Origin of the sequence: Paenisporosarcina sp. NPDC076907, assembly GCF_050269735.1 — a bacterium.
Taxonomy (GTDB): Bacteria; Bacillota; Bacilli; order Bacillales_A; family Planococcaceae; genus Paenisporosarcina.
Map to the genome: position 1 here is coordinate 1 of NZ_JBNNIX010000006.1, position 55,417 is coordinate 55,417.

The window sequence follows — 55,417 nt, forward strand, 5'->3', positions numbered from 1 at the left end:
GTTTTCAAGGTTCATTTCGTTGGTCACTCTCGCGACAGCAACTTTTATATCTTAGCAAATCCAGTTTGTCATGTCAACAAAAAGTTTTGCTTTTTCTTTTTTGTTTGTCGCTTGTTTTGACGACTTTTGTATCTTACCATCCTCCAATAAAGTATGTCAATACAATATCATAATTTTTATTGAAGAAAAATAAACTAGTTCATGGGAGGTTGTATAACCAGTTGAAGAAACGTATTTTTTTAACCTTAATCAGTGTGTTCGTTTTATTCTTTTCTATTCAACAGAAAGAGCAATGGGCTTCCGTTTTCCGTGTAACAGAACAACCCGACGTTCTCATGAAAGGTAATCATGGAATGACACTGACTGTGGATTTGTCTTTTGGGAGAGAAGATGTCGATGAATGGATTACAAAATTAGAGAAACCATATCCACTTCTATTTCTTGATGCAGATTGGATTGAGCGTTCTCCTTTAATCGTAAAAAAGATTAAAGAAAAAAAGATTCCAGTAGGTTTACTCGGGCAGAAAAGCAAACAATATGAAGAAAACCCAGAATTATTGGGAGAAGAAATCGAACGTTTCAAAACAGCATTCGGAGATATCCCTCTTTGGTACCGTACATATGATCACGTTTTTCCAGAGCCATTAAAAACACAAGTTTGGGATTTCCAAATGAATATGCTCAGCGCAAACGTCAACTGGACGACTGGTAATGCTCCTCCAATTCGTCAAGGAGATATTGTATCCGTTCCTTTACACCAAGAAACTCGTGTCGAGCTTAAAGAACTGATTACCTACCAAAAAGCGCATCCTTTCGTTTCTATAGAAGAAACCCTCTTTGGATATCAAACACAAACGAAAACATTCCCATAAAAAAGCGATGCACAGAAGCTATTGTAACTCCTGAAATTTCTTTTATACTTTGGGACATAAAAAAGGACATCCAATTTCGGATGTCCTTTTTTCATGCTTTTGCTTTTTCAACTTGAGCGCGTGCTTTTCTTCGCTCTTCTAATTTAACACGGTCTGCATCCGACTTTGCATTGTATTTAGGCAATTTAAGAATTTGGTATGCATTTACCGCTAATAATGGGAACAATAACAAAGTCACATATCGATCTACTTCTTTTTCGTCTACCATCAAAACAGGTAACCATTCTAAAGTAGTGATAACAATCATAAAAAATAATGCTGAAATGAACGTGTGTTTTTTTGTCCATTTAGCTTTTAAGTATGCAACAACCAATCCGGTGACCAATAGTATAGTCAATAATCCCAAGTACAATAGCATTTGTGACTTAGTCTCAGCAAGGGGCATAAATCGGAATTTAATTAAGTCAAAAATGACTAAGGCAATAATTAATAACTGTACCCAATTCCATAAAGTGAGCGTTCTAAAAATATTGACGCCGAATTGATGAACAGTTAAATAGGCGAAAAACCCCATTTGACTCAAAACACTCATTGTCATGCCAAGAAACACAAACCATAAAAAACTGGCTGCGAATTCCGTATACTCACCACTTGCAACATATGGTGCAAATGCATCTTCCCATCGAATAAATAAACCAAGTACACCAGTAACAGCTCCGCCGATCATTAGTGCCTTGAAGAAAAATATAACCCAATTTCGTATCGTCACAGCAAAAAATCCTCCGTTTTTCTCGAGTTCCTCTTCTGATTGTATCAACGAATAAGTAAAAAATCTATTTTACGAAGAGTTATCTACATATTCTCAGCGATTTTGTGAACAATAAATGAAAAGGTCAGTGCGAGAAAAGAGGTTGAGTATGCGAAAATGGATAATTCTTTTAGGTGTCGTCTTATTGACGGCCTGTGGTGGGCAGCAACAAAGTAATCCTTCTTATGAAGAAACGAAGAAAATGGTCACGGATACAATGCAGACTGAAGAAGGCAAAAAAGTAATGCGCCAAATGCTTTCGGATCCTGAATTCAAAGAGCTGTTAATTTTAGAACAAGAAGATGTAAAAAGCTCTATAGAAAACACATTGCTTTCTAAAGATGCTGAAAAGTTTTGGAAGGATACATTTAAAGATCCGACTTTCTCCGAAACATTTGCTAAAAGCATGAAAGAACAGCAACAACAAATTATGACCGATTTAATGAAAGATGCTTCTTTCCAAAAGGAATTAGAGACGTTCTTTGGACAACCTGACATGCAAAAACAATTAGAAACCATTTTACAATCAGCAACGATGCGCAAAGAAATTGAGGAAATTGTGCAAGAGACCGTAGATAGCCCGCTTCTGAAAACAAAATGGCAAGAGTTGATTAAAGCAGCTGGCTTAGCGGAAGAAGAAGAACAGAAATCCAAGTCTGCAGGAGATTCCGGTGGTGCCAAGAAAGAAGAAGGCAAGCAATAATTTTAATCAAAAACCCCCGCTAACCATTTAGCGGGGGTTTAACCATTATTTTTTCAGTTTTTGAATAACTTTAGAAGCAATTTCTTCATAAATTTTACCCGTTGTGTGTAAACGTGAATAAACAGATGGCGCAAAATCTTCTTCGTTCCAATCAGGTTGACCTAATGGAATTTGCCCAAGAAGCTCAGTTCGAAGCTCTTCAGCAAGTTTAGGTCCGCCACCTTTACCAAAAACATACTCTTTTTCGTTAGAAGTTTTTGATTCGAACCAAGCCATATTTTCAATAACACCCAATACTTCATGATCCGTTTGAAGTGCCATTGCACCAGCACGTGCTGCTACGAATGCCGCCGTTGGATGTGGTGTTGTGACAACGATTTCTTTTGATGCTGGAATCATTTGATGAATATCAAGTGCCACGTCACCTGTTCCAGGTGGTAAATCAAGCAGCAAATAATCAAGCTCGCCCCACTCAACATCTTTAAAGAATTGATCCAAAACTTTCCCAAGCATCGGACCGCGCCATACTACAGGCGCGTTATCTTCTACGAAGAAGCCCATTGAAATGACTTTAACGCCAAAGCGTTCAACTGGAATAATGCGGTTACCTTCAATTTTTGGACTTTGTTGTATGCCCATCATATCTGGAACACTGAATCCATAAATATCTGCATCGATTAATCCAACTTTTTTACCTAAACGTGCTAAAGCAACTGCTAAATTGACGGAAACCGTAGACTTCCCTACGCCACCTTTACCTGAAGCTATCGAAATGAATTCCACTTTATTTAATGGGGACAGTAAATCCTGAGCTTCAGATTCTGTTGCCGTTCCACGGAATTGTGTTAATACTTCTGCAGGTAATTCTTCAAAGCGAATTCCCACTGTACCCACACCCGCTTGTTTTAATGCGTCTACAACTTTCATTTGAAGTTGCATTTGTTCTGCAGTATTTGTTTTCGCAATCGCCAACTTCACGCTGACATGATTTTTTTCTTCTTTAATGGATACTTCTTTAATGCCGTTTGTTTCGAGTAACGTTTTATGTAAAAAAGGGTCCTGTAATTGCCCGAGCAGTTCGCGGACCTGTTGTTCATTCATCAATTTAGACACTCCTTCGATGTACATTTCGTCCTATAGTATATCATATCGAATAGAGGAGGTAGAATTGTTAGACTTTCTCTTGGAGTGTGTCAGATTGATAAACGGTTACTCGTTAACTTTCTAAAGTACCCCTTTAAATGGGCACTCATCTCTTATCATTGCATTGTGCTATCGACATACTCTTCAATTCCATCGGCAATCGCTTCTGCCATTTGCTCTTGGTATTCTTTTGATGTTAATAATTTCAGTTCTTCCGGATTACTTAAGAAACCAGTTTCCACTAAGACAGCTGGAACCGTTGCTTTTTTCAATAAATACACTTGCTTAATTGCCAACGCTTCACGTTCAGTGTTTCCGATATGCTCACGGATGGCCCCTTGAATGGCTTTTGCAACAGCTGCTCCACCCTCATGACCTTCTCTATGATAAAACACTTGAGCCCCGCGCCATCTTGCATCCGGTATGGAGTTTACATGAACACTAATAAATAGATCCGCATCCGAATTTACAATCATTTCTTCACGCAATTTTAAATCAGCAAGTTTTCTAGCTCGAATGGTTGGAAAAGTTGCCTTTGGATTATGCTCCGCTACTGCATCATCTGCATGGGAACGTGTCATGACGACTTCTGCACCCAACCTCTTTAATTCCTTCTCAAGCTCTTTTCCAAGTGCAAGCGTAATATCTTTTTCTACAACCTCACCCATCGAAGCTCCACCATCAATTCCACCATGACCAGGGTCCACCACAATTTTCATTCCACCTAGAGGGGCAGGTAAAAAGAATGCGCGATCAGAAGCTTGCGTTTCGTAAACCACAACCGTTACAGAAACTAACAATAAAAGTCCAATTACTATCCAGCGTTTCAACGCGTACGACACCACCTTTTACACTCACTATACGTATGTCCGAGGCAAACTATGAGCAAAAGAATGGTTGCTTTTAAGAACAAAAACCTTTTCTTAAAAAGAAAAGGTTTCATCACTTATTATGGGGTTTTCAATCGTCTTCTTTTAAATCCATGTAAACAGTGCCATCCGATTCGATTTCGGCATAAAATACTTGTTGTATTGAATTCACGCCATGTTTCTTCAATTGTTTCATTACCCACTCTTCAGTAATGCCAGCTTCTTTCAAATTTTGTGTAATGATTTTACCTTCCGCAATGATTGTGCAAGGCATATATTTCGGTACAACGATTTGTGCTTTCACATCTTGCTTCGTCGCTGATTGCTGCGCAACTTTTTTGAAAACACTCAATTCTCCGTTTGTTTCCAAGACCGCAAAATGCACATCCTTAACTGAGAAAATCCCCTGTATTCTTAGTAGCATATTTAAATCCCCAATAGGAAGGCGGCTTTTCTTAAGTTCGTGCTCCAATATCTTTCCATTCTTTATGACAATCATTGGTTTATCATCAAGTAATGACTTTGCCTTGGCAGATTTTAATGATATGTAACTAACGATTAGTGTCAGAATTGACCACCAAATCAATGAAGTTATCGCATTAAAATAATGAGTATCGTCATGTGCAACAACTTCACCTGCTATGGAGCCAATCGTGATACCGGTTATGTAATTAAAAAAGGTTAACTGGCTTAATTGTTCCTTGCCTAGAAACCGCGCAAGACCTAGCAAGACCGCAAAAGTAACGGTCGTTCTCACAATCATCTCTAAAAAACTATAATTATCCAGATCCATGCGTAACTTCCCCTTTCTCCCACTGCAACGCCTTTTTCATTATTTCCCAATGGAAGATTGCTTATTCACTATAGGGAGATGAGTTCTACAAACCTTTCTCGTTAAATTACATACGATAGCAAGAGGGGGCTTCCAGCATGAACGACGATCAGTTTCGCAAACAGATAAATTCAAAATACACGTTGCAGGACTTATTGAAAGGGCAAGACCTCGAAATCATTGCTGCCTCATTACTACTATTAGGTAAATTAAAAGTGGAATCCGTTCAACTATTTCGTAACTCCCCTACTGTTAGCGTTACATTAATCGGGAAATACAGAAATTTAAAAGATGATAAAACGAATCAGATGGCTGATTTTTTGGATAAAAACGGTGACATGACCCTTGACGAAGTGTTTGATGCCCTAAGTAAACGAATGAATAAGAAAAGGAAGTGATACATTTGAATTGTTTTGATGCTAAAAGTAATTCCACTTTTGATGGAGTAAAATTTGTGCATGTGATTTTACTTGTTGTGTTTATTTCCCTTCTAATTTTCGGTTCCAGAGATATTCCAGATGTGACATTTGAAACCGGCATCATTTGAGAAATCATATGTTAAACTCAAAAAAATGGCCGCAAACCTCGAAAGAGGATTGCGGCCATTTTATATTTGTTCGAAATCCCAGAAAATAATCGAACTTTTATATATTCAAACTCCAAACGAAATAGCTGGTACTTTTCCTTTTTTTCGTTTCATGGCAATCAGACTGGTCATCGTTCCTACACAGATGACGGTTATAAAGGATAAAACCAATGAACTGTCGTCGATTAAATAATAACCCGTAAATACAATAACGAAATCAATCATGAATATAATCACGCCCGGATTGACCTTTAAATAGTTGGCTACAATTTGTCCAAGTAAATCTGTTCCACCAATACTAGTATCATACCGAAGCATTAGCCCGATTCCAGCCCCAACAAAAATGCCGCCCATTATTGCGCTCCCTAACGGATTTTGATCCAATATATACCCCAATATTCGTAAAGGACGATAAGTTAAATCCACAATGAATGAAGAAATCAACATACCATGAATACTGTTGTATAAAAAGGACCGTTTATAAAACAAAGCAAGAATCAACACTGGTATACTCAACAAAATCACCAGCAAGCCCACTTGCATCCCTGTCAGATAATGCAAGATTAAACCCATTCCAAAAGTACCGCCATCCAACAACTCATGGTTTATCAGAAAAACGTTCACGCCGATTGCCATCAATAAACTTCCCACAAGAATTGATATGGTTTTATGTATAAAGGGCATTGCTATTCCACCTTCTTAAATTCACCGTACTAAATGTATATGATTCCTTTCCGTAAATATTTCAACTTGGAAAAAACCCGCTAACCTAAAAGATGGATTTACTTAATATTGATTAAGTAAATCCATCTTTTAACTCGTTCCTTGATTATCCGATAAAGCGAACAAGCTCTCTATTAAATTTTTTCATCTCACAATAGAACAATCCATGCCCACTGTAATAAAAAGGAATGAGTTCCGATTCTTTAATTCCTGCATGCATTAATTCACCAAATACATATGGACATACTTTATCTTGTTTCCCATGAAAAATGACGGTAGGTACATTGATTTTTTCTAAATCGTCTCGTAAATCTTCCTCTCTTAGAGCCATGAGACACATCGCAGTTGCATGACCCGAAGCTTCTAATCCTAAACTCTGAAACCAATCAATAAAACTTTCAGTTAAATATCTTGCGAAAAAAACATCACCAAAACCCGCCAGCATTTGTGGGCGATTGGCGTACGTTTCTTGAATCAATGTATTTACTTCTTCTTTGGTTTTTCCAAATAAAAAATCAGGACGTTGGGTAAAGGAAGGTGCAGCTGCGCCAAAAAGAGCCAACTTTGATATTTTATGCCCTTCGTGGCGCGCCATATAGCGTATGGCAATTGCGCCTCCCATTGAATGACCTGCTAGGATTACGTCCTCCAATTGCAACGTATCGATTACGACTCGTACGTCATCAGCCATTCGATCGTAATTATACCCATCCCAAGGACGATCAGATTTCCCAAATCCCCGATGATCGATTCCGATGCAACGATAGCCCATTGCAGGCAGCTGATCGAACTGATACTCAAACATTTTATGGTTGGCTGGCCACCCATGCAAAAATAGAATGGTCTTGCCTTTTCCGGGATTTAAATCCTCCACGTAAATATTCACATTCTCTTCAACCGTAATATAATAACCGATGTTTCTTCCTCCGTTATCATGATCTGATAAAATGCCCACTGAATTCCTTCAGTCTAAGGTGCGCCTGATTTTATACAACCTGGCGACTCATTCTGTCTACCTGGACAGCAATTCTGTCTACCTGGAAGCGTAAACTGTCTACCTGGAGCACTAAACTGTCTACCTGGCACCTTAACTAAGGTTTCCCTTTATTAACTGTTCATTTTTTTACTTTCCTGCAACAGTTTGGATTCACCGGTTTTCTCCCAATTCTCCACGATTTCATAAGCCTGTTGTGGTGTGTAGCCTTGGCCGACGAGTATACCCATCAAAATGAATTCCTGATAAATATGTGTGGAATTGATGCCCCTCTTTTCATCTTCGAGTGCTTCTTCCACTAGGAATTCAGTGTATCTGATCCAATCGTCAGGCGTGTTCCTATTCGTTGAACTGCCTGAACCGATATCCCTTGTTCGATTTTCGGTATAGAGGAAATTGTATTTAGAAGCATGCTTTAATTCGTCAGTAAGAATATTAAACACTAAGTCCCTATTTTGGCGATCAGGTAAGCCCTGCCGAATTATTCGATACTTCTCGACTGCCCTTAGTTCCCCGAATAATGCTTGCTGAATGCCTTCTTCATAGGAAGCTGGTTTAGTGAATTCTTCTCCTGGAGCATCCGGTACTTCCTGTCCGGTATACATTTTATACATTTGTTTGAACATCAGATTGTGACGAATCTCATCGTCACGTATGGAAGCAATGATGTCCTTGTCCTCTTGCGTTGGTGCCACCGAAATCAAATATTCATAAAACAGACTGTCTTCTTTTTCTCCCTGCACTGCTTCGGCCATTAACATCAGAGAGTTTTGCAGCGCCTGCATATCATATTTTTGCACTGCATAATAACCTGGATTATTCAAAGTGGTCCCCCTCATAAGTTCATCCTTGCTATTCTATGTAAGGACCTTGGAAGTGTTAAACAAAAGCCTTCCATAACCATCTCCGAGCACCAAAATTTAGACACAAAAAACCCTTCCCCACGAATGGGAAAGGGTTTTTGAAAATCCGAAGATTAACGTTTTGAGAACTGAGGTGCACGACGAGCGCCTTTAAGACCGTATTTTTTACGTTCTTTCATGCGTGCGTCACGAGTTAACAATCCTGCAGATTTCAATGCTGGACGGAAATCAGGATCTACATGAAGTAGTGCACGAGCAATACCATGACGGATTGCGCCTGCTTGACCTGTGTATCCACCACCATTAACGTTTACATGGATATCGTAGCTTCCAACTGTTTCAGTTGCTACTAATGGTTGTTTGATGATTTCGCGTAATGTTGCGAATGGTACGTAGTCTTCTACGTCACGTTTGTTGATTACGATTTTGCCTTCGCCCGGTACTAAACGTACGCGTGCAGTTGAGCTTTTACGACGACCTGTGCCGATATATTGAACTTGTGCCAAGGTTGTATCCTCCTCTATGATTATCCGCGAAGCTCATAAGCTTCTGGTTTTTGTGCTGCATGTGGATGTTCTGCTCCAGCGTATACGTGAAGTTTAGTGAACGTTTGACGACCTAAAGAGTTTTTAGGAAGCATCCCTTTGATTGCTAATTCAAGCATTTTTGTTGGGTAGTTTGTACGCATTTGTAATGCAGTACGTTTTTTCAATCCACCAGCAAATTGTGTATGACGGTAGTAAATTTTGTCTGTTAATTTTTTACCAGTCAATTCGATTTTCTCAGCGTTGATAATGATCACGTGATCACCTGTGTCAACGTTTGGTGTGAATGTTGGTTTGTTTTTTCCACGTAAGATAGCAGCTACTTCAGAAGCTAAACGACCAAGTGTTTGGCCTTCTGCGTCTACTACTAACCATTTACGCTCTACTTCGTGACCTTTAGCCATGAATGTTGTACGCATGTATTTTGTCCTCCTAATTCAATCTAATCTGATTTAAAATTTTCTATATCATCATCAACAACAAGTTTCGGGGCTTATTGTGGGGTTAATGAAATACCATGTGTCATCATATAACGTATGGAACAAAAAGTCAAGGAATTATTTTAAAACACCTGGACGTGTTGCTTCATTCGGAATAAAACACAGATTCTAAGTACAAACCGTGTGCCGGCGCGGTTTTTCCAGCCTTTTTTCGATCCATTGCTGCAAGCATTTGTGCGATGTCTCCAGGTTCACGACGACCGATTCCAACTTCCCATAAATTCCCCGCAATGATGCGCACCATATTGTATAAAAAGCCGTCACCTTCAATCACCATATGAAGTTCATCCTGCTCAGTTTCAAGCAAGTCCAAACGTCTGATTGTTCGTACTCGGTCGACGACTTCGGTGCGGGCCGAACAAAAACTCGTAAAGTCATGCGTGCCTAAAAACGCTTGAGCTGCTTCTCGCATACGCTGGATGTCCGGCTTGGTTCCAGGTATATAAACGACGTAATGACGCTTAAAAGGGCTCTCAACGTCGCCTAAACCCCATTTGTATCGATATACTTTGCCGGACGTCCCATATCGGGCATGAAAATCAGCAGAAACTTCCTCCACTGAGAGCACCCGGATATCACCTGGCAACTGAACATTCAATGCTCGTTGCCATCGATCGATAGCAAACTGCAGGTCAGTATCAAAGTGAATGACTTGTCCAGTTGCATGAACTCCGGCATCAGTACGTCCACTTGCCACAACTCGAACGGCTGAACCTTTATGCATTTTTGTGAGCACACGTTCCAATTCAAGTTGGACAGTTCGTGCATTGGGCTGTACCTGATAACCGGCAAATCCATATCCGTCATACGTAATAATTGCTTTTAAGCGTTTCAATGTCATTTTCCCTCCAGTTTTACGATCGTAGCCACCACAAAAGTAGAGCTAAAATCCCTAAGGTTACGATGACCAAACTGTCTCGCCAATCCCATTTCAATTGACGGTATCGTGTACGTCCTTCTCCACCACGGTAACCACGTACTTCCATCGCTACAGCCAAATCCTCTGCACGTTTAAACGCACTGACAAACAATGGGATGAGTAACGGAACGACGGCTTTGATACGTTCTTTGATAGAGCCTGTACTAATATCGGAACCACGGGCCATCTGTGCTTTTAAAATTTTATCGGTTTCATCCATCAAGGTTGGAATAAAGCGTAACGAAATCGACATCATCAATGCGAGTTCATGCACGGGCAATTTAAACCGCTTAAATGGATTCAACAAAACTTCCATTCCATCTGTAATCGAAATTGGCGAAGTAGTCAGTGTCAAAATGGATGTAACAAACACAAGCACCAAAAATCGAATAGAAATGAAAATACCTTGTCTCAAACCTTCTTCATATACTTCGATAAACTGCCATTTCCACAATAAATCGCCATCTTTTGTAAAGAAAATATGCAATAAGAAAGTGAAGATGAGTAAAAACATAATCGGTTTTAACCCATTGATTAAGAAATATAACCGAATACGGGATAGCAAAATGGTTACTAATGTGAACGCTAGAATGACAGCATATGTCACTGCATTGTTTGCTAAAAAGACAATCGCAATAAACAAAAAGACAAAGACCAGTTTTGAACGAGGATCTAACTTATGAACAAACGAATCCCCTGGAATATACCGGCCGAATATCATTTTCTCCATCATAAGGAATCACGCTCCCCTCGGACAGTGCGACTTAATTCCAAAGCCAACTGTTCCTCGGTCAAGCAGAGTCTGTCAAGTGGATACCCAAGTTGAGCCTCCACTTTGCGCTGAAAACGCACAACCCGTGGTGCAGCTAAACGATATTCAGCAAGTCTCTCTTCATTGCCAAAAATATCGATTGGATTTCCGCTAAGAACACATCGCCCATCATGCATGATGGCTACTCGATCTGCGTAGCGCGCAGCATCTTCCATGGAATGCGTTACCAACACCGTGGTCAATCCTTTTTCCACATGAAGTTGATGGAACAAATCCATAATTTCTTGGCGTCCACGTGGATCCAGACCGGCTGTAGGCTCATCCAAGACCAATACGCTTGGTTCCATCGCCAAAACTCCGGCAATGGCCACTCTACGCATTTGACCACCCGACAAATCGAACGGTGATTTCTCCAGTACTTCTTCAGGCAAACCGAGTTGATCAGCTAAAACACGTGCCCGTCGTTCTGCCTCTTCTCTAGAAACGCCAAAATTTAATGGACCAAACATGATATCTTTCAATACCGTTTCATCAAACAGTTGATGTTCGGGAAATTGAAAAACAATGCCAATTTGCTGACGGACCGGTTTTAAATTCTTCGCTTTCTTACCCGCCACAATGGTCAAGTCGCCAAGCTTCACTATCCCCTCTGAGGGTTTTAATAATCCATTAAGGTGTTGCAGTAAAGTCGACTTCCCTGAACCTGTATGTCCGATAATCGCCTGGTAGGTACCAGATTGAATGTGTAAATCCACATCGAACAATGCACGCTTTTCAAAAGGTGTGCCTTTGGCGTACGCATACCCTACTTGTTGAAGTTGGATGTCCATACATCATTCACCAACTCTTCTTCTGACATGTGTTCGCTATTTAACGCTAATCCATTGGCTCGCAAAAGATTGCCCATCTTCATGGCAAAAGGTAGATCCAAACCAAGTGCCACTAGTTCCTCTCCACGCGAAAAAATCTCTTGTGGTGTACCTTCCGCATACTTATGTCCGTTGTTCATGACAAATATGCGATCGGCTAGCAAGGCTTCCTCGAGATCATGAGTAATGGATAAGACGGTTAAATGCGTTTCTTCACGTAATCTGCGGACGGTCGATAAAACTTCTTCACGACCTTGAGGATCGAGCATGGAAGTCGCTTCGTCCAAGATTAAAATTCGTGGTTTTAAAGCCAATGCACCCGCAATGGCTACTCGTTGTTTCTGTCCCCCGGATAAATGATGAGGTTCACTATTTAAAAACTTTTCCATTTTCACCTGAGCCAGTGACTCATGTACGCGTACAACCATATCTTTAAACGGAACTCCGTTATTTTCCAAAGCAAAAGCGACATCGTCCTGGACGGTAGCTCCGACAAACTGATTGTCTGGATTTTGAAATACCATGCCCATTTGTGAACGAATCTCCCATAAATTATCTTCATTCAGCGTTTCACCAAGAACACGTACTTCCCCCGATTGAGGAAACAACAGTCCATTCATGAGCTTCGCCATTGTGGACTTACCAGAACCATTATGACCAACGATTGCAATCCACTCTCCATCGTTGACAGAAAAAGAAATGCCTTCTACGGCTTTACGCGCATCCTTTTCTTCTGGTGAATATGTATAGGTGACGTCTTGTAGTGATAATATTTCTGTCATCTGAATATGACCTCCTCAAACTCAGCTCGAACTCAACTCATTCTCATCAATACCTATTTTACGTTATTTAAAAATTAGTTTGAACAAGCACACAGTCACTTCTTCAACCGATATCCGAATAATGAATATTTTATCTCAGTGAAATAAAAAAGCGCGCACCTCATTCAGAGAAATGCGCTCTTCTATATCTTTTTCGTATTCGGTTGCTCAGACCGTCTACGTGAATGAGGTGCGTAGAGCTAGACGAGACGCTACCAAAAGGTCCGCTCATCGTAACGCTCTGCTTTTCATTATGTCGTATAAATCTTTTCTTTTAAAAAGAAGAGGGCGGCTACTAACCTAGAACCCTCTTCGAATTGTGATGATTAAACTAATTCAATCACTACAACAGGTGCTCCGTCTCCACGACGAGGTCCCATTTTCATAATACGTGTGTATCCGCCTTGACGATCAGCGTAGCGTGGTGCTACATCATCAAACAATTTTTGCAAAGCATAAACTGTTGATTCAGTGCCTTCTTCATCAGTAGCAGTCACTAGTTCACGACGAATATAAGATGCAGCTTGACGGCGTGCATGCAAATCTCCACGTTTACCTAATGTAATCATTTTTTCAACAACTGAACGAAGTTCTTTCGCACGAGCTTCTGTCGTTTGAATGCGTTCGTTGATAATCAAATCAGTTGTTAAGTCACGTAACATCGCTTTACGTTGAGAACTTGTACGACCAAGTTTTCTGTAACCCATAGATGTTTACCTCCTTTGTTGAATATTAATCTGTTATATCAAAAAAGTCGCTTAGTCTTCTTTGCGTAATCCTAAGCCAAGCTCTTCTAACTTCGCTTTTACTTCTTCTAATGATTTACGTCCAAGGTTACGTACTTTCATCATGTCGTCTTCTGACTTGTTAGCTAACTCAAGTACCGTGTTGATACCAGCGCGCTTCAAGCAGTTATAAGAACGAACAGAAAGATCAAGTTCTTCGATAGTCATCTCCAACACTTTTTCTTTTTGGTCTTCTTCTTTTTCGACCATGATTTCAGCAGTTTTTGCCTCATCAGTCATACCAACGAAGATATTCAAATGCTCAGTTAAAATTTTCGCGCCAAGCGAAATCGCCTCTTTAGGACCGATGCTGCCATCTGTCCACACATCAAGAGAGAGTTTATCGAAATTAGTCATTTGACCAACACGAGTATTTTCTACTTGGAAATTGACGCGTGAAACTGGAGTATATATAGAGTCGATTGGGATCACGCCGATAGGAAGATCCTCACGTTTGTTTTGATCAGCAGGAGTGTAACCGCGGCCGCGTTGTGCATACATACGCATACGCAAATGACCATTTTTACCGATTGTTGCAATATAGAGATCAGGATTTAAAATTTCTACATCACTGTCATGTGTAATGTCAGCAGCTGTAACCGTTCCATCACCTTTAACATCAATCTCAATGACTTTTTCTTCGTCAGAGTAGATTTTAAGAGCTAGTTTCTTCACATTCATAATAACTGAAGCGACATCTTCAACAACGCCCTCAATAGTAGAGAACTCATGAAGCACACCATCAATTTGAATAGAAGTTACAGCAGCCCCTGGTAAAGAAGACAAAAGGATACGACGTAGTGAATTACCTAATGTGTTTCCATATCCACGCTCAAGCGGTTCTACAACAAACTTGCCAAATTTGGCACCTTCGCTGATCTCAACCGTTTCAATCTTTGGTTTTTCAATTTCGATCATTCAAATATACCCTCCTTCAAAACATCGAATGTATAGGTTCGTTCCATCAGAAATCGATAGGTACTAAGACTTATCGGTGATTGCACAACTCAGTTTGTACAAGAAATGATGTTCTCAATCAATTAATTAATTGAGGCGCACCTATTACACGCGACGACGTTTTGGTGGTCGGCAACCGTTATGAGGAACTGGAGTTACATCTTTAATAGCTGTAACATCTAGACCAGCAGCTTGAAGTGCACGAATTGCAGCTTCACGACCAGCACCAGGACCTTTTACCGTTACTTCTAACGTCTTAAGACCGTGTTCCACAGAAGCTTTCGCCGCTGCTTCAGCAGCCATTTGCGCAGCAAACGGAGTTGATTTACGTGAACCTTTGAAACCAAGTGAACCAGCACTTGACCAAGATACCGCATTTCCTTGCATATCTGTAATCGTTACAATTGTATTGTTAAATGTAGAGCGGATGTGAGCAATACCGGATTCGATATTCTTTTTCACACGACGCTTACGTGTTTGTTGTTTACGTGCCATGTTAGGAAGAAACCTCCTTTACCGATTATTTTTTCTTGTTAGCAACAGTTTTACGAGGACCTTTACGCGTACGCGCATTGTTCTTCGTATTTTGACCGCGAACAGGTAAACCTCTACGATGACGGATACCACGGAATGAACCGATTTCCATCAAGCGTTTAATGTTTAATGATACTTCACGGCGAAGGTCACCTTCTACCTTGAAAGCACCGATTGATTCACGAATTTTGTTCAATTCGTCTTCTGTAAGATCACGCACGCGTGCATCTTCAGCAACTCCTGCAGAAGCTAAAACTTTTTGTGCAGTTGTTTTACCAATCCCGAAAATATATGTTAATGAAATAACAACGCGTTTATCGCGCGGAATGTCAACACCAGCAATACGAGCCATGTGTGTCGTGCACCTCCTTCAAATTAGCCTTGTTTTTGTTTATGTTTAGGATTTTCACAGATTACCATTACTTTACCGCGTCGGCGAATAACTTTACATTTTTCGCAGATCGGTTTCACAGATGGTCTCACTTTCATCTAACCCAACCTCCTTAGTGGTCCGGAGTGCAAAAGATTATTTAAAACGGTATGTGATACGACCGCGAGTTAAATCGTAAGGAGAAAGTTCAATTGTGACTTTATCTCCAGGCAGGATGCGGATAAAGTGCATACGGATTTTGCCCGAAACATGCGCAAGAATCGTATGACCGTTTTCCAATTCTACCTTAAACATCGCGTTTGGCAAAGTCTCAACAACTGTACCTTCGACTTCAATTACATCGTCTTTCGCCATCAACCCTGTCTCCCTTCTGTATAAAAAATCAGGTTCTCATCATCAAATCAAACGGAATGTTCCGCAAATCGAAATCCAAGAAGGATTCTTTTCGTTTCAACATATGTTTGTTTTGCATGAGAGATGTTCGAAAGACACTCGTCAGGCTTCGCTTCTGGCAACCTACGGAGTAGACTGACCCGGGTGAACCTTGTCTCCCTCATGTAAACACGACCGCTCGGAATGCCTTGGATGAGTTCCACCATATCCGTTACACAGATGCTTCCACGAAACCCATTATACCTTGTCGGAAACAGAAATGCACGAAAGGACAAAGGGATCCTCTTAGACGCAACATTTACTATTTCGTTCTTTCGTATATCGGGCATAATTTGCTTTTGCAGCTCTAGAAATTAAATTCCGTTTACAAGCGTGCCGCTAGGTTCAGCTGCGGTTGCCCTCTAAAAGAGCGTTTAAATCAGCAAATACCTTATGAATGTCTTGCTGACCGTTAATATTTGTCAACACGCCTTTGTTGCCATAATAGTCAAGCAAAGGTTGTGTCTGTTTCATATTTACTTCCAGACGGTTTGTGACCGTTTCCGGATTATCATCCGCGCGCTGGTAAAGCTCGCCTCCATCTTTGTCACACACTCCATCTTTTTGAGGTGGATTGAAGACTAAATGATACGCAGTGCCACATTCTTTACAAATGCGACGACCAGTAAGGCGCTTAATCAACTCTTCTTGCTCAACTTGGATATTCAAAACGTGCTCAACGTCTTTGTTCATGTCTGCTAGAAGCGCATCAAGTGCTTCAGCTTGAGGAACAGTACGTGGAAACCCGTCCAATAAAAACCCTTTATCACAATCAGCTTTGCTTAATCTTTCACGAACGATTCCGATCGTTACTTCATCAGGTACCAAAGCACCTTGATCCATAAACGATTTGGCTTTTAGGCCTAGTTCCGTACCACCTTTGATAGCTGCGCGGAACATATCGCCTGTAGAAATATGAGGGATTGCGTACTTCTCAACAATTTTATCTGCTTGAGTGCCTTTACCTGCACCCGGCAAACCCATTAAAACGATATTCATACGTTTTGCCCCCTGCTACAATTTGCAGGTTAAAAGGAACGAAACCGTTCCTCTAAACCAAACATTATTTCATGAAGCCTTTGTAGTGGCGTTTCACTAGTTGAGCTTCTAGCTGTTTCATCGTTTCCAGTGCAACACCGACAACGATTAGCAAGCTTGTTCCACCGATTTGAGCAGAAGCTGGAAGACCAGCGAAATTAATGAACAAAATCGGCATGATTGCTACGATCGCAAGGAAGATCGCACCAACGAAAGTTAAACGATACAAAACTGTTGTTAAATAGTCTTGAGTGTTCTTTCCTGGACGAATACCTGGGATGTAAGCACCTTGCTTTTTCAAGTTATCGGCAACATTTTCAGGATTCACTTGAATGAACGCATAGAAATACGTAAATGCAATGATTAACGCTACATAGATGAGCATGCCCACCGGTTGAGAGTAATCAAATGTGTTCTGAATGAAATCTGTTACACGATTCTGTCCAAAGAAGGTTGAAAGTGTTTGTGGTGTAATGATAAACGCCACTGCGAAGATTACTGGAATAACACCAGCTGCATTCACTTTTAACGGTAAGTGTGTCTGTTGAGCACCAGTTGTGCCACGTCCAGCTACACGTTTTGCATACTGAATCGGAATTTTACGCAACGCTTGTTGAACGTAAATAACTCCTACAGTAATTGCAATAATCGCTAAAAGAAGAAGTGCCATAATCGCAATTTTGATAAATAATTGATCACCAGCGTCTTCAATTTGTGAAGCATAGATTTGGTTAGCAGCCCCTGGAATCGCAGCAACGATACCTGCAAAGATAATAATGGAAATTCCATTACCTACACCTTTAGCAGTGATCTGCTCAGATAACCAAAGAAGGAACGCAGTTCCACCTGTTAACACAATTGCTATAACAACATACGTTGAAATGCCATCGGCTTTAATTAAAGATCCGTCATACATACGGTTAAATCCGTATGACATTGCCATCGCCTGAATGAACGCTAACACGATTGTGAAGTAACGTGTGAACTGAGCAAGTTTACGTCTTCCGACTTCACCTTGTTTTGCCCACTCCGTAAACTTCGGTACAACATCCATTTGTAACAATTGTACAATGATGGATGCAGTGATGTACGGCATGATTCCCATTGCTAAAATCGAGAAATTAGCAAGGGCACCGCCACCAAATGTATTTAAGAAACCAATTAGACTGAATTGGTCAGTAGCTTGCAACACTTGAGCGTCAACGTTAGGTACCGGAATGAATGTTCCGAGACGGAAAACGATCAGCATCAACAGAGTGAAAATAATTTTATTTCTTATATCTCTAACGCGCATAAAGTTGGAGATTGTCTGAAACATTATACCACCTCTGTTTGTCCGCCCGCAGTCTCAATTGCTTCTTTTGCAGAAGCTGAGAACTTGTGAGCTTTCACAGTAAGCTTTTTATCAAGAGATCCGTTACCGAGAATCTTGATTCCAGCTTTTTCGCTGCTCACATAACCTGTTTCAATAAGCAATGCAGGTGTAACCTCTGTGCCTTCTTCGAAACGGTTTAATGTATCAAGGTTCACAATAGCGTACTCTTTACGATTAATGTTCGTAAAGCCGCGTTTTGGTAAGCGTCGGAACAATGGGTTTTGACCGCCTTCAAATCCTGGACGAACACCGCCGCCAGAACGAGCGTTTTGACCTTTATGACCTTTACCTGCAGTTTTACCATTACCAGAACCAATCCCGCGACCTTTACGCTTGCGCGTAGAACGAGATCCTTCTGCCGGTTTTAACTCATGCAGTTTCATATGTGTGGCACCTCCTTATTCTAAAGTACGTTTTATAGTTCCTTTACAGAAACTAAATGAGCTACTTTCCCAACCATCCCACGGATAGCCGCGTTGTCAGCATGCTCAACAGTTTGATGCATTTTACGTAAGCCAAGAGCTTCTACAGTTTTACGTTGATCTGGTTTAGAACCAATCACGCTTTTAGTGAGGGTAACTTGTAATTTTGCCATTGTCATTTCCCCCCTTAACCTAGTAACTCTTCAACTGATTTGCCGCGTAATTTAGCAACGTCCTCAGCACGTTTTAGTCCAGTTAAGCCATTGATTGTAGCACGTACCATGTTGATTGGCGTGTTAGAACCAAGAGATTTAGAAAGAATATCAGTAATACCAGCTAGCTCAAGTACTGCACGAACTGGACCACCAGCGATAACACCAGTACCAGGAGCAGCAGGCTTGATTAAGATTTCACCAGCGCCAAAGTTACCAATAATTAAATGTGGAGTAGTACCACGTACCATAGGCACTTCGATCAGGTTTTTCTTCGCATCTTCTACTGCTTTACGGATAGCATCAGGTACTTCTTGTGCTTTACCAGTACCGAATCCTACGTGGCCATTCTTGTCACCAACAACAACCAATGCAGTGAAGCGGAAACGACGTCCACCTTTTACAACTTTAGCTACGCGGTTAATAGTAACAACGCGTTCTTCAAGTTCAAGTTTGTTTGGATCAATGCGACGCATGAAATGTGTCCCTCCTTCTTATTAAAATTCTAAGCCATTTTCGCGAGCAGCTTCAGCTAAAGCTTTAACGCGTCCATGATATAAGTAACCGCCACGGTCGAATACAACAGATTTGATGTTTTTTTCCGTAGCACGTTTAGCGATTGATTCACCGATTGCGATTGCAGACTCTACATTACCTTTACCATCGAAATCTTTTTCCATAGTAGAAGCACTTACAAGTGTTACACCAGCAGTATCATCGATCAATTGCGCGTATAGATGTTTATTAGAACGGAATACGTTTAAACGAGGACGTTCAGCTGTACCCGTGATTTTAGAACGTACACGTGCATGACGTTTTTTACGAACTTGATTTTTATCTTGTTTCGTAATCACAGAGGTCACTCCTTTCTAATGCTTAGGCAGCATTATTTACCTGTTTTACCTTCTTTACGACGAACAACTTCGCCTTCATAACGAATACCTTTACCTTTATACGGCTCTGGTGGACGTGTTTGACGGATGTTAGATGCTAATGCACCAACGCGCTCTTTGTTAATTCCTTTGATGCTGATCTTAGTGTTTGTAGGAACTTCTACAACTAAGCCATCTTCAGGAGTAAATTCTACTGGATGAGAGAAACCAACGTTCAATACAAGTTTATTACCTTGTAGAGAAGCACGGTAACCAACACCAACTAACTCAAGGTTACGTTCGAACCCTTTAGATACACCTTCAACCATGTTTGCAAGCAAAGCACGAGTTGTACCGTGAATCGTACGGTGTTCTTTTGATTCAGAAGGACGTGTTAAAGTAACAACGTTTTCTTCTTTTTCGATTTTAATATCTGCATTAAAAGTACGAGTAAGCTCGCCTTTTGGACCTTTTACAGTAACTTCATTGTTTTGACCAATTGTTACAGTAACGTCAGCAGGAACCTCAATTGGTTTTTTACCTACACGAGACATTTATTTGCACCTCCATTCGTTTGTTGCTTTTTACCAAACGTAAGCTACGATTTCGCCGCCAACTTGTTTAGCGCGTGCTTCTTTATCAGTTAATAGACCATTAGAAGTTGAAACTAAAGCAATCCCAAGTCCATTTAATACTCTAGGTACTTCATTAGTTTTCGCATATACACGAAGACCAGGTTTTGAAATACGCTTTAAACCAGTAATAACGCGCTCGTTGTTTTGACCGTATTTCAAGAAAATGCGAATGATACCTTGTTTGCTATCTTCTACATATTCTACGTCACGAACAAAACCTTCACGTTTAAGGATCTCAGCGATCTCTTTTTTCATGTTTGAAGCAGGTACTTCCAGTTTTTCGTGGCGAACCATGTTCGCGTTACGAATACGTGTCAGCATATCTGCAATCGGATCTGTCATTGTCATTACATTAACCTCCTTCCCAGTTTAGGGGATTACCAGCTGGCTTTTTTCACGCCAGGAATTTGTCCCTTGTAAGCAAGTTCACGGAAACAAATACGGCAAAGTTTAAATTTACGTAAGACCGAATGCGGACGTCCGCAACGTTCACAACGTGTGTAAGCTTGTACATTATGCTTTGGCGTGCGCTTTTGTTTAGCGATCATTGATTTTTTAGCCACGTTTACGCCTCCCTTATGTTTACTTTTGGAACGGCATTCCGAATTGTGTTAGTAACTCACGAGCTTCTTCGTCAGAGTTCGCAGTTGTTACAATTACGATGTCCATACCGCGTACTTTAGACACTTTATCGTAGTCGATTTCAGGGAAGATCAATTGTTCTTTCACACCTAGTGTGTAGTTACCGCGACCGTCGAATGCTTTTTTAGAAACACCACGGAAGTCACGTACACGTGGAAGAGAGATAGCAATTAATTTGTCCAAGAATTCGTACATACGCTCACCGCGTAATGTTACTTTCGCGCCGATTGGCATACCTTCACGAAGACGGAAGCCAGCGATTGATTTCTTAGCTTTAGTTACAACAGGTTTTTGACCTGTGATAATAGTTAATTCTTCTACAGCAGCGTCAAGTGCTTTCGTGTTTTGAACAGCGTCACCAACACCCATGTTGATTACGATTTTATCCACTTGTGGCACTTGCATTACTGATTTATATTCAAACTTGCTCATTAGAGCAGGAGAAACTTCCTTAAGAAACTTTTCTTTTAGGCGGTTCATGTGTGTACCTCCCTTCTTCTTTTACTTATTTATCGACTTGTTCGCCAGATTTTTTTGCAACACGAACTTTTTTGCCATCTTCCACTTTATAACTTACGCGAGTCGGCTCGCCTGATTTAGGGTCGATTAACATAACGTTCGATACGTGAATTGATGCCTCTTGGCTGACAATTCCACCTTGTGGATTTGCCTGGTTTGGTTTCATGTGCTTTTTCACAAGATTCATACCTTCAACTAGTACACGGTCTTTCTTTGGAAAAGCAGCAATGATTGTACCAGTTTTGCCTTTTTCTTTCCCTGAGATCACCATAACTTTGTCGCCTTTTTTAACATGCATTCTGTCGCACCTCCTTGTTTAGCACTTTCGAGTTGATTAAAGAACTTCCGGAGCTAAAGATACGATTTTCATGAAGCTATTGTCACGTAATTCACGTGCAACAGGTCCGAAAATACGAGTTCCGCGCGGCCCTTTATCGTCACGAATGATAACGCATGCGTTTTCATCGAATTTGATATAAGTACCGTCTTTACGGCGTACACCGCTTTTAGTGCGAACGATAACAGCTTTAACGACGTCACCCTTCTTGACAACGCCACCTGGTGTTGCTTTCTTAACTGTACACACGACGATATCGCCGATGTTAGCAGTCTTACGACCAGAACCACCAAGAACTTTAATAGTTAAAACTTCACGTGCACCTGAGTTGTCAGCAACTTTCATACGACTCTCTTGTTGGATCACTTAGGTAACCTCCTCTCGGAATTTGGTCTGTTCCGAAATTTCTATTTAGATAATAACCGCTTTTTCTACAACTTCCACTAGGCGGAAACGTTTTGTAGCAGACAACGGACGAGTTTCCATGATACGAACTACGTCGCCTAATTTAGCTTCGTTTTGCTCATCATGCGCCTTGAACTTTTTAGAGTACTTAACACGTTTACCGTAAAGCTTATGCTTTTTGTATGTTTCAACCATAACAGTTACAGTTTTGTCCATTTTGTCAGAAACAACACGGCCCGTGTATACTTTGCGTTGGTTACGCTCAGTCATGCTCGAAAACCTCCTTTATCAGTTATTTGCACTGATTTCTCTTTCACGAATCACAGTTTTCATACGCGCAATAGCTTTACGTACTTGGCTAATGCGTGCTGTGTTTTCTAATTGACCAGTCGCCAATTGGAAGCGAAGGTTGAAAAGCTCTTCTTTCAGTGATTTCACTTTTTGTTCGATTTCTGCAGTGGTAAGGTCACGGAGTTCATTAGCTTTCATTAGATTCACCACCAATTTCTTCACGTTTTACGATTTTACATTTCACAGGAAGCTTATGTGATGCAAGTCGAAGTGCTTCGCGTGCTACCTCTTCAGAGACACCAGCGATTTCGAACATGATCTTTCCTGGTTTAACTACCGCTACCCAACCTTCAGGAGAACCTTTACCGGAACCCATTCGAACCTCAAGAGGCTTTTTAGTGTAAGGTTTATGTGGGAAAATTTTAATCCATACTTTACCGCCACGTTTCATGTAACGTGTCATTGCAATACGAGAAGATTCGATTTGACGGTTAGTGATCCAGCTAGCTTCAACAGCTTGTAAGCCGAATTCACCGAAAGTGATTTCTTTACCGCCTTTCGCTTCTCCGCGCATTTTTCCGCGGTGTTCGCGACGATATTTAACGCGTTTAGGCATTAACATATTATTTGCCTCCTTCCACAGATTTCTTCTTAACTGGAAGGACTTCACCACGATAGATCCAAACTTTAACACCTAGCTTACCATAAGTTGTGTCAGCTTCAGCGTGTGCATAATCAATGTCAGCACGTAAAGTATGAAGTGGTACAGTTCCTTCACTGTAGTGTTCAGCACGCGCGATGTCAGCGCCGCCTAGACGTCCAGATACTTGAGTCTTAATACCTTTAGCGCCAGCACGCATAGTGCGTTGTAATGATTGCTTTTGTGCACGACGGAAAGATACGCGGTTTTCTAATTGACGCGCAATGTTTTCAGCAACTAATTTTGCATCTAGATCCGCACGTTTGATTTCAACGATGTTGATATGAACACGCTTGCCAGTAGTAGCAGTTAGGTTTTTACGAAGTGCTTCCACTTCAGTACCACCTTTACCAATAACCATACCTGGTTTCGCAGTGTGAATTGTAATGTTAACACGGTTTGCAGCGCGCTCGATTTCAACTTTAGAAACAGAAGCCTCTTTCAAACGTGTTTCGATGTAGCCACGAATTTTTAAATCTTCGTGAAGAAGAGTTGCATAGTCTTTTTCTGCGTACCATTTTGACTCCCAGTCACGAATAATGCCGATACGTAATCCTATTGGATGTACTTTTTGACCCACGAATTATCCCTCCTTCTTCTCAGATACCACGATTGTAATGTGGCTTGTGCGTTTGTTAATCGCGCTTGCACGCCCCATTGCACGTGGACGGAAACGTTTTAATGTTGGACCTTCGTCAACAAAAACTTCAGAAATAACTAGTTTATTTACATCTAAATCATAGTTGTGCTCAGCGTTTGCAACCGCAGATTTCAACACCTTTTCAACAACAGGTGATGCCGCCTTAGGAGTAAGGCGCAAAATCGCAACTGCTTCACCGATTTGCTTGCCTCGGATTAAATCAACGACTAATCGTACTTTACGAGGGGCAATACGCACTGTTTTAGCAATAGCTTTAGCTTGCATCAGGATATCCTCCTCTCAATTAGCGTCTTGTTTTCTTATCGTCATTGCCATGGCCTTTATACGCACGTGTTGGTGCGAATTCGCCCAATTTGTGCCCTACCATATCTTCAGTCACATATACAGGAACGTGTTTACGTCCATCATATACTGCGATCGTTAATCCGATAAAAGTCGGGAAAATTGTTGAACGGCGAGACCAAGTTTTGATCACTTGTTTTTTCTCAGAATCCTTTTGTGCGTCAACCTTCTTCATAAGATGGTCATCAACAAAAGGTCCTTTTTTCAAGCTACGACCCATTTTGGAACCTCCCTCAGTGATCTCGCTACGGCTCTCTGTTGGAACCGCAGAAGAATCACATTATTTTTTACGACGACGAATGATAAGTTTGTCGGATTTGTTTTTCTTTTTACGAGTTTTGTAACCAAGAGTTGGTTTACCCCAAGGAGTCATTGGTGATTTACGTCCGATTGGAGAGCGTCCTTCACCACCACCGTGTGGGTGATCGTTCGGGTTCATTACAGATCCACGTACAGTTGGGCGTTTACCTAACCAACGGTTACGACCTGCTTTACCAATGTTGATTAACTCATGTTGTTCATTACCAACTTGACCAATTGTAGCACGGCAAGTTCCTAAAATCATGCGAACTTCACCAGATTGAAGACGAATAATTACGTACTTATCTTCTTTACCAAGTACTTGCGCAGAAGTACCAGCAGAACGTACTAATTGTCCACCTTTACCAGGCTTCATTTCGATGTTATGGATTGTAGAACCCATAGGGATGTTTTGTAATGGTAATGCGTTACCTACTTTGATATCAGCTTCTGGACCTGACAAGATAGTCATGCCAACTTCTAAGCCTTTAGGTGCTAGGATGTAACGTTTTTCACCGTCTAAGTAGTTAATTAATGCGATATTCGCAGAGCGGTTTGGATCATACTCAATAGTAGCAACGCGTCCTGGAATGCCATCTTTAAATCGTTTGAAATCGATGACACGGTATTGACGCTTATGGCCGCCACCATGATGACGAACAGTTAACTTACCTTGGTTATTACGGCCGCCTTTACGTTTGACAGGCTCAAGCAATGATTTCTCAGGCTTGTTTGTCGTGATTTCAGCGAAATCAGAAGCTGTCATGTTACGTCGACCATTGGAGGTAGGTTTGTACTTTTTAATCGCCATGTTTATTCCCTCCTTCTTGTTAGTTCAATTTAAATCCTGTATGGATTAAACTTCGAATAATTCGATGTCTTTGCTATCAGCAGTCAACTTAACAATTGCTTTACGGCGTTTGTTAGTGTATCCACCGAATTTACCAACGCGTTTGAATTTACCTTTGTAGTTCATGATGTTAACTTTCTCAACATCTACTCCAAAGATTTCTTCGATTGCGTGTTTAACTTGAGTTTTGTTGGCGCGAGTGTCCACTAAGAAAGTGTACTTTTTCTCTTCCATGATTTCAGAAGAACGCTCGGTAATGACCGGACGTTTAATAATATCACGTGCTTCCATTATCCAAGCACCTCCTCGATTTTTTCTACTGCAGCTTTTGTCACAACAATTTTGTCATGTCCAAGCAAGTCAAGAACATTAATGCCTGTTGCTGTTACGACTGTTACTCCTGGGATGTTACGAGCAGATAATGCTAAGTTTTCATCAAGTTCAGCTGTAACGAACAAAGCTTTTTTCTCGATAGAAAGGTCTTTCAACACTTTCAAGAAATCTTTTGTTTTTGGTGCGTTGAAAGCTAAGCCTTCAAGTACTACGAAATTCTCTTCTAACACTTTTGCAGATAGAGCAGAACGTAGAGCTAAACGACGAACTTTCTTCGGTAATTTGTAGCTATAGCTACGTGGAACTGGACCGAATACAACACCACCGCCACGCCATTGTGGAGAACGAATCGAACCTTGACGAGCACGACCTGTTCCTTTTTGTTTCCATGGCTTACGACCACCACCAGCAACTTCAGAACGGTTTTTAACTTTATGATTACCTTGACGAAGTGACGCACGTTGAGCGACTACAGCATCAAATAATACATTACTGTTTGGCGCGATTCCGAAAACCGCATCGTTTAATTCGATTTCACCAACAGATGAACCTGTTTGGTTAAGTAAAGATACCTTTGGCATTCCTGTTTCCTCCTTCCTCTATATAATTAGTTAGCTTTGATAGCAGTTTTAACTACTACTAATGCTTTACGAGAACCAGGAACATTACCTTTAACAAGTAGCAAGTTACGATCAGCATCAACTTTTACGATTTCTAAGTTTTGGATCGTTACCATAGTGCCACCCATTTGACCAGGTAATTTCTTTTGTTTGAATACGCGGTTCGGAGCAACAGGCCCCATTGAACCAGGACGACGGTGGTAACGAGATCCGTGAGCCATAGGTCCGCGAGATTGTCCGTGGCGTTTAATAACACCTTGGAAACCTTTACCTTTTGTCACACCAGATACATCTACTACATCGCCTTCTGCGAAACTTTCAACTTTGACTTCTTGACCAACCTCGTACTCAGCAATATTCAAGCCGCGGAATTCACGGATGAAGCGCTTAGGAGCAGTGCTAGCTTTTGCTACGTGTCCTTTAGCAGGTTTGTTAGAAAGCTTTTCACGCTTATCTTCAAAACCTAATTGGATCGCTTCATAGCCGTCTGTTTCAACTGATTTCTTTTGAAGCACTACGTTTGGAGCAGCTTCAATTACAGTTACAGGGATTAAGTCACCGTTCTCAGCAAATACTTGCGTCATACCGATTTTTCTACCTAAGATTCCTTTGGTCATTTGTCACACCTCCTACAGTAATTGTGTTTAGTTCTATTTGTTGTTTACCATTAAAGTTTGATTTCAATATCAACGCCAGATGGTAAGTCAAGCTTCATTAACGCATCAACAGTTTGTGGTGTTGGGTTAACGATATCGATCAGACGTTTATGCGTACGCATTTCGAATTGTTCACGAGAATCTTTGTACTTGTGAACCGCACGAAGAATTGTGTACACAGACTTCTCAGTTGGAAGTGGAATCGGACCTGATACACTTGCACCTGAACGCTTTGCAGTTTCCACAATTTTTTCAGCAGACTGATCAAGAATTCGGTGATCATACGCTTTCAAACGGATACGAATTTTTTGTTTTGCCATTATTTTCCCTCCTTTTCGCCTAATTACTAGACATTCTCAACGAAAATTTTCTAACCACCCGCCATGGCAAAGCGGCCGGGTGTGTCAGTAACCTCTCGCATCATCGCAGTCAAAGACCAACATTAAATAGTATACATAAAGAAAAAGAATTCCGCAAGTGTTTTAACGAAACTCTTTTAATCTTTACTCATTGTATGATGAAACACTGTTTCTTTCAATAGCTTAAGAAATAGTCCGAACATTAAGTTCTTGCTTTTAAAGAACCATAACTGCAATCCATCCGAATACCAATAGCGGAATGTTGTAATGAATGAACGTAGGTACGCATGTATCCCAGATGTGATTGTGCTGACCATCTACGTTTAATCCTGAAGTCGGTCCGAGCGTACTGTCTGATGCTGGCGATCCTGCGTCTCCAAGAGCACCAGCTGTACCAATCAATGCAATGATTGCTAGCGGACTAAAACCAAACTCTATAGCAAGTGGAACGAAAATGGCAGTAATAATTGGAATCGTCGCGAACGAAGAACCAATTCCCATTGTAATCAACAATCCAATGACGAGCATGAGCATAGCTGCAAGCGCTTTGTTACCTTCTAATAATGCAGAAGCACTTCCGACCATTGATTCAATATCTCCAGTAGCTTGAATGACAGATGCAAATCCATTTGCAGTAATCATAACAAAACCGATGAATGCCATCATGCGCATACCTTCTGTCAGAAGGAAGTCGGCTTCTTTCCACTTGAGCACTCCCGAAACATAGAGTGTCAGAATTCCAGCAAGCGCTCCAATAATCATTGACTCCGTTTGAATTTGTGCCACGAGAGCAGCGATTAAAGCAAAGATAGTAAAGACAATATCTTTTTTCTTCACAAGAATTGTTTGTGTTGCTTCTATTGTAATATCTCGTTCATACTCTCTTGGTTTTCTATAAGAAAAGAATACGGCAATTAATAGACCGACAACAAGTCCTCCTGTTGGAATTAACATTGCATACGGAATATCTTTCATATTGATCGCAAGACCTGCAGCTTCCATTTGTGTAGCGATGATTTCATGGAAGATAAAACCGAAACCATATGGCAATAAAATGTATGGCGCAGTTAAACCAAACGTCAGTACAGAAGCGATGAGACGTCGATCAAGTTTAAGCAAATTCATCACATGGATAATGGGTGGTACAAGCAAAGGAATAAAAGCAATGTGAATCGGAATTAAATTCTGAGAGAACACAGCCATTAGAAGCAACGCCAATATGATAAGCGTTTTAGCTAATGCAGTTTTCTCTGTCTCTCCATCTTTTTTAATTAACTTCAGAATACTGGCAACAAGCAGTTCCGGAATCCCTGTCTTCGAAATAGCGACGGCAAATCCGCCAAGTAGAGCGTAGCTTAAAGCAATGGAAGCTCCTCCACCCAATCCGTCTGTAAAGGCGGTAATTGTATCCGTCATGGATAATCCACCTGCTAGACCTCCTGAAATGGCCCCTACAAGCAACGCAAACACAACGTTCACTCGCAATAAACTAAGTAGCAACATGACTGCTACAGCGATTAATACTGCATTCATATATTAAACTCTCCTTATACTTTAGTTCACTAGTGTATTAGAACAACAGACTAAAGGATATCAAATTGTTTTAAAAAAGTCAACAATTCGCTTGCGTAAGATCATTCAATAGAATTTTATATGAGCTTGTTAAAGTTTTTTGTTTATTGCACATTGCGCTTGTAGCATCATCCAATATGTATGAATGGCTTACACTTAACACTCTTGCGGCATGTAAAATGCAAACGTTCACTTTTAGTTCTTCCATATCAATATCTTAAATAGAACTTACTAAAACAAAAAAACCTTGCCAGCGTCCCGGCAAGGTTTTTGAAAAGGTTTAATTATTTAGTGATAGTAGCAACTACGCCAGCACCAACAGTACGTCCACCCTCACGGATAGAGAACTTAGTACCTTCTTCAAGCGCGATTGGAGCGATAAGAGCAACAGTCATTTCGATGTTGTCTCCAGGCATAACCATTTCAACGCCTTCAGGTAAGTTACAGATACCAGTTACGTCAGTTGTACGGAAGTAGAACTGAGGACGGTAGTTAGTGAAGAATGGAGTGTGACGTCCACCTTCTTCTTTTGATAAAACATAAACTTCTGCTTTGAATTCAGTATGTGGAGTGATTGAACCTGGTTTAGCCAATACTTGTCCACGTTGGATATCTTCACGAGCTACTCCACGAAGAAGAGCACCGATGTTGTCACCAGCTTCTGCATAGTCAAGAAGTTTACGGAACATTTCAACGCCAGTTACTGTAGTTGCTTTCGGCTCTTCAACGATACCGATGATGTCAACAACGTCACCAACTTTAACTTGTCCACGCTCAACACGACCAGTTGCAACTGTACCACGACCTGTGATTGAGAATACATCCTCAACAGGCATCATGAATGGTTTGTCAGTTTGACGTGCTGGAGTTGGGATATAAGAGTCAACAGCGTCCATTAATTCAACGATTTTCTCTTCCCAATCAGCTTCGCCTTCTAATGCTTTAAGAGCTGAACCTTTGATTACTGGAATGTCGTCGCCAGGGAAGTCATAGTCAGAAAGAAGATCACGAACTTCCATTTCTACTAATTCAAGTAACTCTTCGTCGTCTACCATGTCACATTTGTTCATGAAGACTACTAAGTAAGGAACACCAACTTGACGTGAAAGAAGGATGTGCTCACGAGTTTGTGGCATTGGGCCGTCAGCAGCAGATACTACTAAGATCCCGCCGTCCATTTGTGCAGCACCAGTGATCATGTTTTTAACATAATCGGCATGTCCTGGGCAGTCAACGTGTGCATAGTGACGAGCAGCAGTTTCATACTCAACGTGAGAAGTGTTGATTGTGATTCCGCGCTCTTTTTCTTCAGGAGCGTTATCGATTTGTGCATAGCTCATTGCAGTACCACCAGAACGTTTTGCAAGAACTGTTGCGATTGCAGCTGTTAAAGTTGTTTTACCATGGTCAACGTGACCGATTGTACCAATGTTAGCATGTGTTTTAGAACGATCGAATTTAGCTTTTGCCATTAGGGATGTCCTCCTCAAAATTTAAATGAATAGTTTTTTATTTTTTATACAATGAATGATGATGGTCTAGATCCACCATCATTCAAAGCTTACAAAATAGTTATACAAGATTAAAAATCAAACTTCAATGATTAACCTTTATTTTTTTTGATAATTTCTTCTGAAATTGATTTCGGCACTTCTTCGTAGTGATCGAAAGTCATAGAGAATACTCCACGACCTTGAGTTGCAGAACGAAGTGTTGTCGCATAACCAAACATCTCAGCAAGTGGAACCATTGAACGAACAACTTGTGAATTACCACGAGCGTCCATACCTTCTACGCGTCCACGGCGAGAAGTGATGTTACCCATAATATCTCCTAAGTATTCTTCAGGAATTACTACTTCCACTTTCATCATTGGTTCAAGAAGAACTGGTTTACATTTTGAAATTGCGTTTTTCAATGCCATAGATGCAGCAATTTTGAACGCCATTTCATTTGAATCGACATCATGGTAAGAACCGTCAAATAGACGAGCCTTAATGTCGATAAGTGGGTATCCAGCAAGTACACCATTGTTTAAAGAGTCACGAAGACCTGCTTCAACAGCTGGGATGTATTCACGTGGTACAACACCACCAACAACACCATTTACGAATTCAAAGCCTTTTCCTTCTTCGTTTGGAGAGAATTCAATCCAAACGTGTCCGAATTGACCACGACCACCAGATTGACGTACGAATTTACCTTCAACTTGAGCAGACTCACGGAATGTCTCACGGTAAGATACCATTGGAGCACCAACGTTAGCTTCTACTTTAAATTCACGGCGCATACGGTCAACTAAGATATCAAGGTGAAGTTCACCCATACCAGAGATGATTGTTTGTCCAGTTTCTACGTCAGTATGAGCGCGGAAAGTTGGATCTTCTTCTTGAAGTTTTTGTAAAGCTTGACCCATTTTATCTTGATCAGCTTTTGACTTCGGTTCTACAGATAAAGAGATAACTGGCTCTGGGAATTCCATTGATTCAAGAATAACTTGGTTTTTCTCGTCACATAGAGTATCACCTGTTGTAGTGTCTTTAAGACCAACAGCAGCAGCGATATCACCAGAGTAAACTTTAGAAATCTCTTCACGGCTATTCGCGTGCATTTGTAGGATACGACCTACACGCTCACGTTTACCTTTAGTAGAGTTTTGTACGTATGAACCTGATTCAAGAACACCAGAGTACACACGGAAGAATGTTAATTTACCAACATAAGGGTCAGTCATTACTTTGAATGCTAATGCAGAGAATGGTTCTGAGTCGTTAGACTTGCGAACAACTTCTTCATCAGAATCAGGTAAGATACCTTTAATTGATGGTACGTCTGTTGGAGCTGGAAGGTAATCAACTACTGCGTCAAGCATTTTTCGAACACCTTTGTGTTTGAATGCTGAACCACAAATAACTGGGTAGAATTCAACTGCGATAGTTGCTTTACGGATAGCCGCTTTCAACTCTGCATTTGAGATTTCTTCACCTTCAAGGTATTTCTCCATAAGATCTTCGTCAACGCTAGCTACCGCTTCGATTAATTTCTCACGGTATTCTGCAGCTTGAGCTTTATGTGATTCAGGAATTTCGCCTTCTGTAATTGCAGTACCATCTTCGTTACCGTAGAAAGTAGCATTCATTTCAATAAGGTCGATAATTGCACTGAAGTCTTCTTCTGTACCAATTGGAAGTTGTACTGGATGCGCGTTCGCTTGTAAACGATCGTGTAGAGTTCCTACAGAGTATAGGAAGTCTGCACCCAATTTATCCATTTTGTTTATGAAAACAATACGTGGTACGCCGTAAGTTGTAGCTTGGCGCCATACTGTTTCAGTTTGTGGTTCAACACCAGATTGCGCATCAAGAACCGTTACAGCACCATCAAGTACGCGAAGTGAACGTTCAACTTCAACAGTGAAGTCTACGTGACCAGGAGTATCGATGATGTTTACGCGGTGGCCTTTCCATGCAGCTGTTGTTGCAGCAGAAGTGATCGTGATTCCACGCTCTTGCTCTTGCTCCATCCAGTCCATTTGTGATGCACCTTCGTGCGTTTCACCAATTTTATGGATTTTACCAGTGTAATAAAGAATACGCTCAGTAGTTGTTGTTTTACCAGCATCAATATGAGCCATGATACCAATGTTACGTGTATTCTCTAAGGAGAATTCTCTAGCCATTTTGTAATCTCCTTCCATCTCAAATTAGAATGATTAGTGGATGAAAAATCCTACCAGCGGTAGTGAGCGAATGCTTTGTTCGCTTCCGCCATTTTATGCATATCTTCACGTTTCTTCACAGAAGAACCTGTGTTGTTAGAAGCGTCAAGAATTTCGTTAGCTAAACGCTCTTCCATAGTTTTCTCCCCACGAAGACGAGAATAGTTAACTAGGTAGCGAAGACCTAATGTAGAACGACGTTCTGGACGAACTTCGATTGGCACCTGATAGTTAGAACCACCAACACGGCGAGCTTTAACTTCAAGTACTGGCATGATGTTAGCTAATGCTGCATCAAATACTTCTAAAGGATCTTTACCTGAACGTTCTTGAACAAGTTCAAACGCTCCATAAAGAATTTTTTGAGAAGTACCTCTTTTACCATCTACCATCATTTTATTGATTAAACGAGTTACAAGTTTTGAATTATAAATTGGATCTGGTAACACGTCACGTTTGGAAACAGGACCTTTACGAGGCATGTGTTTTCCTCCTTTCGATGAGATCTATAGTTTTATTTTTAATTAGCTTTTTTTAACTTTAGGGCGTTTAGTACCGTATAGTGAGCGACTTTGCATACGACCGTTTACACCGGCAGTATCAAGAGCACCACGTACGATATGGTAACGAACACCCGGTAAATCTTTAACTCGTCCTCCACGGATTAGAACAACACTGTGTTCTTGAAGGTTGTGGCCTTCACCCGGGATGTACGCAGTAACCTCAATTAGGTTAGTTAAACGTACACGCGCATATTTACGAAGCGCTGAGTTAGGTTTTTTCGGTGTCATTGTACCAACACGAGTACAAACCCCACGTTTTTGCGGTGAACTAACGTTTGTTAACGTTTTTTTAGAGCTGTTATACCCTTTGTTCAATGCTGGTGAGCCAGATTTGACTGTTTTGGATTTACGAGGCTTACGTACCAATTGGTTAATTGTAGGCATCGATTATTCCTCCCTTCTTGTTATCGTTGTAATACCACACATCCAGGTGGTTCATTTTTGGGTAAAAAACAAAGTCTTTGTGTTTTCATACACAAAAACTGTTACACAGTAATTGCAACAACTGCTGCACCCACTTGAAGTCCGCAGGCTTTACCGAGTTCTATTTTAGACTCTACAAAGTCAATCTTCACACCTTTTTCTTCAGCTAACTGAATAGCTGGTTGAGTGATCCGGTTGTCTGCATCACGAGCCACGAGAATTTCTACTACATGGCCACCATGGATTGCTTTTACTGTTTGCTTAGTACCGATGACGGTTTTCATCGCCTGATTAACTTTTTCATAAGACATTTAGCATATCCTCCAAAGACCCAGACCTTCAACTATCAACCTTAAATATATTATCATCCATAATTTTTTCTGTCAACCCATTTCACAAGAAAAGTCGAAAGACCACATCACTTATCGGTTGTCATAAATATTCCGGGGGGCTGTTTATACACACCCCCGGAACAGGATGATGAATTTATTCTGCGCTCACTGCTACTTCAGTTTCGTTTTTCTTTTGGTCAACAATCTTGATCTGACGGTAACGTTGCATACCTGTACCCGCTGGAACGAGTTTACCGATAATAACATTTTCTTTCAGGCCAAGCAATTCATCGCGTTTCCCTTTGATAGCCGCGTCTGTTAACACACGCGTCGTTTCTTGGAACGATGCTGCTGATAAGAACGATTCTGTTTCAAGTGAAGCTTTCGTAATACCGAGAATAACTGGACGACATGTTGCTGGAAGTTTGCCATTCAACACTGCCTCTTTATTCGCATCTGCAAATTGGTGGATGTCGAGTAACGAACCTGGAAGCAATTCTGTTTCTCCAGCTTCGATGACGCGCACTTTACGAAGCATTTGGCGAACCATTACTTCGATATGTTTGTCTCCGATTTCTACCCCTTGCATACGGTATACTTTTTGAACTTCTTTCAACAAGTACTCTTGTACAGTTGAAACGTCTTTAACTTTTAACAATTCTTTCGGATCAATTGAACCTTCAGTTAATACTTCACCGCGTTTAATGGCATCATTCAGCTGAACTTTCAGACGACCATTATAAGGCGCTAGGTATTTACGTGTTTCAACATCACCTTGAACTGTGATTTCTTTTTGACCTTCACGGATTTCATCAATAGCAGAGATAACCCCTGTAATTTCAGTAATAACCGCTTGACCTTTAGGATTACGAGATTCGAAAATCTCTTGGATACGTGGAAGACCTTGTGTAATATCGTCTCCAGCTACCCCACCTGTATGGAATGTACGCATCGTTAACTGAGTACCTGGCTCACCGATCGATTGAGCAGCGATAATACCGACTGCTTCTCCAACCTCAACGTTTTCACCAGTTGCCAAGTTGATTCCGTAACATTTTTTACATACGCCGTGTTTCGTGTTACATGTGAAAGCAGAACGAATAGTTAGTTCTTCGAATCCAGCATCCAATATAACGCGAGCTACGTCTTCTGTAATCAAACCATCTTTCTCCAAGATAACTTTTTTCGTTTCTGGATGGAAAATAGTTTTACGAGTATGACGACCGACAATACGCTCGTCGAACCCTTCGATTACCTCTGTGCCGTCCATTAAGGCGCCAATCAACAAGCCACGGTCCGTTCCGCAATCATCTTCACGAACAATAACATCTTGAGCAACGTCAACTAGACGACGTGTTAAGTAACCTGAGTCAGCCGTTTTAAGGGCAGTATCCGCAAGACCTTTACGAGCACCATGCGTAGAGATGAAGTATTCAAGTACTGTTAAACCTTCACGGAATGATGATTTAATCGGAAGCTCGATAATACGACCGGCTGGATTGGCCATTAGCCCACGCATACCTGCAAGTTGAGTAAAGTTGGATGCGTTACCACGCGCTCCAGAGTCACTCATCATGAAGATTGGGTTCAAGTTATCTAATGATTTCATTAGTTTTTCCTGAATAACGTCCTTCGCAGCACTCCAGTAAGAAATTACGCGATCATAACGCTCTTCTTCTGTAATTAATCCACGACGGAATTGTTTCAGTACTTTATCTACTTTATCTTGAGCTTCTTCTAATACTTTCCCTTTGTCTGGAAGTACTACGATATCTGAGATACCGATCGTAATACCAGCTTTAGTTGAGTATTTGAAACCAAGGTTTTTCATACGGTCAAGCATTTTCGACGTTTCAGTAATATGGAAACGTTTGAATACTTCAGCGATGATGTTTCCAAGAATTTTCTTCTTGAATGGTGAAACAAGTTCCATTTCATCGATGTGTTTACGCACATCAGTTGATGTTGAAACGAAGTATTTAGACGGTGTTTCAACTTGAAGGTTGAAATCCGTTGGTTCGTTAATGTACGGGAATGTTTCAGGTAAAATTTCATTGAAAATCACTTTACCCACTGTCGTCAATAACAACATTTTGTTTTGTTCTTCAGTGAATGTTTGGTTGTTCAAAGAACCTGCCGCGATTGCAATACGAGTATGCAAATGCGCATGTCCGTTTTGATAAGCAATCAACACTTCATTTGGACCATAGAATGTAGAACCTTCGCCAGTTGCACCTTTACGCTCAAGTGTTAAGTAGTAGTTACCTAATACCATATCTTGAGATGGTGTAACAACTGGTTTACCATCTTTAGGATTCAAAATGTTTTGTGCAGCCAACATTAGTAAACGAGCTTCAGCTTGCGCTTCTGCTGATAGAGGAACGTGAACCGCCATTTGGTCACCATCGAAGTCAGCGTTATAAGCTGTACATACAAGAGGGTGAAGACGAATTGCGCGACCTTCTACTAAAGTTGGTTCGAAAGCTTGAATTCCAAGACGGTGAAGCGTTGGTGCGCGGTTTAGTAAAACCGGATGCTCCTTAATAACGTCTTCTAATACATCCCAGACTTCTGAATGCATACGCTCAATTTTGCGTTTTGCACTCTTGATGTTGTGAGCTAAGCCACGCTCAACTAGTTCTTTCATAACAAATGGCTTGAATAATTCAATCGCCATTTCTTTTGGAAGTCCACATTGATACATCTTCAAGTTTGGTCCTACAACGATAACCGAACGACCAGAGTAGTCGACACGTTTACCAAGTAAGTTTTGACGGAAACGACCTTGTTTCCCTTTCAACATATGTGAAAGTGATTTCAATGGACGGTTACCTGGTCCAGTAACTGGACGGCCACGGCGACCATTATCAATCAATGCATCAACAGCTTCTTGTAACATACGTTTTTCGTTCTGAACGATGATGCTTGGAGCACCAAGGTCTAATAAACGTTTTAAACGGTTATTACGGTTGATTACACGGCGATACAAATCATTTAAATCAGAAGTAGCGAAACGGCCACCATCTAATTGAACCATCGGGCGTAATTCTGGTGGAATTACCGGAAGTACATCTAAAATCATCCAATCTGGTTTGTTACCAGAGTTACGGAAAGATTCAACAACTTCAAGTCGCTTAATTGCACGCGTACGTCGTTGACCAGCTGCAGTTTTAAGCTCTTCCTTCAGCATTTCTGTTTCTTTTTCAAGATCAAGGTCTTGAAGAAGACGCTTGATTGCTTCTGCACCCATTGCTGCATAGAATTTCGTGCCGTATTTTTCACGGTATGCACGGTATTCTTTCTCAGACAATAGTTGTTTGCGCTCAAGTGGTGTATTCGCAGGATCTACAACGACATAAGAAGCAAAGTAGATAACTTCTTCCAAAGAACGTGGAGACATATCAAGGATAAGTCCCATACGACTTGGAATTCCTTTGAAATACCAAATATGTGATACTGGAGCCGCTAATTCAATGTGACCCATGCGCTCACGACGCACTTTTGAACGTGTAACTTCAACGCCACAGCGATCACAAACGACACCTTTATAACGAACACGCTTATACTTACCACAATGACATTCCCAGTCCTTTGTCGGTCCGAAAATGCGTTCACAGAACAAACCATCTTTTTCAGGTTTAAGTGTGCGGTAGTTAATCGTTTCAGGCTTCTTCACTTCACCGTATGACCAAGAACGAATCTTGTCAGGAGATGCTAAACCAATCTTCATGTACTCAAAATTATTAACGTCTATCAAGGAGCCTACCTCCCTTAGTCTGGGTCTTTTAAAGACTTTATCCACTTAGCTCAGGCGGATAACTTTTATGGAAATGGAAATGCGGGCAGGTATGAGGGCCTGCCCTTATTTCTTAAAAAGGATTGTTATATATTGCCTTACTCGGCTGAACCGACTGGCACTTCGTTCGTCATTGGCAGGATGTTGAGAGCATCAGCTGGTTGAAGATCGTCTTCCTCATCCAAATCACGCAATTCAATTTCTTGGTCGTTGATTGTCATCATCTTAACGTCCATACCTAAACTTTGAAGTTCTTTAATTAATACTTTGAATGATTCTGGAACACCAGGTTCCGGAACGCTTTCACCTTTAACGATGGCTTCGTATGTTTTCACACGACCTACCACGTCATCGGATTTCACTGTCAAGATTTCTTGAAGTGTGTAAGCAGCACCGTATGCCTCAAGTGCCCAAACCTCCATCTCACCGAAACGTTGTCCACCGAATTGTGCTTTACCACCAAGCGGTTGTTGCGTAACAAGAGAGTAAGGTCCAGTTGAACGTGCATGTAATTTATCGTCAACCATGTGGGCTAACTTAATCATATACATGATTCCGACAGAAACACGGTTGTCGAATGGCTCACCTGAGCGACCATCATACAATGTTGTTTTACCATCACGGTTCATACCAGCTTCTTCCATAGTATCCCAAACATCTGCTTCATTGGCACCATCAAATACCGGTGAAGCCATATGAATGCCAAGTGTACGTGAAGCCATACCTAAGTGAAGCTCCAATACCTGACCGATGTTCATACGAGATGGAACCCCTAGAGGGTTAAGCATGATATCAACTGGTGTGCCGTCTGGAAGGAATGGCATGTCTTCTTCTGGAAGGATACGAGAGATAACACCTTTGTTACCATGACGTCCAGCCATTTTATCCCCAACAGAGATTTTACGTTTTTGAACGATGTATGCACGAACGAGTTGATTCACACCTGGTGGAAGCTCGTCGCCATCTTCACGGTTGAACACTTTAACATCCAAGATAATTCCGCCTGCACCATGAGGTACACGTAGAGAAGTATCACGAACTTCACGTGCTTTTTCACCGAAGATTGCATGTAATAAACGTTCTTCAGCTGTTAACTCAGTAACCCCTTTAGGTGTTACTTTACCTACTAAGATATCGCCATCGCGAACTTCCGCACCGACACGAATGATTCCGCGGTCATCTAAATTACGAAGCGCTTCTTCACCCACGTTTGGAATGTCACGTGTGATTTCTTCAGGTCCAAGCTTCGTATCACGGGATTCTGACTCGTATTCCTCGATATGCACAGAAGTGTACACATCGTCTTTTACAAGACGTTCACTCATGATAACAGCATCTTCATAGTTGAAACCGTCCCATGTCATGAAAGCAACAAGCACGTTACGTCCAAGTGCCATCTCACCACGTTCCATTGAAGGACCATCAGCAAGAATATCAAGTGGTTTTACGCGATCGCCAACTTTAACGATTGGGCGTTGGTTATAACTCGTCCCTTGGTTAGAACGAATGAATTTTTGTAATTTATATTTTGTTAAATCGCCTTTAACTTCTTTGCCGTCGATTTCTTCAATACGACGAACTCGAATTTCTTTCGCTTCTACATGCTCAACGATACCGTCAAACTTAGCGATAACCGCTGCACCTGAGTCACGCGCATTCACATGTTCCATCCCTGTTCCTACGAAAGGAGCTTCAGGATTTAACAACGGAACGGCTTGACGTTGCATGTTCGCACCCATTAGGGCACGGTTGGAGTCATCGTTCTCTAAGAACGGGATACACGCTGTCGCTGCAGAAACAACTTGTTTAGGCGATACATCCATATAATCGATTGCAGAACGTTTGAATACCGTGTTATCTCCACGGAAACGACCTACGACTTCTTCATCCACAAATTCACCAGTATCAGAAAGACGTGCATTAGCTTGCGCCACTACATAGTTGTCTTCTTCATCAGCTGTTAAATAGTCGATGCGAGTTGTCACAAGGCCTGTCTCAGGATCTACGCGACGGTAAGGTGTTTCAATAAATCCGAATTTGTTCACTTTCGCAAAACTTGAAAGTGAGTTGATCAACCCAATGTTTGGTCCCTCAGGCGTTTCAATCGGACACATACGACCATAGTGGGAGTAATGAACGTCACGTACTTCAAAGCCAGCACGTTCACGCGTTAAACCACCGGGTCCTAATGCCGATAGACGGCGTTTGTGTGTCAATTCAGCAAGCGGATTTGTTTGATCCATGAATTGAGACAACTGAGAACTACCAAAGAACTCTTTAATTGATGCAATAACCGGACGGATATTAATCAATTGTTGTGGCACTATAGATTGTGTGTCGTTAATTGACATACGCTCACGTACCACACGCTCCATACGAGAAAGACCAATACGGAATTGGTTTTGTAACAACTCTCCTACTGAACGTAAACGACGGTTACCTAGATGATCGATGTCATCCGTGTTTCCAACGTTGTAAAGTAAGCCAAAGAAGTAACTAACAGAAGAAATAATATCAGCAGGTGTGATGTTTTTGATTGCATCTTCAATATAAGCATTGCTGATAACATTTATTTCTTGTTGCGCTTCGTTGTTTGGTGCATAAATTTTAATTGATTGCAACGTGATATCGCCATCTAATACGCCACCGACTTGAGAAATTGTTTGGAATCCGATTCCATTCTCAAGATGTGGGATTAAACGATCAAGTAAACGACGGTCAATCACTGCACCTTGTTCAGCTAGAATTTCACCAGTTTCTGGATCAACTAGTGTTTCAGCAATTGTTTGATTGAACAAACGGTTTTTGATGTGCAGTTTTTTATTCATTTTGTAACGACCAACATTTGCTAAGTCATAGCGTTTCGGGTCGAAGAAACGTGAGTACAACAGGCTCTTCGCGCTTTCAACTGTTGGCGGCTCGCCTGGGCGTAGACGCTCATAAATTTCAAGTAACGCTTTATCTGTGCTCTCCGTGTTATCTTTTTCTAAAGTATTACGAAGGAATTCATTATCGCCAATCAAGTCGATAATTTCTTGATCAGAACCGAAGCCAAGTGCACGCAGAAGTACCGTTACTGGTAATTTACGTGTGCGATCGATACGTACATATACTACGTCTTTCGCGTCAATTTCGTATTCCAACCATGCGCCACGGTTAGGAATAACCGTTGCACCGAAACCTTTTTTACCGTTTTTATCTGTCTTATCATGGAAGTAAACACTTGGTGAACGTACTAACTGAGATACGATTACGCGCTCAGCGCCGTTGATGACGAAAGTACCTGTTTCTGTCATGAGTGGGAAATCACCCATAAACACATCTTGTTCTTTCACTTCATCTGTTTCCTTGTTATGAAGACGTACTTTTACGCGAAGTGGTGCAGCGTATGTTACGTCACGTTCTTTCGACTCATCGACAGGATACTTAGGTTCCCCTAATGTATAATCGATGAATTCTAGTGAAAGGTTACCTGTGAAGTCTGCAATTGGAGAAATGTCTCGGAACATTTCACGCAAACCTTCTTCCAGGAACCATTCATAAGATGCTGTTTGAATTTCAATTAAATTCGGAAGTTCCAGCACCTCATTAATACGCGCAAAACTTCTGCGCTGGCGGTGTTGTCCGTACTGAACTAGTTGACCTGCCAACTCATTCACCCCTCAATAAAGCAATATTAGGACTTTTCGGCACACCATATTTAGTGTATGATGTCGAAAAGACAAAAAGAAAACGAGTTCTATAAGAGCTCATTTTCGGTTAACTAAATTTATTCATGGTAAGTATACCCACTAAGAAAATATCTTTATACAAAAGGGCATACGACCGCAAAATAATATTTTTGCATTTTATTATAATATCATAGCGATTTTGTCAAGTCAATAATCATTTGACTTTCTCAGCCTTGATGATCCAGTAACCCCTTACCTTATCGACTACTTCAACTTGACCGAAAATTTCTTCTAATCGATCGAAAGTTGACGGAGCTCCTTGTTTCTTCTGAATGACAACCCACAACTCTCCACCCACACGCAATTTCGCATAGGCATCTAAATAAAAACGAAAAATCGTTTGTTTTCCAGCACGGATTGGCGGGTTTGTTAAAATTGCAGCAAAGTCAGTTTCCGTAACGTCGGTAAACCCGTCACTTTCATAGATTCGTACATTTTGTACCCCGTTACCCTCCGCATTTTTACGCGAAAGTTGCACTGCACGCTCGTTGATGTCCACCATGTGAATTGTACGATCTGCCTCAGTTTTAGCGATGGATAAACCAATTGGTCCATACCCACACCCCACATCAAGCACAGGCCCTTCAGTCGCAGGCATTACAAACGCATCGATTAAAACACGGGACCCAAAATCTACTTCGCTTTTACTGAAAACACCCGTATCCGTTTCAAAATGAAACAGCTCACCACGCAGTGTAAAACTCCATGATTTAGGCTTACTTTCAGTTTGAGGTTTTTTTGAATAATAATGATCAGCCATTCGGGCACCCTCCAACCTGTTGTTGAAATGAAGAAAAAGCCCGCCGTTAACTGACGAGCTTTCCATTACTTATTGAAAGAAATTATTTAACTTCTACTGAAGCGCCAACTTCTTCAAGTTTAGCTTTGATTTCTTCTGCTTCTTCTTTAGTTACGCCTTCTTTAAGAGCTTTAGGAGCGTTGTCTACAACTTCTTTAGCTTCTTTAAGACCTAATCCAGTGATTTCACGAACCACTTTGATTACTTTGATTTTTTGATCTCCTGCAGAGTTAAGGATTACATCAAATTCAGTTTTTTCTTCTTCAGCAGCAGCACCGCCACCAGCAGCCATAGCCATTGGTGCAGCAGCTGTAACGCCGAATTCTTCTTCGATTGCTTTTACTAAGTCGTTTAATTCAAGAACTGTCATACCTTTGATTGCTTCAAGGATTTGAGTGTTGTTCATTGTATGTTCCTCCTAATAGGAATATTTTTTTGGTTGGGTTATACCCGGTTTTAAACAGCTAAGCCGTGTAACGAATTACGCGCCTTGCTCTTCTTTTTGTTCTGCAACAGCTTTTGTAACAACTGCGAAGTTGCGCATTGGAGCTTGTAGAACGCTGAGTAGCATTGACAACAAACCTTCGCGAGAAGGAAGTTCTGCAAGTGCTTTGATATCGTCAGCAGTTGCGATTGTACCTTCGATCACACCAGCTTTGATTTCAAGTTTCTCGTTCTTTTTAGCGAAATCGTTAAGGATTTTCGCTGGCGCTACTACGTCTTCTGTTGAAAACGCAATTGCGTTTGGACCTGTAAGACTTTCGTTCAAGCCTTCAAGACCTGCAACTTCTACTGCACGGCGAGTCATTGTGTTTTTATACACTTTGAATTCAACGCCAGCTTCACGAAGTTGTTTACGAAGTTCAGTTACTTGAGAAACACTCAAGCCACGGTAGTCAACTACTACTGCAGTTGCTGCTGTTTTGAACTTTTCAGTAATTTCTTCAACACGAACTTTTTTAGCTTCGATTGCTCTGCTCATCTGGACACCTCCTAATAGAATGAGTCATTTATACCGCCAAAAGAAAAGCCCCTGGATCTATATAGACACAGGGGCTGAAACGTCATCTTAAAAAGAATCTGAATGCATGTCCTCGGTAGGATCATTATGCGACAAGTCGCCCCTACTGTCTACGGTACAAATAATTTATTTACAACAAAAGTCATCTTAACAGATAGACTTTTAACTGTCAACCTTATTTAGAAACTTTTACGCTAGAAGAATCCACTTTTACAGATGGACCCATTGTAGTTGTAACGTTAACTGATTTCATGTAAGTTCCTTTAGCTGCCGCAGGCTTAGCTTTTTGAACTACATCGAATACTGCTAAGAAGTTTTCAACTAACTTGTTGTCGTCGAAAGAAACTTTACCGATTGGCGCGTGGATGATACCAGCTTTGTCAGCACGGTATTCAACTTTACCAGCCTTGATTTCTTCGATTGCTTTAGTTACGTCGAATGTTACAGTACCAGTTTTAGGGTTTGGCATTAAGCCTTTTGGTCCTAATACGCGACCTAATTTACCAACTTCACCCATCATGTCAGGAGTAGCTACGATTACATCGAAGTCAAACCATCCTTGTTGGATTTTTGTGATGAACTCTGAATCGCCAACAAAGTCAGCGCCAGCAGCTTCTGCTTCTTTTAATTTTTCGCCTTTAGCGAAAACTAATACACGTTGAGTTTTACCAGTTCCGTTTGGAAGTACTACTGCTCCACGGATTTGTTGGTCATTTTTACGTGTGTCGATTCCTAATTTGAATGCCACTTCAACTGTTGCGTCAAAGTTAACAGTGCTCGTTTTTTTAGCAAGTTCGATTGCCTCTTGAGCTGCGTACAATTTAGTACGGTCTACCAATTTCGCTGCATCTTGCAACTTTTTACCTTTTTTAGCCATTGTAAAATGTCCTCCTTGATTGTGGTTTTAGCGGAATAAACCTCCCACGAATAAGGGTTGCGTGTCTTGTAGACATCCGCAACCCCCCAAAAACTAATGCATCATCAAGTGCAGGGATTAGTCTTCGATGACAATACCCATGCTGCGCGCAGTACCTTCAACCATCAACATAGCTGCTTCAACTGATGCTGCGTTTAGGTCTGGCATTTTTTGTTCAGCGATTTCGCGAACTTTATCACGCTTCACCGTAGCAACTTTTTTGCGGTTTGGTTCACCAGAACCTGACTGGATACCAGCCGCCACTTTAAGTAATACTGCTGCAGGTGGAGTTTTTGTAATGAATGTAAATGAACGGTCTTCAAATACAGAAATTTCAACAGGGATAATTAGTCCAGCTTGATCTGCCGTACGTGCGTTGAATTCTTTACAGAATCCCATGATATTAACACCTGCTTGACCCAATGCTGGACCAACCGGCGGTGCTGGATTTGCTTTACCAGCAGGAATTTGTAATTTTACTACTTTAACAACTTTTTTAGCCACGAGACACACCTCCTTAAGTCCGTGATGTGGTAATTGGGTTGCCCCTCCCACTCAATATCTGTCTGTCAGCTACTAGCTGAGCATAAGCTAAAATTTTCGCAGACTACACTATTTCAGTCTGACCTTTGAAATAATACCATTTTTCCAAAACTTAAGCAAGTAGCTTTTGGAAAAAGGTTGTAAGTTTTAAATTTCGAATGGGTTTTTCCATTCTGAAATGCTTTGATTAGTAAGTGCAAGCGTGTATTAAAGCCATAAAGCTTGAAAGGCGCTTTTCACTTTTCTAATTACATTTTAATAACTTGATCGTAGTCCAGTTCCATTTTTGTTTCGCGTCCAAACATATCAACTGAAACTTTCAACTTGCCTTTTGCATCATCAATCTCTTCCACTTTACCTTGGAAGTGCGCAAATGGTCCTTCAAGAACTTCCACCATTTCCCCGACTGTGTATTGCCCTTCAAGTTTACGTTCAGTCATACCCATTTGTTTCAGGATGAATTCTACTTCTTCCGGTAATAATGGTGTCGGTTTTGCTCCGCCACCTGAAGAACCGATAAATCCAGTAACACCTGGTGTATTACGCACGACATACCAAGAATCGTCCGTCATCACAAGTTCTACTAAAACATACCCAGGGAATGTTTTACGCATTACTGTGCGTTTTTTACCATCTTTAAAATCCGTTTCTTGCTCTTCCGGGATAATGACGCGGAAGATCAGATCGGACATACCCATTGTTTCAACACGCTTTTCAAGATTTGCTTTTACTTTGTTCTCGTATCCAGAATACGTGTGAACAACATACCAATTCTTTTCCATAAGTAGCAGGACTGTTCGTCCGTCCCTCCATTTCTTTAGACAAATGAAAAAACCCGTTCTCAGTTTCTGACGGGCTATTTTCCACAAGTGCTATCAGTTATCAAATTACAGTTTAAGGAACCAGCGAAACGCTTCTGAAATCCCTAAGTCAATGGCTGCGAAAAACACTGCCATAACTACGACCGTTGAAAGTACAATGACTGTATAACGAGTCAGTTCCTTACGTTTAGGCCAGCTAACTTTTCTCATTTCCGAGACAACATTACCAAAGAAACCACTGATATTAGCCATTCTGATTTAACCCTCCGAGTAAAAATTATCTATATTTATATTTACAACGTTTGCTTATGAACCGTATGCGCTTTGCAATGCGAGCAATACTTTTTCAGTTCCAGACGTTCACTGGATCCTTCTTTAGAAGCAGGGACCGTATAGTTTCTTGAACCACATTGCACACAGCTTAAGACGACTTTATTAGCCATTTTATCACCTTTTAAGTCAGCATTTGTCTTTTTAAAGACTATCACCTACGGTTTAGACTGTCAACAAACGCCCGGGTGAAGATTTCAATGAACGCCACCGATTTCAATGTGCCGCTCTAGTTTCCTCTTCACGCGTTGCAGTGCGTTATCAATGGATTTGACATGACGATTCAATTCTTCGGAAATTTCATGATAAGACTGGCCATCCAGATACAGAGCCAGTACTTGCCGCTCTAATTCGCTAAGAATTTCACTCATTTTCTCTTCCATGTAATCATAATCTTCACGATGGATCATCAGTTCTTCAGGATCATCGATGACGGAACCCGAAATCACATCCATTAGTGTGCGGTCTGATTCTTCATCAAAAATCGGCTTGTCCAATGACACATATGAATTGAGTGGAATATGCTTTTGACGTGTTGCTGTTTTAATAGCGGTTATAATTTGACGCGTGATGCAAAGTTCTGCAAATGCACGAAACGATGAGAGTTTGTCCCCTCTAAAATCCCGAATCGCTTTATAGAGTCCGATCATTCCTTCTTGAATGATATCTTCTTTATCGGCCCCGATTAAAAAGTAAGATCTCGCCTTCATACGCACAAAAGATCGATATTTCGTGATCAAAAAGTCCAGCGCTTCGGAGTCGCCATTGTGTACCAATTCCACAAGTTCATCATCAAGTAAGTCCTCAAATTGGTGCAGCTTCACGTGTCCATAGTCACTCTTCATCAACAGTATCACCTCGGCCGGTCTGCATAGTTTGACCCTAGTATACAGGATGTGGAAATCGAGCGTCAACGCTTCATTTCATCCCTCTGCGCCATTTTTCGAAAATTTCTGCCACTTCGTTGGTGAGCTGGATTTTTGAAAACGGTCGTTGGTCCTGAATCGCCTTCACTTTCTTCGTGATATTGTCCTGCACTAACTCCATTTCAATTTCAAGTTCACGCGCAGACTTCCTCAGTGCACCTTGCGCAAAGATTACCCATTGTTCCGTCAAATCCGATGTTGCGACGTGCACTTGATCACGCCTTGTCATTAGTTGTGAAGTTAATTTTTCAATGCGTTCATCCGCCGTTTCATTTTCACGGGTGAAAATGACTTCGACATCGTACTGTTTTTTCTTCTTTTCTATCCCAGGTACAAGATGTGCATCAAACACAACAATGACCTTCCAACCGGAATACGCTTTGTATTCCGCCATCATTTCAATCAGTCGATCTCTAGCATCAATGAGCTTGTCCGCTTTTAATGCTCGCAACTCTTTCCAAGCGCCGATAATGTTATAGCCATCGACGAGTAAAATGTCCATCTCAATTAACCGGCTGGCGGTTGCGTAACACTTCGTACATCAGGATTGCGGCAGCAACTGAAGCGTTTAACGACGTTACATGACCAACCATCGGCATGTGATAAAGGAAGTCACACTTCTCTTTCAGTAAGCGGCTCATCCCTTTTCCTTCACTGCCTATTATGATTGCCAATGGTAATTTGGCATCCATGCGACGGTAGTCAGCCGATCCTTTGGCATCTGTCCCAGCTATCCAAACACCGCGTTTTTTCAAATCTTCAACGGTTTGTGCTAAATTCCCCACGCGTGCTACCGGAACATGTTCAATTGCCCCTGTAGACGTTTTTGCCACAACAGCAGTTAATCCAACTGCTCGGCGCTTCGGAATGATGACCCCATGCACTCCGGTCGCATCTGCAGTACGTAAAATAGAACCCAGATTATGTGGATCTTCCAATTCATCTAAAATCAAAAATAACGGATCTTCATTGCGAGACGCAGCACGCTCGAAAAGTTCATCAATCTCCGCATAACGGTAAGCTGCAACTGAAGCTGCTACCCCTTGGTGATTGGCTCCATCCGTCAATTGGTCCACCTTGTTTTTCGGTACAAACTGTACGATGATGCCCGCTTCTTTCGCCAGTTGCAACAACTCGGCGATTCCCGCTTTTTTAACACCTTCCGCTACCCATACTTTATTCATATCCCGCCCAGATCGAAGGGCTTCCAATACTGGATTTTTTCCTGAGACGATTTCATTGTCTAGTTCAGTCACGATATCGATTCTCCTTTCGGTTCTTCTATAGTGGTAATCGCTTTTTCGATAATTTCTTTCACGCGTTCAAAATCACCTGATAGATACAGACTTCCGAGAACCGCTTCAAACGCGGTACTATACTTGTACGTTTGTACATCTGTATTTTTGGGAATGGTGCCAGACTTGGCATTACGCCCGCGTCTGAGCACCGCTTCCTCATCTTCCGTCAAAAACTTTTCTGCGAGTAGCACACGTACTACGGATGCTTGAGCTTTCGCCGAAACATATTTAGTCGCTTCTTTATGCAACGTATTGGGTCTGACCCGTCCTGAACGAATCAAGTGTTCACGAATGGCTTGCTCCAGAACGGCATCCCCCATATAAGCAAGAGCCAGTGAGTTTAATTGTTTTACATCTGCTGGTCGCAGTGAATATTCTTTGTTCATCCGCGCTTCCAACGGATACCTTGCGCCGTGTCTTCCAATAAAATATTCATTTCTTTCAATTGATCTCGAATCGCATCTGCACGAGCGAAATCCTTATCTTTACGAGCCTGGATTCTCTCAGCAATAAGAGCATCAATTTCTTCGTCCAGCACCTCAGTTTTCACTTCCACTTTAATACCTAAAACAAGTGACAATTCTTTCAGCGCCTCCATGAACGCCGTCAGTACAGCTGCTTCCGTATGTTTTTCAATCAAGTACACATTGGCCAGACTTGCCAATTCGAATAACGCAGCAATTCCGTTTGCCGTGTTGAAATCGTCGTCCATTGACGTAATGAATTGCGTGCGGACTTCTTCGATCTTGTTTAACCAGATATCCTGGTGATCCCCAAGTTCAGGAGACGCTTCCAGACGATGCGCCAAATTCGCATAAGAAGTTCGAATGCGCGCCAGACCATTTTCCGCATTTTCAACAAGCTCTTGCGAGAAATTGATTGGGTGACGGTAATGAACTGACAGCATAAAGAATCTCAACACTTGCGGATCGATTTGTTTACGGATGTCGTTCACCAACACAAAGTTACCAAGTGACTTCGACATTTTTTCATTGTCTATATTGATATAGCCATTATGCATCCAGTAGCGAGCGAATTGCTTGCCTGTGTATGCTTCAGACTGCGCAATTTCGTTTTCATGATGCGGGAACGTCAAATCCTGGCCACCTGCATGAATGTCAATTGTGTCTCCAAGGATTTCACGAGCCATTACCGAACATTCAATATGCCAACCCGGACGACCGTTACCCCAAGGACTCTTCCAGAAAATTTCACCCGGCTTTGCATCTTTCCATAAAGCAAAATCGAGTGCATCTTCTTTCTTTTCGCCTGTTTCAATACGTGCACCAATTTTCAAATCATCTACTGATTGATGGGACAATTTGCCGTAACCATCAAACTTGCGAGTACGGTAGTAGACGTCACCTTGCGACTCGTAAGCATAACCTTTTTCAATTAGCACTTCGATGAATTCGATAATGGAGTCCATATGTTCTGTTACACGCGGATGAGCATCCGCTTTTTGGCAACCGAGTGCGGTCACATCTTCAAAGTAAGCTGCGATAAAACGTTCCGTCAATTCGGATACATCTTCTCCAAGCTCATTTGCAGTCTTGATAATTTTGTCGTCAACATCCGTAAAGTTAGAAACGAAATTGACTTCATAACCGCGGAACTTCAAGTATCGACGCACCGTATCGTAGACGATAACAGGACGGGAATTCCCGATGTGGATGTAATTGTAGACAGTCGGTCCACACACGTACATTTTCACCTTGCCCTCTTCTAATGGCACAAATGGCTCTTTTTGACGTGTTAACGTGTTGTAAATATGAATGCTCATTTAACGTTTCGCTCCTTTTCGAGTTGTTCACTGACGACCGCAACTTGCTCTCGCAAGATAGCAATTTTCTCTTCCAGCATATTGCATTTATCTGCAACCGGATCAGGTAAATCTTGATGATCCAAGTTACGTTTCACTTTGATTCCATCTTGTATCACGACAGTTCCTGGAATACCTACTACCGTGGAATTCGGGGGAACATTTTTCAAAACAACGGATCCGGCACCGACTTTACTGTTTTCACCGATAGTAATTGACCCAAGTACTTTTGCTCCTGTTGCCACCAGTACGTTATCGTGTAACGTTGGGTGTCGTTTCCCTCGTTCCTTCCCTGTACCTCCAAGTGTAACGCCTTGGAATATCGTGACGTTGTTGCCGATTTCGCACGTTTCTCCGATGACCACTCCCATTCCGTGGTCAATAAAAAAGCGACGGCCAATTTTGGCACCCGGATGAATTTCAATTCCGGTGAAAAAACGACTCACTTGTGATACGACTCTCGCTAGGAAATAGAATTTCCGCTTGAAAAGGGCATGGGCTACACGGTGTGCCCAAACTGCATGTAACCCGGCATATGTCAGCACAACTTCCAGCACACGTCTTGCTGCCGGATCTTGTTCGAAGACGACTTCCACATCTTCTTTCATTCGACCGAACATTTTCTCTCCTCCTATTTTGATGATTTGCTTCGTTCGATAGCTTATTTGAGGCTTTTTTAAAAATGTAGAATCAATTCGGTGTGCTTATCGCTAGACCTGAGGATTCATCGCTTAAATGCGTCTCACCACCAAGTTTGCTTTCCGGGATAACACCATTTTTTGCCCAAAATAAAAAGCGCCCCTGTCAATGACTGACAGAGACGCTGTAATAGCGCGGTTCCACTCTGATTGGAAGGATGTTTAGCATTCCTTCCCACTTGGCGTCTTGTAACGTAGACGGTACGGCTCGCTTACTAAACGGTTCAGCTGAGCGCTCAGAGGTGCATTTCCATAGTGCCTAAGCTCAGACCACTTTCAGCCGGTGGTGGTCCTCTCTAAAGAGCGTGCCTTATGTACTTCTCCTCATCAAAGCGTTTTGATTTTTGGTTAAAGATAGCTTAATTTTCACACCATGATGCGTGAAAGTCAAACTTATTGTTTTGCGAATTTCTCCACACGTGCAAGTACTTTTTCTTTGCCGATTAACGCGATGGCATTCGGCAATTCCGGACCGTGCGTTTGACCAGTCGTCACAACACGGATTGGCATAAACAAGTTTTTGCCTTTATGTCCTGTTTCTTTTTGCACGGTTTTAATAGCACCTTTAATAGCATCCGCTTCAAACACTTCCAGTTGCTCGAGTTGCGTTTTGAATGACGCCATAACTTCCGGCACTTGATCACCAGCTAAAACAACAGTCGCTTCTTCATCATATGCAAGTTCATCCTTAAAGAATAGGTCAGTTAGCTCAGTAATTTCAGCACCGAAACTCATTTGTTCATGATAAAGCGCAATCACGCCCGTAGCCCATTGCATTTCCTCTTCTGTCAAAGTTTCCGGCAAGCGACCCGCTTTTTGTAAATGAGGCAATGCAAGTTCAACCACTTCATCCAGTGAAAGTTGCTTCAAATATTGATTGTTCATCCAAGTCAATTTTTGCTTATCGAACATCGATGGTGATTTAGATAAACGATTGACGTCGAACTGGCGAATGAATTCTTCTTTTGTGAAGATTTCTTCTTCCCCTTCAGGAGACCAGCCAAGGAGCGCAAAGAAATTGAACATTGCTGCTGGAATATACCCAAGATCTTTATATTGAGCAACGAATTGAATAATCGATTCGTCACGTTTTGAAAGTTTCTTACGGTTTTCGTTGATGATTAACGTCATATGACCATAGTCAGGCGCTTTCCAGCCAAATGCGTCAAATACCATCATTTGTTTTGGTGTGTTAGATAAATGTTCTTCCCCACGGAATACGTGAGAAATCTTCATGAAATAGTCATCCAACACAACTGCGTAGTTATAAGTCGGAATTCCATTTGCTTTCACAAGCACCCAGTCCCCAACATCTTTTGATTCAAATGAAACCGAACCGCGAACCAAGTCTTCAAACGTATATGTTACATCTGCTGGTACACGCATGCGAATCGTATGTGCAAGACCAGTCGCTTCTTTCTCCGCTACTTCTTCTTTCGTTAAGTTACGGCATGTACCTTTGTACATTGGCGCAGCGACACCTTTTGCTTTTTGCTCTTCACGTTCAGCTTCCAACTCTTCCGTTGTACAGAAGCATTTATAAGCGTGGCCATTTTCAAGCATCTCGTCTGCATGCTTTTGGTAAATGTCCAGACGTTCCATTTGACGGTAAGGAGCATATGGTCCACCGATATCAACAGACTCATCATACTCGATGCCAAGCCACTTTAAGTTTTCTAGTTGCGATAATTCGCCACCTTCAATGTTACGTTCAATATCCGTATCTTCAATACGAACGATGAATTTGCCGCCATGATGACGTGCAAATAAATAGTTGAATAAGGCAGTGCGGGCTCCACCAATATGTAAATTTCCTGTAGGGCTTGGTGCGTAGCGTACGCGAACTTCTTGTGTCATGTGTGTTTCCTCCTCGAATACGTGCTAAACTTTGTCCAGTTTAACACAGGTCATGCTTATTTTTGAATGAGTAAAATCGTCGCCTGTGCTGCAATGCCTTCTCCGCGTCCTGTAAAGCCAAGCTTTTCAGTCGTTGTCGCTTTGACATTCACTTGCGATGGTTCGGCATTTAACAGCTTTGCTATGCGGTCACGCATTTGCGTAATGTAAGGCGCCATCTTCGGTGCCTGTGCAATAATCGTGCAATCCACATTACCTAATTTGTAGCCTTTTTCTTCAACTATGTTCCAAATGTACGCCAGTAGTTTGGCGGAGTCTGCATCTTTAAATTCGGGATCTGTATCAGGAAAATGACGTCCGATATCCCCTTCTCCGATTGCACCTAATGCCGCATCCGTCACCGTATGTAATAAAACATCGGCATCCGAATGACCAATTAAACCTTTTTCGTACGGAATCGTCACTCCACCTAAAATAAGCGGTCTATTTTCTGCAAATTCATGTACATCAAACCCTTGTCCAACTCGAAACATTTAGTTTTCCTCCTGCTGTCGTTTTTGTAAGATAGCTTCGCCTATTAATAAATCTTCTTGTGTCGTCATTTTTACATTATCATACGTGCTTTCCACCACATGTACGGGAATATTCAGTCGTTCTACCAGCATGGATTCGTCTGTACCAATGAATCCGTCTTGTTCCGCTTGCTTCTGCGCTTTTACCAATATGTCCGTTTGAAAAGCTTGCGGTGTCTGGATGATCCACAATTGTTCACGGTCCACTGTCTCTTCAATAATGTGATTATGTACGCGTTTCATGGTGTCTTTTGCTTTTACGCCAGCTATCGCCGCACCATTTTCGCTAGCTTTTTGAGCCAATTTTTTAATAACGGCTGGTTCTATAAAAGGTCTTGCTGCATCGTGAACGAGAATCAAGTCAGCCTCATGCTCTGCCGCTTTAATGCAGGCATATACACTGTGTTGTCGCTCTTCGCCCCCCGCAGGCATCCCTTTTACTTTTGTAATGTTATGTTCATCTAACATCTCTTGTATCGTCATGCGCTCTTCAGGCTTCACCGCAAGCCATATCCCTGCGCAATTTGGATCCTCTTCAAAAACCTCGAGCGTATGGATGAGAATCGGCTTACTGCGCAATGTCAGAAATAATTTATTATGCCCTGCCTTCATTCGTTTTCCACTGCCTGCAGCTGGTAATACAACGATATAGTTCATTTCATGTATTCTCCTCATTCATGATGGAAAAGGAGGCCGCCTTAGCTGTCTCGTGTTAATGACAGAAAGGGCAGCCTCTTATTTTAGGTGTGATTGATTATTTCGTTTTGGCAAAAATCATTCGACCTGCCGAAGTTTGAAGAACACTTGTAACAATGACATTAATTGCTTGGCCGATAAACGCCTTGCCATCTTCGACAACAATCATCGTTCCATCGTCCAGATAAGCAACGCCTTGATTTTGTTCTTTCCCATCTTTGATGACGACGATATGCATTTCTTCACCAGGAATCACGACTGGTTTGACCGCATTCGCAAGATCATTGATATTCAGAACAGGCACTTGATGCAACTCACACACTTTATTCAAATTAAAATCATTTGTCACTACCATGCCGTCCATTTTCTTCGCAAGACGCATCAATTTCAAGTCAACTTCCGCAACATCATCAAAATCTTCTTCCGTAATCAAAACAGCTGAAGCACGTTCCGACTGAAGTCGTTTCAAGATATCAAGACCTCTTCGGCCACGTGTACGTTTCAATGTATCCGAAGAATCTGCAATATGCTGAAGTTCAGTCAAGACAAACTGAGGTACGACAAGCACCCCTTCTAGGAAACCAGTTGTGGAAATATCAGCAATCCGGCCATCGATAATGACACTTGTATCGAGTAATTTATAAGATGCTTGTTGCAATGCCTGAGGGTTGTTTTCGTCGAATTTCTTCTTATGAACAACCGCTTTGTTAGCAGTAAACATTTGCACAATCTCATCGCGCTTCTTGAACCCTACCTGAAAACCAAGGTACCCTAATGTGATGGTCAGCAATACAGGCAAAACGGCATTGATGACTGGCAGCTGAATGGAATCCACTGCAAAATTCAATAGAAATGCGACACTAAGGCCAATAATCAGACCAAGTGTACCAAACAATAAATCACCAATTGGCGCTTTCAGCAATCGATCTTCCATCCAACTTAAAAACTCAATCAAATAGTCAGTCAACAGTAATGCAAGGACATATAAAAGAATGGCCCCTATTAGTACAGACACATACGGATTGTTCAGCCACGGGTTAGAAGATAAATGTATAAGATCGTATAATTGCGGTAATAAAAGTAACCCGAGCGTTCCACCAATCAAGATAAAGGTAATTCGAATAATCCACTTTAACACAAGCCCACCTCCTGTTTTTGATTATACACGTTTTCACATGGAAACACCTACTAGACGAAGAAGGGATGTGTAAAGTTTCTTTCGACAAACAGATGATGGTGGATTTGCTTAGTTAGCCGGGGAGTTAATCGAGGTGAATGGTGGTTGGTGGCAACACTTTAATCGGCATCACTGGTGATTTAATCGGCATGAAACGAGTTTTAATCGGCATGAACGTTCATTTAATCGGCATTGCGAGCTTTTTAATCCGCATGAAATGCAATTTAATCGGTTTCAACTAATTTTTCCCAACAAACAAAAAGCTTCCCAGAAACGCCTAAGCGTTCGGGAAAGCTTCTTTCAATGCTTGATTTACCGT

Annotated in this window: 74 protein-coding genes and 2 other annotated features (1 of these 76 cut by a window edge); of the genes, 5 read left to right on the forward strand and 69 right to left on the reverse strand. The window is 41.4% G+C overall.

Annotation, left to right across the window (positions count from 1 at the left end):
* The first annotated feature begins 221 nt into the window (after window positions 1-221).
* Entirely contained in the window at window positions 222-872 is a 651-nt protein-coding gene (locus tag ACQKEV_RS15420) for a hypothetical protein (RefSeq protein ID WP_427447418.1), read from the forward strand.
* Between the two features lie 91 nt (window positions 873-963).
* On the opposite strand, the gene ACQKEV_RS15425 is transcribed toward ACQKEV_RS15420, so the two are convergent.
* Window positions 964-1,641, reverse strand: coding sequence for a KinB-signaling pathway activation protein (locus ACQKEV_RS15425; protein WP_427447671.1), 678 nt, complete (start codon window positions 1,639-1,641; stop codon window positions 964-966).
* A gap of 148 nt (window positions 1,642-1,789) precedes the next feature.
* Between ACQKEV_RS15425 and gerD the strand changes: the two genes are divergently transcribed.
* Window positions 1,790-2,383, forward strand: a complete 594-nt coding sequence (gene gerD, locus ACQKEV_RS15430; protein ID WP_427447420.1) for a spore germination lipoprotein GerD — start codon at window positions 1,790-1,792, stop codon at window positions 2,381-2,383.
* A 45-nt stretch (window positions 2,384-2,428) separates the two neighbouring features.
* Here the strand turns inward: gerD and ACQKEV_RS15435 are convergent, their stop codons facing one another.
* From ACQKEV_RS15435 to ACQKEV_RS15445, 3 genes are all read right to left on the reverse strand, one after another.
* On the reverse strand, window positions 2,429-3,487 hold the full coding sequence (locus tag ACQKEV_RS15435) for a P-loop NTPase (RefSeq protein ID WP_427447422.1): 1,059 nt from the start codon (window positions 3,485-3,487) through the stop codon (window positions 2,429-2,431).
* A gap of 155 nt (window positions 3,488-3,642) precedes the next feature.
* Complete coding sequence (locus tag ACQKEV_RS15440) at window positions 3,643-4,356, reverse strand: N-acetylmuramoyl-L-alanine amidase (RefSeq protein ID WP_427447423.1); 714 nt, start codon at window positions 4,354-4,356, stop codon at window positions 3,643-3,645.
* 130 nt (window positions 4,357-4,486) lie between these two features.
* Entirely contained in the window at window positions 4,487-5,188 is a 702-nt protein-coding gene (locus tag ACQKEV_RS15445; protein WP_427447425.1) for a YetF domain-containing protein, read from the reverse strand.
* A 137-nt stretch (window positions 5,189-5,325) separates the two neighbouring features.
* Here ACQKEV_RS15445 and ACQKEV_RS15450 point away from each other — a divergent pair, with 137 nt between their 5' ends.
* Window positions 5,326-5,625, forward strand: coding sequence for a hypothetical protein (locus ACQKEV_RS15450; RefSeq protein ID WP_427447426.1), 300 nt, complete (start codon window positions 5,326-5,328; stop codon window positions 5,623-5,625).
* 5 nt (window positions 5,626-5,630) lie between these two features.
* Window positions 5,631-5,774, forward strand: coding sequence for a hypothetical protein (locus ACQKEV_RS15455; RefSeq protein WP_427447428.1), 144 nt, complete (start codon window positions 5,631-5,633; stop codon window positions 5,772-5,774).
* Between the two features lie 105 nt (window positions 5,775-5,879).
* On the opposite strand, the gene ACQKEV_RS15460 is transcribed toward ACQKEV_RS15455, so the two are convergent.
* The 64 genes from ACQKEV_RS15460 to ACQKEV_RS15775 form a co-directional block, all read right to left on the reverse strand.
* A complete protein-coding gene (locus ACQKEV_RS15460; protein WP_427447429.1) occupies window positions 5,880-6,497 on the reverse strand; it encodes a YitT family protein in 618 nt (205 codons plus the stop codon).
* Between the two features lie 145 nt (window positions 6,498-6,642).
* Window positions 6,643-7,452, reverse strand: a complete 810-nt coding sequence (locus tag ACQKEV_RS15465) for an alpha/beta fold hydrolase (protein ID WP_427447673.1) — start codon at window positions 7,450-7,452, stop codon at window positions 6,643-6,645.
* Between the two features lie 191 nt (window positions 7,453-7,643).
* The gene (locus ACQKEV_RS15470; RefSeq protein WP_427447430.1) at window positions 7,644-8,354 is read right to left on the reverse strand and encodes a ferritin-like domain-containing protein; all 711 of its coding nucleotides are present in this window, start codon (window positions 8,352-8,354) and stop codon (window positions 7,644-7,646) included.
* A 152-nt stretch (window positions 8,355-8,506) separates the two neighbouring features.
* Window positions 8,507-8,899, reverse strand: coding sequence for a 30S ribosomal protein S9 (gene rpsI / locus ACQKEV_RS15475; RefSeq protein WP_427447432.1), 393 nt, complete (start codon window positions 8,897-8,899; stop codon window positions 8,507-8,509).
* Between the two features lie 20 nt (window positions 8,900-8,919).
* Window positions 8,920-9,357, reverse strand: coding sequence for a 50S ribosomal protein L13 (gene rplM / locus ACQKEV_RS15480; protein ID WP_269926761.1), 438 nt, complete (start codon window positions 9,355-9,357; stop codon window positions 8,920-8,922).
* A gap of 166 nt (window positions 9,358-9,523) precedes the next feature.
* On the reverse strand, window positions 9,524-10,273 hold the full coding sequence (gene truA, locus ACQKEV_RS15485; RefSeq protein ID WP_427447434.1) for a tRNA pseudouridine(38-40) synthase TruA: 750 nt from the start codon (window positions 10,271-10,273) through the stop codon (window positions 9,524-9,526).
* Between the two features lie 19 nt (window positions 10,274-10,292).
* A complete protein-coding gene (locus ACQKEV_RS15490) occupies window positions 10,293-11,090 on the reverse strand; it encodes an energy-coupling factor transporter transmembrane component T family protein (RefSeq protein ID WP_427447435.1) in 798 nt (265 codons plus the stop codon).
* On the reverse strand, window positions 11,087-11,959 hold the full coding sequence (locus ACQKEV_RS15495; protein ID WP_427447437.1) for an energy-coupling factor ABC transporter ATP-binding protein: 873 nt from the start codon (window positions 11,957-11,959) through the stop codon (window positions 11,087-11,089). Before ACQKEV_RS15495 ends, ACQKEV_RS15490 begins: the two co-directional genes overlap by 4 nt.
* Window positions 11,935-12,780: an energy-coupling factor ABC transporter ATP-binding protein gene (locus ACQKEV_RS15500; protein ID WP_427447439.1), complete on the reverse strand. Its 846-nt coding sequence runs from the start codon at window positions 12,778-12,780 to the stop codon at window positions 11,935-11,937. The genes ACQKEV_RS15495 and ACQKEV_RS15500 overlap by 25 nt, the downstream gene beginning before the upstream one ends.
* Before the next feature lie 365 nt (window positions 12,781-13,145).
* Window positions 13,146-13,526, reverse strand: coding sequence for a 50S ribosomal protein L17 (gene rplQ / locus ACQKEV_RS15505; RefSeq protein ID WP_269926756.1), 381 nt, complete (start codon window positions 13,524-13,526; stop codon window positions 13,146-13,148).
* 51 nt (window positions 13,527-13,577) lie between these two features.
* On the reverse strand, window positions 13,578-14,522 hold the full coding sequence (locus tag ACQKEV_RS15510) for a DNA-directed RNA polymerase subunit alpha (RefSeq protein ID WP_016429907.1): 945 nt from the start codon (window positions 14,520-14,522) through the stop codon (window positions 13,578-13,580).
* Window positions 14,523-14,666: 144 nt separating this feature from the next.
* On the reverse strand, window positions 14,667-15,056 hold the full coding sequence (rpsK, locus tag ACQKEV_RS15515; protein WP_016429906.1) for a 30S ribosomal protein S11: 390 nt from the start codon (window positions 15,054-15,056) through the stop codon (window positions 14,667-14,669).
* A 25-nt stretch (window positions 15,057-15,081) separates the two neighbouring features.
* Entirely contained in the window at window positions 15,082-15,447 is a 366-nt protein-coding gene (gene rpsM / locus ACQKEV_RS15520; protein ID WP_424471802.1) for a 30S ribosomal protein S13, read from the reverse strand.
* Window positions 15,448-15,470: 23 nt separating this feature from the next.
* Window positions 15,471-15,584, reverse strand: coding sequence for a 50S ribosomal protein L36 (rpmJ, locus tag ACQKEV_RS15525; RefSeq protein ID WP_000868344.1), 114 nt, complete (start codon window positions 15,582-15,584; stop codon window positions 15,471-15,473).
* A gap of 37 nt (window positions 15,585-15,621) precedes the next feature.
* Window positions 15,622-15,840, reverse strand: coding sequence for a translation initiation factor IF-1 (gene infA / locus ACQKEV_RS15530; RefSeq protein ID WP_016429904.1), 219 nt, complete (start codon window positions 15,838-15,840; stop codon window positions 15,622-15,624).
* Between the two features lie 423 nt (window positions 15,841-16,263).
* Entirely contained in the window at window positions 16,264-16,917 is a 654-nt protein-coding gene (locus tag ACQKEV_RS15535) for an adenylate kinase (RefSeq protein ID WP_269926754.1), read from the reverse strand.
* A 64-nt stretch (window positions 16,918-16,981) separates the two neighbouring features.
* Window positions 16,982-18,274: a preprotein translocase subunit SecY gene (gene secY, locus ACQKEV_RS15540; RefSeq protein ID WP_269926753.1), complete on the reverse strand. Its 1,293-nt coding sequence runs from the start codon at window positions 18,272-18,274 to the stop codon at window positions 16,982-16,984.
* Window positions 18,274-18,714: a 50S ribosomal protein L15 gene (rplO, locus tag ACQKEV_RS15545; RefSeq protein ID WP_269926752.1), complete on the reverse strand. Its 441-nt coding sequence runs from the start codon at window positions 18,712-18,714 to the stop codon at window positions 18,274-18,276. Before rplO ends, secY begins: the two co-directional genes overlap by 1 nt.
* A 32-nt stretch (window positions 18,715-18,746) precedes the next feature.
* Entirely contained in the window at window positions 18,747-18,926 is a 180-nt protein-coding gene (gene rpmD / locus ACQKEV_RS15550) for a 50S ribosomal protein L30 (RefSeq protein ID WP_016429900.1), read from the reverse strand.
* 14 nt (window positions 18,927-18,940) lie between these two features.
* Window positions 18,941-19,441 carry a 30S ribosomal protein S5 gene (rpsE, locus tag ACQKEV_RS15555; RefSeq protein ID WP_016429899.1) on the reverse strand — a complete coding sequence of 167 codons (501 nt, stop codon included), beginning with the start codon at window positions 19,439-19,441 and terminating at the stop codon, window positions 18,941-18,943.
* A 21-nt stretch (window positions 19,442-19,462) separates the two neighbouring features.
* Window positions 19,463-19,819, reverse strand: a complete 357-nt coding sequence (gene rplR / locus ACQKEV_RS15560) for a 50S ribosomal protein L18 (RefSeq protein WP_016429898.1) — start codon at window positions 19,817-19,819, stop codon at window positions 19,463-19,465.
* A 32-nt stretch (window positions 19,820-19,851) separates the two neighbouring features.
* Window positions 19,852-20,391 (reverse strand): 50S ribosomal protein L6, encoded by a 540-nt coding sequence (rplF, locus tag ACQKEV_RS15565; protein WP_427447444.1) that lies wholly within the window; start codon window positions 20,389-20,391, stop codon window positions 19,852-19,854.
* A 30-nt stretch (window positions 20,392-20,421) separates the two neighbouring features.
* Complete coding sequence (gene rpsH / locus ACQKEV_RS15570; RefSeq protein ID WP_016429896.1) at window positions 20,422-20,820, reverse strand: 30S ribosomal protein S8; 399 nt, start codon at window positions 20,818-20,820, stop codon at window positions 20,422-20,424.
* Between the two features lie 29 nt (window positions 20,821-20,849).
* Window positions 20,850-21,035: a type Z 30S ribosomal protein S14 gene (locus ACQKEV_RS15575; RefSeq protein WP_016429895.1), complete on the reverse strand. Its 186-nt coding sequence runs from the start codon at window positions 21,033-21,035 to the stop codon at window positions 20,850-20,852.
* A gap of 19 nt (window positions 21,036-21,054) precedes the next feature.
* Window positions 21,055-21,594, reverse strand: a complete 540-nt coding sequence (gene rplE, locus ACQKEV_RS15580; protein WP_016429894.1) for a 50S ribosomal protein L5 — start codon at window positions 21,592-21,594, stop codon at window positions 21,055-21,057.
* Window positions 21,595-21,619: 25 nt separating this feature from the next.
* On the reverse strand, window positions 21,620-21,931 hold the full coding sequence (gene rplX, locus ACQKEV_RS15585; protein WP_427447446.1) for a 50S ribosomal protein L24: 312 nt from the start codon (window positions 21,929-21,931) through the stop codon (window positions 21,620-21,622).
* 36 nt (window positions 21,932-21,967) lie between these two features.
* A complete protein-coding gene (rplN, locus tag ACQKEV_RS15590; protein WP_016429892.1) occupies window positions 21,968-22,336 on the reverse strand; it encodes a 50S ribosomal protein L14 in 369 nt (122 codons plus the stop codon).
* Window positions 22,337-22,381: 45 nt separating this feature from the next.
* On the reverse strand, window positions 22,382-22,645 hold the full coding sequence (gene rpsQ / locus ACQKEV_RS15595; RefSeq protein WP_016429891.1) for a 30S ribosomal protein S17: 264 nt from the start codon (window positions 22,643-22,645) through the stop codon (window positions 22,382-22,384).
* 18 nt (window positions 22,646-22,663) lie between these two features.
* A complete protein-coding gene (gene rpmC, locus ACQKEV_RS15600; RefSeq protein WP_016429890.1) occupies window positions 22,664-22,864 on the reverse strand; it encodes a 50S ribosomal protein L29 in 201 nt (66 codons plus the stop codon).
* Window positions 22,854-23,288 (reverse strand): 50S ribosomal protein L16, encoded by a 435-nt coding sequence (rplP, locus tag ACQKEV_RS15605; protein ID WP_016429889.1) that lies wholly within the window; start codon window positions 23,286-23,288, stop codon window positions 22,854-22,856. The genes rpmC and rplP overlap by 11 nt, the downstream gene beginning before the upstream one ends.
* 1 nt (window position 23,289) lies before the next feature.
* Window positions 23,290-23,946 carry a 30S ribosomal protein S3 gene (rpsC, locus tag ACQKEV_RS15610; RefSeq protein WP_427447449.1) on the reverse strand — a complete coding sequence of 219 codons (657 nt, stop codon included), beginning with the start codon at window positions 23,944-23,946 and terminating at the stop codon, window positions 23,290-23,292.
* Window positions 23,947-23,949: 3 nt separating this feature from the next.
* A complete protein-coding gene (rplV, locus tag ACQKEV_RS15615) occupies window positions 23,950-24,291 on the reverse strand; it encodes a 50S ribosomal protein L22 (protein ID WP_016429887.1) in 342 nt (113 codons plus the stop codon).
* Window positions 24,292-24,310: 19 nt separating this feature from the next.
* Window positions 24,311-24,589, reverse strand: coding sequence for a 30S ribosomal protein S19 (rpsS, locus tag ACQKEV_RS15620; protein WP_016429886.1), 279 nt, complete (start codon window positions 24,587-24,589; stop codon window positions 24,311-24,313).
* Between the two features lie 60 nt (window positions 24,590-24,649).
* Entirely contained in the window at window positions 24,650-25,480 is an 831-nt protein-coding gene (gene rplB, locus ACQKEV_RS15625; protein WP_427447452.1) for a 50S ribosomal protein L2, read from the reverse strand.
* 45 nt (window positions 25,481-25,525) lie between these two features.
* The gene (gene rplW / locus ACQKEV_RS15630; protein ID WP_016429884.1) at window positions 25,526-25,810 is read right to left on the reverse strand and encodes a 50S ribosomal protein L23; all 285 of its coding nucleotides are present in this window, start codon (window positions 25,808-25,810) and stop codon (window positions 25,526-25,528) included.
* The gene (rplD, locus tag ACQKEV_RS15635; RefSeq protein ID WP_427447454.1) at window positions 25,810-26,433 is read right to left on the reverse strand and encodes a 50S ribosomal protein L4; all 624 of its coding nucleotides are present in this window, start codon (window positions 26,431-26,433) and stop codon (window positions 25,810-25,812) included. Before rplD ends, rplW begins: the two co-directional genes overlap by 1 nt.
* A 26-nt stretch (window positions 26,434-26,459) precedes the next feature.
* On the reverse strand, window positions 26,460-27,089 hold the full coding sequence (gene rplC, locus ACQKEV_RS15640) for a 50S ribosomal protein L3 (protein WP_427447455.1): 630 nt from the start codon (window positions 27,087-27,089) through the stop codon (window positions 26,460-26,462).
* Window positions 27,090-27,139: 50 nt separating this feature from the next.
* A complete protein-coding gene (rpsJ, locus tag ACQKEV_RS15645) occupies window positions 27,140-27,448 on the reverse strand; it encodes a 30S ribosomal protein S10 (protein WP_004233624.1) in 309 nt (102 codons plus the stop codon).
* Window positions 27,449-27,703: 255 nt separating this feature from the next.
* The gene (locus ACQKEV_RS15650) at window positions 27,704-29,020 is read right to left on the reverse strand and encodes a Na+/H+ antiporter family protein (protein ID WP_427447457.1); all 1,317 of its coding nucleotides are present in this window, start codon (window positions 29,018-29,020) and stop codon (window positions 27,704-27,706) included.
* Between the two features lie 323 nt (window positions 29,021-29,343).
* Window positions 29,344-30,531, reverse strand: a complete 1,188-nt coding sequence (gene tuf / locus ACQKEV_RS15655) for an elongation factor Tu (protein ID WP_427447459.1) — start codon at window positions 30,529-30,531, stop codon at window positions 29,344-29,346.
* Between the two features lie 131 nt (window positions 30,532-30,662).
* Window positions 30,663-32,738, reverse strand: a complete 2,076-nt coding sequence (fusA, locus tag ACQKEV_RS15660) for an elongation factor G (protein ID WP_427447460.1) — start codon at window positions 32,736-32,738, stop codon at window positions 30,663-30,665.
* A gap of 50 nt (window positions 32,739-32,788) precedes the next feature.
* Window positions 32,789-33,259, reverse strand: a complete 471-nt coding sequence (gene rpsG / locus ACQKEV_RS15665) for a 30S ribosomal protein S7 (RefSeq protein WP_394191247.1) — start codon at window positions 33,257-33,259, stop codon at window positions 32,789-32,791.
* A gap of 42 nt (window positions 33,260-33,301) precedes the next feature.
* Complete coding sequence (gene rpsL, locus ACQKEV_RS15670) at window positions 33,302-33,724, reverse strand: 30S ribosomal protein S12 (protein ID WP_016429877.1); 423 nt, start codon at window positions 33,722-33,724, stop codon at window positions 33,302-33,304.
* A gap of 101 nt (window positions 33,725-33,825) precedes the next feature.
* Complete coding sequence (locus tag ACQKEV_RS15675; RefSeq protein ID WP_427447461.1) at window positions 33,826-34,074, reverse strand: ribosomal L7Ae/L30e/S12e/Gadd45 family protein; 249 nt, start codon at window positions 34,072-34,074, stop codon at window positions 33,826-33,828.
* Window positions 34,075-34,249: 175 nt separating this feature from the next.
* Window positions 34,250-37,852: a DNA-directed RNA polymerase subunit beta' gene (gene rpoC / locus ACQKEV_RS15680; RefSeq protein ID WP_427447462.1), complete on the reverse strand. Its 3,603-nt coding sequence runs from the start codon at window positions 37,850-37,852 to the stop codon at window positions 34,250-34,252.
* Window positions 37,853-37,989: 137 nt separating this feature from the next.
* Window positions 37,990-41,550 (reverse strand): DNA-directed RNA polymerase subunit beta, encoded by a 3,561-nt coding sequence (gene rpoB, locus ACQKEV_RS15685; protein ID WP_427447464.1) that lies wholly within the window; start codon window positions 41,548-41,550, stop codon window positions 37,990-37,992.
* A gap of 226 nt (window positions 41,551-41,776) precedes the next feature.
* Complete coding sequence (locus ACQKEV_RS15690; RefSeq protein ID WP_427447465.1) at window positions 41,777-42,382, reverse strand: class I SAM-dependent methyltransferase; 606 nt, start codon at window positions 42,380-42,382, stop codon at window positions 41,777-41,779.
* 82 nt (window positions 42,383-42,464) lie between these two features.
* Window positions 42,465-42,827: a 50S ribosomal protein L7/L12 gene (rplL, locus tag ACQKEV_RS15695; protein WP_427447467.1), complete on the reverse strand. Its 363-nt coding sequence runs from the start codon at window positions 42,825-42,827 to the stop codon at window positions 42,465-42,467.
* A gap of 75 nt (window positions 42,828-42,902) precedes the next feature.
* A complete protein-coding gene (rplJ, locus tag ACQKEV_RS15700) occupies window positions 42,903-43,403 on the reverse strand; it encodes a 50S ribosomal protein L10 (RefSeq protein WP_427447468.1) in 501 nt (166 codons plus the stop codon).
* Window positions 43,404-43,436: 33 nt separating this feature from the next.
* Window positions 43,437-43,576, reverse strand: a sequence feature (ribosomal protein L10 leader region).
* 41 nt (window positions 43,577-43,617) lie between these two features.
* The gene (gene rplA / locus ACQKEV_RS15705; RefSeq protein WP_427447469.1) at window positions 43,618-44,319 is read right to left on the reverse strand and encodes a 50S ribosomal protein L1; all 702 of its coding nucleotides are present in this window, start codon (window positions 44,317-44,319) and stop codon (window positions 43,618-43,620) included.
* Between the two features lie 117 nt (window positions 44,320-44,436).
* On the reverse strand, window positions 44,437-44,862 hold the full coding sequence (rplK, locus tag ACQKEV_RS15710) for a 50S ribosomal protein L11 (RefSeq protein WP_016429869.1): 426 nt from the start codon (window positions 44,860-44,862) through the stop codon (window positions 44,437-44,439).
* A 287-nt stretch (window positions 44,863-45,149) separates the two neighbouring features.
* Window positions 45,150-45,683 carry a transcription termination/antitermination protein NusG gene (gene nusG / locus ACQKEV_RS15715; RefSeq protein ID WP_427447470.1) on the reverse strand — a complete coding sequence of 178 codons (534 nt, stop codon included), beginning with the start codon at window positions 45,681-45,683 and terminating at the stop codon, window positions 45,150-45,152.
* Window positions 45,684-45,788: 105 nt separating this feature from the next.
* Entirely contained in the window at window positions 45,789-45,974 is a 186-nt protein-coding gene (secE, locus tag ACQKEV_RS15720; RefSeq protein ID WP_427447472.1) for a preprotein translocase subunit SecE, read from the reverse strand.
* 41 nt (window positions 45,975-46,015) lie between these two features.
* Complete coding sequence (rpmG, locus tag ACQKEV_RS15725) at window positions 46,016-46,165, reverse strand: 50S ribosomal protein L33 (protein WP_081637847.1); 150 nt, start codon at window positions 46,163-46,165, stop codon at window positions 46,016-46,018.
* An 84-nt stretch (window positions 46,166-46,249) separates the two neighbouring features.
* Window positions 46,250-46,897 carry an RNA polymerase sporulation sigma factor SigH gene (gene sigH / locus ACQKEV_RS15730; protein ID WP_427447475.1) on the reverse strand — a complete coding sequence of 216 codons (648 nt, stop codon included), beginning with the start codon at window positions 46,895-46,897 and terminating at the stop codon, window positions 46,250-46,252.
* Window positions 46,898-46,970: 73 nt separating this feature from the next.
* Window positions 46,971-47,480: an NYN domain-containing protein gene (locus tag ACQKEV_RS15735; RefSeq protein ID WP_427447476.1), complete on the reverse strand. Its 510-nt coding sequence runs from the start codon at window positions 47,478-47,480 to the stop codon at window positions 46,971-46,973.
* Window position 47,481: 1 nt separating this feature from the next.
* On the reverse strand, window positions 47,482-48,234 hold the full coding sequence (rlmB, locus tag ACQKEV_RS15740) for a 23S rRNA (guanosine(2251)-2'-O)-methyltransferase RlmB (RefSeq protein WP_427447478.1): 753 nt from the start codon (window positions 48,232-48,234) through the stop codon (window positions 47,482-47,484).
* Window positions 48,231-48,662: a Mini-ribonuclease 3 gene (locus tag ACQKEV_RS15745; protein ID WP_427447479.1), complete on the reverse strand. Its 432-nt coding sequence runs from the start codon at window positions 48,660-48,662 to the stop codon at window positions 48,231-48,233. The genes rlmB and ACQKEV_RS15745 overlap by 4 nt, the downstream gene beginning before the upstream one ends.
* Entirely contained in the window at window positions 48,659-50,059 is a 1,401-nt protein-coding gene (cysS, locus tag ACQKEV_RS15750) for a cysteine--tRNA ligase (protein ID WP_427447481.1), read from the reverse strand. Before cysS ends, ACQKEV_RS15745 begins: the two co-directional genes overlap by 4 nt.
* A complete protein-coding gene (gene cysE, locus ACQKEV_RS15755; RefSeq protein ID WP_427447482.1) occupies window positions 50,056-50,718 on the reverse strand; it encodes a serine O-acetyltransferase in 663 nt (220 codons plus the stop codon). The genes cysS and cysE overlap by 4 nt, the downstream gene beginning before the upstream one ends.
* 193 nt (window positions 50,719-50,911) lie before the next feature.
* Window positions 50,912-51,136 (reverse strand) — a binding site (T-box leader).
* A gap of 53 nt (window positions 51,137-51,189) precedes the next feature.
* Complete coding sequence (gene gltX / locus ACQKEV_RS15760; protein ID WP_427447483.1) at window positions 51,190-52,653, reverse strand: glutamate--tRNA ligase; 1,464 nt, start codon at window positions 52,651-52,653, stop codon at window positions 51,190-51,192.
* 56 nt (window positions 52,654-52,709) lie between these two features.
* Complete coding sequence (gene ispF / locus ACQKEV_RS15765; protein ID WP_427447484.1) at window positions 52,710-53,186, reverse strand: 2-C-methyl-D-erythritol 2,4-cyclodiphosphate synthase; 477 nt, start codon at window positions 53,184-53,186, stop codon at window positions 52,710-52,712.
* Entirely contained in the window at window positions 53,187-53,882 is a 696-nt protein-coding gene (gene ispD, locus ACQKEV_RS15770; protein ID WP_427447485.1) for a 2-C-methyl-D-erythritol 4-phosphate cytidylyltransferase, read from the reverse strand.
* Window positions 53,883-53,979: 97 nt separating this feature from the next.
* Window positions 53,980-55,059, reverse strand: coding sequence for a PIN/TRAM domain-containing protein (locus ACQKEV_RS15775; protein ID WP_427447487.1), 1,080 nt, complete (start codon window positions 55,057-55,059; stop codon window positions 53,980-53,982).
* 137 nt (window positions 55,060-55,196) lie between these two features.
* Between ACQKEV_RS15775 and ACQKEV_RS15780 the strand changes: the two genes are divergently transcribed.
* Window positions 55,197-55,340, forward strand: a complete 144-nt coding sequence (locus ACQKEV_RS15780) for a hypothetical protein (protein ID WP_427447489.1) — start codon at window positions 55,197-55,199, stop codon at window positions 55,338-55,340.
* 35 nt (window positions 55,341-55,375) lie between these two features.
* On the opposite strand, the gene radA is transcribed toward ACQKEV_RS15780, so the two are convergent.
* Window positions 55,376-55,417, reverse strand: partial view of a DNA repair protein RadA gene (gene radA / locus ACQKEV_RS15785; protein WP_427447490.1) — the final stretch only. It continues 1,335 nt past the right edge of the window; 42 of the gene's 1,377 nt are visible here — the last part of the coding sequence; its start codon lies off the right edge, out of view; its stop codon occupies window positions 55,376-55,378.

What these genes read in the sequence shown, in the direction of transcription:
- rpsM (WP_424471802.1), bottom strand. Translation starts at nt 15,447, where the DNA reads ATGGCTCGTATTGCTGGTGTTGACATTCCGCGCGATAAACGCGTTGTT.
- rplP (WP_016429889.1), bottom strand. Translation starts at nt 23,288, where the DNA reads ATGTTAATGCCTAAACGCGTTAAATATCGTCGCGAACACCGCGGAAAA.
- gltX (WP_427447483.1), bottom strand. Translation starts at nt 52,653, where the DNA reads ATGACACAAGAAGTTCGCGTACGCTACGCACCAAGCCCTACAGGAAAT.
- rplD (WP_427447454.1), bottom strand. Translation starts at nt 26,433, where the DNA reads ATGCCAAAGGTATCTTTACTTAACCAAACAGGTTCATCTGTTGGTGAA.
- ACQKEV_RS15495 (WP_427447437.1), bottom strand. Translation starts at nt 11,959, where the DNA reads ATGGACATCCAACTTCAACAAGTAGGGTATGCGTACGCCAAAGGCACA.
- ACQKEV_RS15780 (WP_427447489.1), top strand. Translation starts at nt 55,197, where the DNA reads ATGGTGGTTGGTGGCAACACTTTAATCGGCATCACTGGTGATTTAATC.
- rpmJ (WP_000868344.1), bottom strand. Translation starts at nt 15,584, where the DNA reads ATGAAAGTGAGACCATCTGTGAAACCGATCTGCGAAAAATGTAAAGTT.
- rplC (WP_427447455.1), bottom strand. Translation starts at nt 27,089, where the DNA reads ATGACCAAAGGAATCTTAGGTAGAAAAATCGGTATGACGCAAGTATTT.
- tuf (WP_427447459.1), bottom strand. Translation starts at nt 30,531, where the DNA reads ATGGCAAAAGCTAAATTCGATCGTTCTAAAACACATGCTAACATTGGT.
- secE (WP_427447472.1), bottom strand. Translation starts at nt 45,974, where the DNA reads ATGGCTAATATCAGTGGTTTCTTTGGTAATGTTGTCTCGGAAATGAGA.
- rpsG (WP_394191247.1), bottom strand. Translation starts at nt 33,259, where the DNA reads ATGCCTCGTAAAGGTCCTGTTTCCAAACGTGACGTGTTACCAGATCCA.
- rpmC (WP_016429890.1), bottom strand. Translation starts at nt 22,864, where the DNA reads ATGAAAGCTAATGAACTCCGTGACCTTACCACTGCAGAAATCGAACAA.
- rpsK (WP_016429906.1), bottom strand. Translation starts at nt 15,056, where the DNA reads ATGGCACGTAAACAACAAACACGTAAGCGTCGTGTGAAAAAGAATATC.
- infA (WP_016429904.1), bottom strand. Translation starts at nt 15,840, where the DNA reads ATGGCGAAAGACGATGTAATTGAAGTCGAAGGTACAGTTGTTGAGACT.
- rpsS (WP_016429886.1), bottom strand. Translation starts at nt 24,589, where the DNA reads ATGGGTCGTAGCTTGAAAAAAGGACCTTTTGTTGATGACCATCTTATG.
- ACQKEV_RS15445 (WP_427447425.1), bottom strand. Translation starts at nt 5,188, where the DNA reads ATGGATCTGGATAATTATAGTTTTTTAGAGATGATTGTGAGAACGACC.
- ACQKEV_RS15450 (WP_427447426.1), top strand. Translation starts at nt 5,326, where the DNA reads ATGAACGACGATCAGTTTCGCAAACAGATAAATTCAAAATACACGTTG.
- rplM (WP_269926761.1), bottom strand. Translation starts at nt 9,357, where the DNA reads ATGCGTACAACATTCATGGCTAAAGGTCACGAAGTAGAGCGTAAATGG.
- rplV (WP_016429887.1), bottom strand. Translation starts at nt 24,291, where the DNA reads ATGCAAGCTAAAGCTATTGCTAAAACAGTGCGTATTGCCCCTCGTAAA.
- secY (WP_269926753.1), bottom strand. Translation starts at nt 18,274, where the DNA reads ATGTTTCAGACAATCTCCAACTTTATGCGCGTTAGAGATATAAGAAAT.
- ACQKEV_RS15510 (WP_016429907.1), bottom strand. Translation starts at nt 14,522, where the DNA reads ATGATCGAAATTGAAAAACCAAAGATTGAAACGGTTGAGATCAGCGAA.
- cysS (WP_427447481.1), bottom strand. Translation starts at nt 50,059, where the DNA reads ATGAGCATTCATATTTACAACACGTTAACACGTCAAAAAGAGCCATTT.
- rplJ (WP_427447468.1), bottom strand. Translation starts at nt 43,403, where the DNA reads ATGAGCAGAGCAATCGAAGCTAAAAAAGTTCGTGTTGAAGAAATTACT.
- cysE (WP_427447482.1), bottom strand. Translation starts at nt 50,718, where the DNA reads ATGTTCGGTCGAATGAAAGAAGATGTGGAAGTCGTCTTCGAACAAGAT.
- rpsJ (WP_004233624.1), bottom strand. Translation starts at nt 27,448, where the DNA reads ATGGCAAAACAAAAAATTCGTATCCGTTTGAAAGCGTATGATCACCGA.
- ACQKEV_RS15460 (WP_427447429.1), bottom strand. Translation starts at nt 6,497, where the DNA reads ATGCCCTTTATACATAAAACCATATCAATTCTTGTGGGAAGTTTATTG.
- ACQKEV_RS15675 (WP_427447461.1), bottom strand. Translation starts at nt 34,074, where the DNA reads ATGTCTTATGAAAAAGTTAATCAGGCGATGAAAACCGTCATCGGTACT.
- rplA (WP_427447469.1), bottom strand. Translation starts at nt 44,319, where the DNA reads ATGGCTAAAAAAGGTAAAAAGTTGCAAGATGCAGCGAAATTGGTAGAC.
- ACQKEV_RS15650 (WP_427447457.1), bottom strand. Translation starts at nt 29,020, where the DNA reads ATGAATGCAGTATTAATCGCTGTAGCAGTCATGTTGCTACTTAGTTTA.
- rplQ (WP_269926756.1), bottom strand. Translation starts at nt 13,526, where the DNA reads ATGGGTTACAGAAAACTTGGTCGTACAAGTTCTCAACGTAAAGCGATG.
- ACQKEV_RS15735 (WP_427447476.1), bottom strand. Translation starts at nt 47,480, where the DNA reads ATGGACATTTTACTCGTCGATGGCTATAACATTATCGGCGCTTGGAAA.
- ACQKEV_RS15690 (WP_427447465.1), bottom strand. Translation starts at nt 42,382, where the DNA reads ATGGCTGATCATTATTATTCAAAAAAACCTCAAACTGAAAGTAAGCCT.
- rpsL (WP_016429877.1), bottom strand. Translation starts at nt 33,724, where the DNA reads ATGCCTACAATTAACCAATTGGTACGTAAGCCTCGTAAATCCAAAACA.
- rpsE (WP_016429899.1), bottom strand. Translation starts at nt 19,441, where the DNA reads ATGCGTCGCATTGATCCAAACAAACTTGAACTTGAAGAACGCGTTGTT.
- ispF (WP_427447484.1), bottom strand. Translation starts at nt 53,186, where the DNA reads ATGTTTCGAGTTGGACAAGGGTTTGATGTACATGAATTTGCAGAAAAT.
- fusA (WP_427447460.1), bottom strand. Translation starts at nt 32,738, where the DNA reads ATGGCTAGAGAATTCTCCTTAGAGAATACACGTAACATTGGTATCATG.
- rplL (WP_427447467.1), bottom strand. Translation starts at nt 42,827, where the DNA reads ATGAACAACACTCAAATCCTTGAAGCAATCAAAGGTATGACAGTTCTT.
- sigH (WP_427447475.1), bottom strand. Translation starts at nt 46,897, where the DNA reads ATGAAGAGTGACTATGGACACGTGAAGCTGCACCAATTTGAGGACTTA.
- rpsH (WP_016429896.1), bottom strand. Translation starts at nt 20,820, where the DNA reads ATGACAATGACAGATCCGATTGCAGATATGCTGACACGTATTCGTAAC.
- ispD (WP_427447485.1), bottom strand. Translation starts at nt 53,882, where the DNA reads ATGAACTATATCGTTGTATTACCAGCTGCAGGCAGTGGAAAACGAATG.
- rplE (WP_016429894.1), bottom strand. Translation starts at nt 21,594, where the DNA reads ATGAACCGCCTAAAAGAAAAGTTTCTTAAGGAAGTTTCTCCTGCTCTA.
- rplF (WP_427447444.1), bottom strand. Translation starts at nt 20,391, where the DNA reads ATGTCTCGTGTAGGTAAAAAACCAATTGAGGTTCCTGCTGACGTTACT.
- rpmD (WP_016429900.1), bottom strand. Translation starts at nt 18,926, where the DNA reads ATGGCAAAATTACAAGTTACCCTCACTAAAAGCGTGATTGGTTCTAAA.
- gerD (WP_427447420.1), top strand. Translation starts at nt 1,790, where the DNA reads ATGCGAAAATGGATAATTCTTTTAGGTGTCGTCTTATTGACGGCCTGT.
- ACQKEV_RS15490 (WP_427447435.1), bottom strand. Translation starts at nt 11,090, where the DNA reads ATGATGGAGAAAATGATATTCGGCCGGTATATTCCAGGGGATTCGTTT.
- rplB (WP_427447452.1), bottom strand. Translation starts at nt 25,480, where the DNA reads ATGGCGATTAAAAAGTACAAACCTACCTCCAATGGTCGACGTAACATG.
- rpmG (WP_081637847.1), bottom strand. Translation starts at nt 46,165, where the DNA reads ATGGCTAATAAAGTCGTCTTAAGCTGTGTGCAATGTGGTTCAAGAAAC.
- ACQKEV_RS15535 (WP_269926754.1), bottom strand. Translation starts at nt 16,917, where the DNA reads ATGAATATCGTTTTAATGGGTTTGCCGGGTGCAGGTAAAGGCACTCAA.
- rpsQ (WP_016429891.1), bottom strand. Translation starts at nt 22,645, where the DNA reads ATGACTGAGCGTAACCAACGCAAAGTATACACGGGCCGTGTTGTTTCT.
- rplX (WP_427447446.1), bottom strand. Translation starts at nt 21,931, where the DNA reads ATGCATGTTAAAAAAGGCGACAAAGTTATGGTGATCTCAGGGAAAGAA.
- rplW (WP_016429884.1), bottom strand. Translation starts at nt 25,810, where the DNA reads ATGGAAGCACGTGATATTATTAAACGTCCGGTCATTACCGAGCGTTCT.
- rplO (WP_269926752.1), bottom strand. Translation starts at nt 18,714, where the DNA reads ATGAAACTGCATGAGTTAAAACCGGCAGAAGGATCTCGTTCTACGCGC.
- ACQKEV_RS15745 (WP_427447479.1), bottom strand. Translation starts at nt 48,662, where the DNA reads ATGAACAAAGAATATTCACTGCGACCAGCAGATGTAAAACAATTAAAC.
- ACQKEV_RS15500 (WP_427447439.1), bottom strand. Translation starts at nt 12,780, where the DNA reads ATGACAGAAATATTATCACTACAAGACGTCACCTATACATATTCACCA.
- nusG (WP_427447470.1), bottom strand. Translation starts at nt 45,683, where the DNA reads ATGGAAAAGAATTGGTATGTTGTTCACACGTATTCTGGATACGAGAAC.